Here is a 57,671-nt window from a genome sequence, read left to right as displayed (position 1 = left end):
CCAAAATTCTGGCACAGGATACTCGGGGTGTGCTTCTTTCATCGCTGCGGTCGTTATATCTGGGATATCCTTAGCATCAAGCTCATCTACTTTGGTTGGAAGATTCGCCAATTCTTTTAATTCACGTATTTTTTCAATTACCAGCGCTGCTTTGTGTGAGCGATCGTCAATTTTGTTATCACCTAGCTCACAATAATCAGCAATAAGTGCTAATTTATCATGTATTGTCTCGCCATACTCCGTTAACACCACATCCAGCAATACAGCATTAGCAAGGCCATGGGCGACATGATATTTCGCGCCAAGCTGATGGGCAATGGCATGCACATACCCGACCGATGTGCGAGTAAACGCTTCGCCCGCATAAAAGGATGCGTTTAGCAGGTTTTCTCGTACCTTAATATTACTTGGCTCTTGCATTACTAATGGAAAATTATCAAAAATAAGTTTGCATGCGCTTAACGCTTTTTGATTAGTAAATTGCGTACCGTTAATACCTATAAATGCTTCTACTGCGTGCGTTAACGCATCCATAGCGGTTGTAGCGGTAATAAATGGCGGTAAGCCTTGGCTTAATTCAGGCATTAATAACGCGTATTTTGGCGCTAAACAGTAATCTGCAATTGCGAATTTGTCCTGCTGCTTGCGGTTTGAAACCACCGCTGCAACCGTTGTTTCTGAACCTGTGCCCGCGGTAGTTGGCACTGCCGTTAGCGGCGGTAAACGGCGCATCACTTTAAACAAGCCGCGTAATTCCGTTAACGCTTTATGTGGTTTTGCAGCGCGCACCCCAATTAGTTTTGCGCCATCAATCACCGAGCCACCGCCAATTGCAACAATGCCTTGGCACTTATCTTGTGTATAAAGCATAAAACCCGATTCAATTTCGTTAATGTCGGGATCAGGTAAAATATCTGAATAAATAGACGTACTAATGCCAGCACTTTCAAGGGCAGTAATCACGGGCGCTGCTATGCCGAGTGAAAGCAAAGTTTTGTCGGTAACCACCAGTAAACGCTCAATGTTTTGCTGCTTTAGCTCAGCAAGCCAGATATCGATTTGCGCGCTTTTAAAGCACTTAGGTCGTGGAATAGAATAAACAAACAATGCAAGGCGTAACGCCATGTGATAGCAACGATACAGCAGTCGTTTAGTCAGTCCAATTGATTGCGCCATGGTTGTACTCTTTTATTGTTATTAGAGCAAATATCCTAGCACAATTTCTTGCCTTACAATCAAGGATATAAGAAAATCAAAGAGTAACGAGACAAAGTAAGCACCTGAATGGAAATACAACTCGCGTGTCATCACTGCGATCAAATAGTCAGTATCCCAACGCTCAGCCATGGGGAGCATGCCTATTGCCCAAATTGTCATACCTTATTAAGCCGCACAATTAACGCGCGCGCTCAAAAAGTGGTTGCGCTTAGTATCGCGTCACTTATCTTACTATTTAGCGCCTTACTCTACCCGTTTATCTCGTTTAGCAATCAAGGGTTAAGCCAAACCATCAATTTGCTCGACGCAGCAAAAATATTGTTTTATCAAGATAACTTTTTCGTCGCCGCACTAATTGATATCACCATTATTGGTTTGCCTTTTGTGTTATTAACACTGTTTATTCCGCTTCATATGGGGGCTTTGTATGTGCTACCTAAGCCGCTTTCGCGATTTTGCTTAAAAACGATTTACTACTTAAAACCTTGGGTTATGTCGGAAATATTCCTAATTGGCGTGCTGATCAGCATGATTAAAATTATGGCAATGGCTGAAATTACCTTTGGTTTGAGTTTTTGGGCGTTTTCCGCTTTTGTGCTGTGTTACTCGCTCACGCTATATTATTACGACAGCCATAGTTTGTGGTTACAACTCGCCGACCAAAACAAAATAGCAATTAATGAAAGTTTAGGCTCGCGCGCTAAAAACCAAAATTTGCGGGCGTGTCATGTTTGTCAGTTATTAACTTACGACGATACGTGTTCGCGCTGTAATAGCAAAACGTCGGTACGCAATACACAACATATTCAATGGGTTTTAGCATTTACCATCACGTCGCTAATTTGTTATATACCAGCGAATTTTTTCCCGATAATGCACACTTGGATTTTCTCAATTGACGAACCGTCCACTATTCTTAATGGTGTTTTTACACTGTGGCAGATTGGCTCGTACCCAATCGCTATCATTATTTTCATAGCCAGTATTTGTATTCCTATCGGCAAATTGTTTGTATTATTTTGGCTGTGTTATTTAGTTACAAAAAAACAACACATTAGTAGAAAACAAGCAGCACGTGCTTATGTTTTAATAGAGCTTGTTGGTAAATGGTCAATGATCGATGTGTTTGTTGTAGTTATTTTAGTTTCATTAGTACAATTAGGCGTTTTAATGTCGATAACAATTGGTGTTGGTGCAATCTTTTTTGCAATTATGGTAATCACCTCTATGATTGCTGCGCAACTATTCGACCCACGTTTAATCTGGGATAAAAAGAGGTTTTCTGAATGAGCCCTACTGCCGCTATTAGTAAAAAGCGAACGCTCTCACCTATCTGGATCATTCCACTTATTGCTGTGTTTGTTGCAAGTTGGATGTTTTATCAATACCAACAAAGCCAAGGCACGACTATTTACATTACCATGCCAAACGCAGAAGGCGTGATCCCCGGCAAAACAGAAATTAAAGTACGCAGCGTAAAAATGGGTGTCATTGCCCAAGTGCGCCTTGCTGAAGATCAAACCACAGTTGTTGCGCGCGCGGTAATTGATAAAGATTACGAGCATTTACTTAATCAAGACGCAAAAATATGGATTGTTAAAACGCGCATCGACGAAACCGGTATTTCTGGGTTAAACACCTTGTTATCGGGTGTTTATTTTGAATTTTTACCGGGTGAAAGTGATGCCAGAACTCGTCAATTTACACTACTTGATACGCCGCCCCAAATTCCCGATAACATAAAAGGTCAGCGCTATTTGCTTACCAGTAAAAATACCAATGTAATCGATGTCGGTACCACAATTTATTATAACGGCTACAGTGTTGGACAAGTTGAAACGGCTAAGTTTGATTGGCAACAGCAGATTATGCGCTATGGCATTTTTATTCGCTCACCTTATGAAAATTTGGTCACAGAAAATGTGGTATTTTGGGTAAACTCAGCGATTGAAGTTGACCTATCGGCTGACGGGATTAATTTTAAAACCAGTTCACTGGCAAAAATGCTGAAAGGTGGTATTTCGTTTGCTATTCCTGAAGGCGAAAAACCCGATGCTTTAGCTAAGCAAAACCAAACATTCAGACTAAACAGCGATTACCAAAAAGCATTAGAACATCGCTACGATGAGTACGATTACTATGTTATTCAGTTTGAGCAATCAATTCGCGGCTTAACGCCGGGTGCGCCAGTTGAATATCGCGGTATTCGAATTGGCACCGTTGAAGAAGCACCTGCGATGTTAGTGATTGATAATCGCCCTGCCCATTTTTCAACTGACAGCACGGCTGTACCGGTTAAGATTAAAATTGAATATAAGCGTATCTTCCACGATACCAAAATTGCCAAAGAGTTCTGGCAAAATAGCCTAGATGGCTGGATTGAAAAAGGCTTAAGAGCATCCCTTAAAACCGGTAATTTACTCACGGGTTCAATTTATATCGATTTTGATTTATACCAAGATGTTAAGCCATTTCAGCAATCTGAATTTGCTGGCTTAAAAGTGTTTCCAAGCACCTCAAGTGGCTTTAGCGTAATGGCGAACCAAGTATCAGAATTATTAGCGAAGTTTAATAATTTAGATATGCAAACACCGCTTAATAGTTTTGATAAAACAATGAACGAATACAACACATTCGCCGTTGAACTGCGCGAACTGTTAAATCGTAAAGACACACAATCTCTGCCTAATGAGTTTAATGAAACCTTAGCGCAAGTAGAAAAATCGATGGCGACATTTGATGAAACCATGTTGCAGTTTGAAAAAACCATGTCAGATTACGAAAAAGGTTCAGCTATTTATCACGAATTAAACAGCACACTTGATCAGTTAAAACAGTTAGCAGAGCAATTGCAGCCATTGTCAAAAGGCTTAAACGAGCAACCTAATATGTTTATTTTTGATAAACAATTGGCAACCGATCCAACCCCAAGGAAACAATAACACAATGCGTATTTTACTGGTTTCAGTTCTTTTTTTATTATTGGGCGGGTGTAGCAGCCAAGTTGACACTATTAGTTATTACCAGCTTGATGGCGGTGAATTTGCGCCAAATAAATTAGGCAAACAAGCGCGCGCTAATATCATTGTCAGTAACCCTAAGTTAACCGGGCATCTTGCCAACCGCGGTATTGCAGTAGAGGTTGCGCCATTGCAAATCCAAAGCGCCAACGGCCATTTGTGGAGCAGCAGTCCCAGTGAATTGTTATTGCAAGCAAGCGTGGTTAATCTTGATAATCAGTTGTCGCAAAGCCGCGTTATTCCCCTACAGTTAGAATCTGCAATTAATGCCACGTTACCAACCTTTCGCGTAGATTATTATCTGACTAAGTTTCAAGCGAACCAAAACGGCGAAGGTGTAATAGCGGGCATAGTGACGGTATATAAACTTGAGCATACCTCGGCCACTATCGTGTATAGCCAAGGCTTTAATCAAGCCGTATCGCTTGACGATGACGGCTACGGCCCGCTTGTTGGCGCGTTAAATAGTGCATGGAACAATGTCAACAACGCGGTTGCAACTGAGCTTAAAGCGCTAATTGATAAAGGTTAGAAACCCCTTCGTAACCGGCAAGTTCAAATTGCTTAATAAACTTAAAGCCAAGTTTTTCAAGCACATTAATTGACGCGTTATTAGTGGGTGAAGTAATGGCATTTAATGTGTCAAAGCCGTGCTTATTGCGGGCACATTCAATGGTTTTGCGCGCGGCCTCTGCCACATAACCTTGCTTTGTAAACTCATCAAGTAACGAATAGCCAAGATCAGGAATGTCAAAATCAGGGCGTGTTACTAAGCCACATACGCCAACAAAACAATTACGGTCGAGATCTTTTATACCCCATAACCCATAGCCATATTGCTGGTAGGGCTGAATGTACTTTTCTTCAAGGTGTTTTGCAGCACTGGTTAGGTCATACACCCCTTTATCACCAATGTGCTCTTTAAAACTCGCTTGCGTTACTAACATAAAAATGAACTCAGCATCGGCAGTGGTTAATTCTTGTAGCGCGATATTTTTCACATTTATCCTTACAACTGAAAATAAATAAAATATACAATTTTATTTTAAATATAACTAGGGCGTATTAACCTTTACGGTTTAATTAAAATCGTCCGCACTATGGCGCTCGTGCAATTGCTCACTTTCATCGCCCCAACTGCGGTTTACTCTACGGCCACGTTGTACAGCTGGTCGTTCAAATATACGGTCTGCCCATGCCTTTAAATGTGGGTATTCATCTACCGCTAAAAACTCAGCAGCGTCATATAAATCGCCGCGCACTAATACACCGTACCACGGCCAAATTGCCATATCAGCAATTGTGTAGGTGTCACCACACATGTATTTATTGTTTGCTAAGTGTTTGTTTAGTAGATCCAATTGGCGCTTTACTTCCATAGTAAATCGGTTAATTGGGTATTCCAGTGGCTCAGGTGCATACGCATAAAAATGACCAAACCCGCCACCTAATGCGGGGCCGCTGCCCATTTGCCAAAATAGCCAAGATAAACATTTCGCCCTGTCATTTGCATTTTGCGGAATAAAACAATTAAATTTTTCAGCGAGGTAAAGCAAAATCGCGCCTGATTCAAACACAGGTGTTGCTGGTGATGTGGAGGTATCAAGCAGCGCAGGAATTTTAGAGTTAGGATTAATCTCAACAAAGCCTGAGCTAAACTGTTCGCCTTCCATAATATCAATTAAGTACGCATCGTATTCAGCGTCTTGTATGCCCACTTCAATTAGTTCTTCGAGCAGAATCGTCACCTTTACACCATTTGGCGTAGCAAGTGAATAAAGTTGCAACGGATGTTTTCCTTGAGGCAAGGTTTTATCGTGTGTCGCGCCTGACTCAGGACGATTAATATTAGCAAATTTGCCACCGTTTCCCGCTTGCCATTGCCACACTTTTGGCGGCGTATATTGATTATTAGCCATAACTAACCTCACTGAATTTTAAGGCGATTTGTTAACGATATAAAAGATAGAGTATTGCGATACTGCTAAGCAAGATAGATAAGAAGGTTAATGCCATGCCAGTTACGCGAAACACTAATTTTTCATGTAACATGCTGACACCATAGGCATGAGAAATACGCCCAACAAGTATTGCAACACCTAATCCATGAACAAACAGTGATGCAGCACCTAAGTATTCGGCAAATCCGATTAATATTAAACTAATTGGTACGTATTCTTGAAAGTTACCGTGCGCTCGCATTTTCTTTTGCAGCAGTTTGTCACCACCATCGCCTAACGCGACAAGAATTTTTTTGCGGCGCGTTAGCGTTGCTACACTCAAATAAATGTAAATTAAGCCTAGCAGCGCCGCATAAAGAGGAATAACAGATATCACAACAAAACCCTTTTTGTTTTCTTATTAACCTGACATATTCCTGCTGTTAAATCTACTGATTTAAATAACGTTTTCGTTTGTTTTGTTTCAACGTATTTAAATCAACTAAAACAAGGCCATCAACACTATTGTTAAAGTCTGGGTCAACACCAAAGCACAAAAACTTAACGCCACCAGGCTCACACAACTCGGTATATTGTTTGTATAAAGTGGGGATCGCTACACCTTGCTCTGCCAATGTGCTTTTGAGTGCTTTGAAGTCTTCTTTATAGTCGTTTGTGTAATTTGGCAATTCATGCGTGTTTGTGTAGCGATACGGATTGTTTGATGTTGCTAATGTGCTTTGATGAGCAAAATAATGGGAATAAAAGCTTACTAGCTGATCTTTTGCAGGTTCAGGTAACGTACCGCTTATACTAACAGGGCCAAATAGATAGCGAATTTCAGGATGATGTTGCAAATACGCGCCTATACCAAACCATAAATAATCTAAGCTGCGTTTGCCCCAGTATTTTGGCTGCACAAAGCTGCGACCAAGTTCGAGTCCTTTTGCAAAATAAGGAGCCATTTCGTCTTTGTAATTCACCAGCGTTGACGAGTATAACCCGGCGCTTTTTGCATTGTGTGTTAAAACATCAGCACGACCAAAACGGTATGCGCCGACAATTTCTAATTCGTCTTTGTCCCACAAAATCAGATGTAAATAATCGCTATCGTATTTATCTATATCGCGCTTTTGGTTTGTGCCCTCACCCACCGCACGAAACGCGATTTCACGTAAGCGGCCAATTTCACGCATAATTACGCAGCTATCACCATGCTGATACAAGTAGATCATTTTTCCATCATGGGTTTCCCCAAGCAATTTACATTTTTCACGAATTAAGCGGCTCAAATTTGCTTTGTTCTCTGGCAAGGCAATGCATTTTTCAGTTTGAAAATAGCCTGGTTTACCATCACCAATGGCATAAATGTGTTTTTTGAACAGTTTAGTTAATTGGGTATCGTGAAGCGGTGAATCAGCAAACGCACTAAGTGGAATAAGCGCGCCGATGCGTATAGGAAAATTACGTTTGCGTTGCTTAAACATTTCATTCACTAACAAGAACGACGCAAGCGGTTTATAAAGCATTGAAACACTGTAAAACATGGGGGAATTTTTAGCATCAACATGCATTGGCAGTATGGGCGCTTGATACGCTTTTGCGATTTTCAAAAAACCTTTTTGCCAAAAGGTATCGCGCACCCCTGTTGGCCTTAAACGCGATACTTCACCAGCAGGAAAGATCAGCAACACACCTTCATGGCTCAAATGCTCTTTTATACGATTAACAGTAATTTTGCTGGTTGTGCCTTTAATGTTATCAACTGGCACTAACATTTCTTGTAGCGGCGCTAAGCTATAAAGCAGTTGGTTTGCCATCACGCGAATATCGCTACGCACTTCACTAATTAACTTAATCAATGCCAATGCATCGAGTGAACCAATTGGGTGATTAGCGATTATCACCAAACGTCCGGAAGCAGGAATATGCAGCTTTTCGCTATCTCGCACCGAATAACTAACATCAAAATAATCAAGTACTTGCTCTACAAAATCAAGCCCTGACAAATGCGGAAAATCATTTTCAAATTGATGAAAATCCCCTTCGTGCATTAAATTTTTTAATAATTTGCTGCTTGATTTATAAAGCAAAGGGTTATTTATAAGTTGCGGAAATTGTTTTGCGATTACTTGGTCGACATGGATCATAACATTGCCCATAAAGCTGTTTTAAGTTCAGCATATGAAGCAAATGTGACGCGAATATTGAGTTTATATTGAACAATTGTGACGCATAAATAAGGCGAGCATTTGCTCGCCTTTCACAAAAAACTATCAATTACTTTTGATAATCAAGTACCTGACCTGCATTTGTAAAATCAGAAATAATCGTCTGATTATCGATTTTGCCAAATGCCTTGTCCGCAAATTTAGTACCGCGCATTTGCACGTTTAAGCGCGCTGCATCTTTATTAAGTACCGTTTTTGCGTAAAAGTCTTTCACATCAGCAAGTGTTACTTGTTCTACTTCTTTAATCAGCTCAGCTTTTGAGTTGAAATCAAAGTTTTCTTCATACCAATCTGATAAGTATGGTCTTAATTCATCACCTAGGTTTTTAGGCTGCTCGTTTAGCTTGATCAGGACCGCATTTTTAAGTTGCGCAAACGTCTCTTCGCTAATTGCATCGAGCTCTTTTTTGTACTGAAGCTTATATTCATCGAAACGCGCCTGCATTTCACCTGGGCCTTTAACTGGTGTTTGAATATACATACCAAAACCAACATAGTCGTCAAGCGTGGTGCTAAAGCCACCTACGGCGTACGCCAGTTGCTCTTCGGTACGTAATTTATCGAATACTTTATTGCTAAAGTGGCCTTGTAAAACAAGCCCTTGCGCTTCTTGTTTCTTACCTTTTACTGGGTGCATATGCATATCAACTAAGGCTACATCGGCTACGTCAATATCACGTTGTACGCTAAATACTTGACCAGCTTTTGGTAACCACGCTTTCGCACGCACGTATTGTGTTATTGTCACGTCGTTAGGTAGCGCTTGTTCAAGACTAGATACAACGGTTTTCACGTCATTCTGGTCGTAGTTACCAAACATAAATACGCGTACTTGGTTATTAGTAAGTACCTGCTGCATTACTTTGTTTAAGTCGCTAATTGAAAGCGACTTAGCACGTTCAATCAGTGCGGCGTCTTCATAACTACCTTGGCTTGTTACTTTATAAAACGCATTGAATGCTTGGCTGTAAGGGAAGTTTTTGCTCTTGTTTGCAACGGCACGTAAGAAACGATCTTTCGCTTGGTTAAACTCAAGCTCAGTTGGCGCAACTCGTAACTCGTTCATACCGGCTACAATTAATTCGCTTTGTTTGTCGGTAAAACCATTTACAGTGAATACCACACCGTTTGAATCAGAAAGGCTCATAGACATACCGCCCACACCTGCTTCTGTATTCAATGCAACGACATTCTTACTGTATAAGTCTTGCCAAACTGATAATAGAATCGCTGTGTCCATATCGCTAAGCGTTTCTGGGTTATTAATATACACTTTCAGCATGCCTTTTGGCTGGTGCGAGAAGTTTTTGCTCGCAAACTGCCATACTTTAATATGCTTAGTGTCGTGAACAAGTTGCGGCTTCTCTTTAATCTCATCGCTCGCGGCTTTTAAATCAAAGCTTTCTGGCAATAAACGATTTACTGCAGGCAAGTTCATTGCAACGTTTGTTGGTGCTTTCCAGCTGTTAATTTCGTCTTGTGAAATATCAGCAATGCGGTAGTTACCATCATAGAAATGAAGTGTACTGTCTGTTTCTTCTTTTTGGCTTACGTACCAAATTTTTAACGTTTCAGGTGTAAGTTGATCAAGCACGTGTTCAATTGCTTTTTCGTCAAACTGACCATAATAATATGGTGCATTAATCACATGATTCGTTGGATAAACTTGCATTGCGCCTGCAAGGTTAGATACATAACCAAATTCATCGCCTTTTTCTAAGAATTTGAACTGGTTATTAAGTGATGTTCTGATTTCATCAAAGTACTTTTTATCAACGCCTTTTTCGCGAATAAGGTCGATGTACTGCATGATAATGGCAACAATCTCATCACGGTGTTCCATACCACTATCCGTTAACGTGACATCAATTGAGAACGTACCATAGTTACCATAATGTGAAGGTGATGCATTAGCACCGAGATCTGAGATCCAACCCTTTTCACGTAATAACGTAGCAGGTGTGCCCGGCATTTCTGAATAAATTAAGTATGACAGAAAACGATTTGGTTTAAGCGCAAATTGGTCGCTATTGTTTTCGATTGTGAAGTCGAGTGTTAACTGTTTAACGTCTTTGTTTGGCTTATAAAATACCTTTTTACCGCCAACTTTTGTTAAATCAACTTTTGCCGTAACACTCGGCTTTTCAATATTTTTATTTTTAATATCTGAAAAGTATTTATTCGCTAGCGCTTCCATCTCAGCAAGTGGCTTATTGCTAAGTAATGCTACTTTCATGATATTTGATGAATAATATTTATCAAAAAAGGCAACGGTTTCAGTGTGTAGCTTGCTGCCTTCTTTATCACCAAGGGTTTCTAAATTACCGATTAAAAAGCGGTTTGCCGGGTGTTCGCCCATCATTTTACGAGCCAGTTTGAACTGACCAAAGAAATCAAGCTCGCGACGCATTGACCATTCAGCGTTTACAGCGTTCTTTTCTTTGTCGGTATACTCTGGATAAAGCTTCGGTGATTTAAAGAAATCAGAAAAACGATCAAGCCCTTCTTCAAATGCATCGTTGTTCGCTTTGAACATATAGTTGGTAATATCTAACCAAGTATATGCATTATGAGCACCACCATTTTTGGTCATAAACTCTGAATATTCGTTAGTATCAGGAAAACGTTCAGTGCCTAAAAACAACATATGCTCTAAATAATGCGCCATACCTTGTTGTGTCATTGGATCATGCAATAAACCAACACCCACACTGAGCGCTGCAGCAGATTTATCAACACTTGGGTCTGACACTAAAACAACTTCAATCTCGTTGCTTAATTTTAATGTTTTGTATTCGCGGTTATCGTTCGGGCTAACAACCAATGATTCTGCGTAAAGATTTGGATTATTCGAAGAGGTATTAGCTTGGTTAGTTGCATTACAGCCAACTAAAACAGCAAGTGCTAATGCACTTAGGCTAAGTGCTTTTTTCATAATGGTTCCCTAGAGTTATAAATACAAAAAACGCTCTAGTGTCTTGTCATAGAGCGTTTTTTAATACCAATTCTACTAAATAGGTAATCACCTAGCGCATTGGATAAATTAAACGCTGAAGCATAAAAGTTAGCCCGCTAGAATGATTAATCAATTAAGTGAATTGATATACATTTATTCCACTATAAAAAAGCAGTGGTTAAATGCAATACTTTAATTGTATTATTTGTAACGGTTTGTCAACAAATGAGATTTTGCGTTAGCGCGCTAACATAGGCTTGCGCTTGCGTCGCAAAATTAACGCACTCACCATTAAGCCCAATAATGCGCCAAAACTACCACCTGAATCATCCGACGTTACTGGAGGCTTTGGTGGCTCTTTTATCAACGTATTTTCCTTTGGTGTTAAATCACTTGCGGTGTCACTGTTACTATCAATAATCGTGACATTTTCGATGGTAATTAAACGTTCAGCACCGAGCGATGCATTGCCATTTTTAAGGTCAGTACACTGCTCTTCCGTTGTATTTACGAGTGGGTATTCATTACACGCAAAATTAGATAACTGGTCAATTAAATCCATGCCTTCACCAATTACTTGGCCAAACACCGTGAAACCACCATTTTGTGTATCTAAGTTACCGCTATTATCTTTAAGGTTGATAAACCACTGACTTGTCGCACTATTAGGGTTGTTAGCTACTTTTGCCATGGCAATAGTACCACGTACGTTAGAATAAACGGGCTCATTTACCACGGTACCATAGGTATCGATAGGTAAAAACTTACTGCCGTCATAGGTGTAGCCACCACCTTGCAGCACGAAGTCCGTTATTAAACGGTGAAAAACCACTTCATTAAAGCGCTCGTCATTAACATACTTTAGAAAGTTCTCGACTGTTTTTGGGGTAGTTTCATCAAACAGGTTTATTTGAAAGTTGCCTTGTGTAGTTTGAACCTCAACAATCGTTGCCTGCGCAGCGCCCGCAAATAAGCCTGCAGCTAAGAGAGATAGTTTTAGCTTGTCCATAATTTCCCGTGAATATTTTGTTAATTTTTATCGACAGCAGCTTACCGATTATTTGCCTACATGGCTATAAAACTCACGTGAGAATTACAATTAATAACACTCCTTTAACAATAATTACGAGGTTTTGCGATTCCGGCCCACATAACCGGACAATTGTCCGCCCATAATTTTATTGTGATGGTTAGAATAATAGCGTTTGTTAATTAACTGCCGAAATTTATAATGATTACTGTGCGCTCTTTCACTTTTTTAGCACTCTCTATGCTGTTTATGAACAACAGCTACGCGACAAATAACGAGCAAAAGCTCACCATTTTGCACACCAATGACCACCACGGACGCTTTTGGCGCAATGAGCAAGGTGAGTATGGTATGTCGGCGAGAAAAACGCTTATTGACCGTTTACGTGCTGAGGCAAAAGCGAAAAATCATCAAGTGCTGTTGTTATCAGGTGGTGACATAAATACTGGGGTACCTGAATCCGATTTACAATACGCTGAACCAGATTTTAAAGGCATGAGCTTAATTGGCTACGATGCCATGGCTATCGGTAATCACGAGTTTGATAATTCACTAGACATTCTAGATAAACAAATTGCGTGGGCAAACTTTCCGCTGCTCTCGGCCAATATATTTAACAAAAAAACGGGGGAGCATGCATACCAGCCTTACCAAATCATTAAACGTGACGATTTAACAATTGCGGTAATTGGTTTAACCACAGTCGATACGGCTAAAATCGCAAACCCTGATTATGTAGGTCATTTTGAATTTCGTACACCCTCAGATGCTGCAGCTCCTTTACTAGAAAAACTCGAAAAAACCTACCAACCCGATATTACAATCGCCGTAACGCACATGGGGCATTACGTTGATGCTAAACATGGCATTAACGCGCCAGGCGACGTGACTTTGGCTCGTACACTAAATGCAGGTGCGTTGGACCTTATTATTGGTGGACATTCACAAGAGCCTGTTTGTATGGAAGGTGACAATACTGCTGATAGCGACTTTTTACCAGGCGATGAATGCCGTCCAGATCGTCAAAATGGCACATGGATTATGCAAGCGCATGAATGGGGTAAGTATGTTGGTAAAGCTGAGTTTTCACTGAAAAACAACGCGCTTACACTACTAAGTTATGAGCTTATTCCGGTTAATATGCTGCGCGAGACAAAGCAAGATGGTCAAACCGTCAAAAAGCTTGCATCAGAAAAGATCCCGGAAGATCCTAAAATGCTCGCATTTTTAACACCGTACCAAGAGAAAGGTTCAGCAAAAATTTCACAGCCGATCGGTGAATTAATCGGTGATTTAGAAGGTTCGCGTAATAAAGTTCGCTTTGTGCAAACCAATCTAGGCCGTTTGATTGCAAAAGCACAAAGTGAAAGTGTTGGTGCAGATTTCGGTATCATAAGCGGTGGTGGTATTCGCGATTCAATTAAAGCGGGCGATGTTAGCTACAAAGATATTTTGCAGGTTCACCCATTTAAAAACCGCATTACCTATCTTGAACTAAAAGGCCAAGAACTGGTTGATTACATCAGTTTAGCTGCCAGTTTTCCACCGGATTCAGGCGCCTACTGCCAGTTTTATGGCATCGAATTTAAAAAAGAAAATGATGAGTTAACCATAACTAGTATTGGTAACAAACCTTTTGATGCCAATAAACGCTATCGTTTTACACTCAATAGCTATAATGCAGCAGGCGGTGATGGCTACCCGAATATGACAAAACACCCGCATTTTGTTGCAACCGACACAATTGACGCTGAAGTATTGAAAAATTACTTTTTGCAAAACTCTCCGGTTGATGCCACTAAGATTTAAAACCTCCCTGCTAAAAGACGTAAGCTAACACTTACGTCTTTTACCTTTCATAGTATAAAGCGTGTGTTCCCAAGCTTGGCCCCTACTACGAAGATAAGTGTTTTTAATTGGTTTGAGTATTCCACTTAACTAGAAACATAAAAACCAAATTAGATATTTTAGCTACCGGAGCTAACTTCGAATGATCCTCAAATAGTATTTATCACGCTTAACAAAGTAAAAATTGAAGTTGCTAACAGCGAAAAAACCTAACAAATAACAATCGTTAAAATGATAGAGCCCATATTATTGCATCACGTCTACTCGGTTTTACTAAATTGGGACAATAAAGATTAAACGCGTTACCAAATTTTAATAACTCAAACACTTATCAAATTAGAGGTCGATAAACGTATATGCCTTAGAAACTTAAAAGCATAATACGCGTCATCGACAAAGTTCTTACGATTATTTACCGATTATTTCAATTTGGTCAGTATCAACATTACGTAATCCGTAATGATGAAGCTTTGAACGTGACCCTTCTCCATGAGCTTTTGGGGGATAGAGCATGTCTTTTAGTTCGATATCATCCAATAGAATTTCATCAAGCGCAGCGCGAATTTCACTTAGCGTTTTCTCTAAACTATTTGAAAAGTTTGGCCTTTTACGAATAGTGTGTCCTAATTCCGTTAAACGATAAAAATACTTGTTTGCAAGGCTAACAAGTTCATCTGGCAGCTCTTTATTTTGGTTGAGTAAAACATCTGGTTCTGCCATGCAATATTCTATCAATGCTGTATAAAAACATAATGGCTTATTGGCGAGTGGTACGCTTGTGTGAGTACGACTGTTAATCAGCAATTTCTGTTCAAGATCGATAACCAGTCTCGCTCGCTCTTCGTCAATACTCTCTACTACCAAATTGTTTTTTGTTAACTTCAAGTCATAACGGTAGTTAACTAAAAAATAAAATCCGATACTTGCGATAAGTGCCAACCACGAAAAATAATCAAACAAGCCCAATTTTTTTAGCGAGAAAGCAAATCGCACTACTTGTGTAGGCGTACTAAATTGATGGGTTATTACTTTGCGATTTAAGCCAACTTTATAGTTATTTGACTGAATAGCCAATACCTTTGGTAATAGAGGATGGTGCATTAATTTTTCATTTAATGCCGTAATGTAATTTGCCACGGCCAGATCATTGCCAGCACTACTTTTATTTGGATCAGGCAAAGGTAAGCGATTTAAGTCTTTTGCGATTCTATTTTCAATATGTTGTGTTAACTGGTACTCAGCATTAACAAGATTTATGCGTTTGGCTACGCCATAGACCAACTGAAATACCAAAAAGACTAATATGCACAGCAAAATCTGCTTATTTTTTTTAACATTCAACATAACTTTCTACATCTTTAAAATAGGGAGAGGTTTGGGCATTTGCATGGCGGTGAATAATTTGATTAATTGCACATACAAGCTCTGTGTTTTCGGTCTCCATTTTAAAATACCAACGACTTCCACTCACTTTACTGCTAATCGGTGTAATGTAATTTTCCAAAAAGCGGTCCATATCGTCTTGCTTCCAATACGATGCAATCACATCGACTTTTCCTTCAGCTAGCAGATCTCTCAGCGCAGAATGTGAGTTAGCCTGCACAATGTCCAAACTATCAACATTAATATTTAAACGTTTAAACAGCGTTCTCGGTAAAATGTAACCAGAACGGCTACTTGGGTAATCCAACAAGCCAATACGTTTATCAATAAAATACTCTTTTTCAAGCTTTGGTTTTTCATTTAACGAGATAAAAAATGCAGTGTAATCAGGATAGGCAAGCAAGGTTTTATAGTTAAAAGTGTATTCACTTTTAAAGGCAACCATTAAATTCTCTTTAGTCATGATTAAATCAGCGTTACCTCGCCCGATAAAATCTAACGCATCACTCATATTATGGCCCCAGTTTAACTGCACTTGGCCAAACTGCTTTGCAACAATCGGGTTATTACAAAAATACGGTATAAGCTGCTTTGCTAACTGCTCTGTTGGCACATAAATATTGAACGTATTTTCATTTTCTGACAACGCTTTATCACATTGTTGCTTGACAGACATAAAAGTATCAATTGCCTTTAATTTGGTTGGGTATTGAGAGCTCCCTAGAAAACCAAAAAGAACAATTAATATACAAAAAACAGCTGTTATTACCGCTTTTGAAAACAAAAAGTTATATTTCATTTTAATTGTTATTATCTATGCTCAATTCAAGCCTCAATTTCATCACGTATATTTACTTATTGCAATAGGTAAATTTATTTAAAAAACATAAGCCATTGATTTTGTTATTTTGTTAACAAGTAATTATGAATCCTAATGAGTCCTTCCTATTTTTGTAAAACTAAGGACAATTAGCCTTGTTGATAACAACTACATACAATTAAAAAGATGATTATGAGCTTACGTTCTTTGATATTAATTGCTCTTACGCTAACGCACTTTCAAGTGGCCGCATGGAGTCAAAATGGGCATCGTATAATCGGCAAGATTGCCGACAATCATTTAACTGCTGACACTCGTAATGCTATTGCCCCATTATTACAAGGCGATAAACTGGCTGAAGTAACCACTTGGGCTGATGAAATGCGCGCTAACCCAGAACCCTTCTGGCAAAAAGAGTCTGGTAAGTGGCACTATATTAATATCGCTTCGGCAGATGAGTTTAAACCTCATCATTACCATCTTTCAGCCACCGACGGCGAAGTTACTGATATTTACGCTGGTATTTTGAAAGCCACCGCAGTGCTTAAAAGCACGAACACCTCATTAAAAGACAAGCAATTTTATTTTCGTTTCCTCACTCATTTAGTTGGCGATATTCATCAACCAATGCATGCTGGTCGCAGTGAAGACTGGGGTGGAAATAAAATAAAAGTGAAATTTTTCGGTAAAGAAACCAATTTACACTCATTGTGGGATAAAGATTTAGTTGAAAGCGAAAACCTTTCTTACAGTGAATTTGCCGAGTTTATTGATACAAACGACGCAAAGCTCATTTCTACTTACCTAGCCTCAGAGCCCAAAGATTGGGTGCTTGAATCATTTCATTTAGCACAAGGTTTGTATGATATCGGTAACGGTGAATTTAAATACCATTACGTCTATGAGCAAATGCCTGTAATAAAACAGCGTTTGCTACAAGGCGGAATTAGATTAGCTGGTTTGTTAAACCACATTTTTGACGAATCGGCACACGCGAAAGCAGTTACTAAGTAATCTGCTAACGCATGAACAAAAGCAATAAAATTTTTAAAACTAACTTTCAAATTTAGTTACACGGGAAACTACTAATGAAAACGCAACTACGTAAAAGCGCTTTAACACTTGCTGTTGCTGCTTGTTTGGGTGCATCTGGTGCAGTTTATGCGACAGAAACCTCATCAGCAGTGCGCGGTAAAATTACTACGCCTGCAGGAGAAGCTGCTGCTAACGTTAAAATTAAATTAATTCACGAGCCATCGGGTACGGTTACTGAATATACTACGAACGACGCAGGTGCATTCCTTGCTAAAGGTCTTCGTGTTGGTGGTCCTTACACTGTAATCATCGATTCAGACAAATATAAAGATATCACTAAAGATCGTATTTACTTAAGCCTTGGTCAAACAAGCCGTATTAGCGAGCAACTTGAACCATTAACAATGGAAACAATTCAAGTAACCGGTGTTAGCTATACACAACAAGCTGGCGGAGCAAACAGTGCATTCGGTGCTGAAATCATCGAAAATGCGCCAAGCTTCAACCGCGATATTAAAGATATTGCGCGTATTAACCCACTTGCGACAGTAACTGGTTCTGGTGAATTAACAATTGCTGGTAACAATCCACGTACTAACGCGTTAACCGTTGATGGCATCTCACAAAATGATGATTTCGGCCTAAACTTCAGTGGTTACCCATCACAACAGCCGCCAGTATCACTTGATGCTATCGAGCAAGTTACTGTTGACTTTGCACCATTCTCAGCATCTAAAGGTAACTTTGGTGGCGGTACAATCAACGCGGTAACTAAGTCAGGTACAAACGAGTTTAAGTTCTCTGGCTATTATGAAACATCTACACCAGATATGGCTGGTGACGTAGATCGCCTAGTTGAAATTAAAGGTGAAGACGAGCGTACGTACGAAACCGAAAAAGTAGACCCAATTCAAACTGAAGCACGTTACGGTTTCAGTGTTGGTGGTCCAATTATCAAAGACAAACTATTCTTCTTCGCAAACTACACATCATGGCGTAGTGAATTAGAGATGGATTATGGTTTCGAAGGTTCAGGTGCTACTCACCTTTACAACACAACTGAAGAAAACTTCAACCGTTTCTTATCTATCTTAGAAACAGAGTACGGTATGACGGATTCTTTAGGTGGCGACCCTGAAGATACCAATGACACATTAATCAGTAAAATTACTTGGAATATTAACGACGCGCATCGTCTAGACTTCACTTACCAGTGGCAAGACGACCAAGATGAGCGTAATTTCGGTAATGGTGGTGACACTGTGATGTTAGCATCAAACCGTTACACTTATGTTAATACATTCAATAACTTCGCAACTAAGATTTATTCAGATTGGAATGATGATTTTTCATCAGAAATCAGCATTAGCCACAAAGATGTAACGACTGAGAGCAACACTAACTCAAACATCGGTAGCGTACTAGTTGAAGAGTATTTCCGTGGTCCTGCTTACCAGTTTGGTATGGATCAATTCCGTCATGCAAACTACGCAGAAAACCAAAATACTGCGCTTGCATTTGATGGTACATACCTACTTGGCGACCATGAGATAAAATTTGGTGCTAAGTACGAGCGTTTACGTTTATACAACCTATTTGCAGCAAACTCATTAGGTTCATGGGAGTTTGATAGCTTTGATGGTTTTGCAAATCGTGAAGTTGGTAACTTCCGTGGTAGCTACGATTTTGACTATGCAAATGCCTACACAAACGATTCAAAAGACACGGCATATGACGCAACACGTAGCCAAATTGCACTATACATCGAAGACACTTTCTACCCACACGATGACGTTGAGTTAACTGCTGGTGTGCGTTATGAGCGTTTATCTTCTGATGATAAACCACGCCTTAACGAAGCGTTCTTAGAAACTTATGGTTTCAGCAACCAAGAAAACCTTGATGGCTTAGACATCATTCTTCCACGTATTGGTTTCCAATGGTTTGCGAGCGACGACTTAACCGTTAAAGGTGGTGTAGGCCGTTTCCAAGGTGGTATTCCTAACGTTTGGTATAACAACCCATTCCAGAACGATGGTATTACTTTTGTAGCAGCACCAAGCAGTGCAATTGCTGATTACTATTCGCAAAACCCTGCTGATATTACAGAAGTACCTCAGGCAATCCAAGATTCATTGGTACCGGGTGCAGGTAGCACCAACTACACAGATCCTAACTTTGAGCTACCATCAAGCTGGCGTGCACAGTTAGGCTTTGATTACAACTTCTCAATTGAAGGTTTTGGTGATGACTACATTTGGTCAGCAGAACTTGCGTATGAGAAGAAACAAAATGAAGCTGTTTGGAAAAACACAGCACTTAAAGAAGTGGGTTTAGCAGCTGATGGCGAACGTGTAATTTACGAAAGCCGTTACGAAGGTGACAAAGCTGACAACTTCGACATTATGATGACTAATGCTGATGACGATGGTCGCTCAATTATCTTTGTTACGTCACTTGCGAAAAACTGGGATAACGGTGTAAGCATGACCATGAGTTACACGCACCAAGATATCGAAGAAAACCACGTAGGTTCTTCATCTCGTGCACAAAGTAACTATAAGCATAACATTGTTAAGAGCCGTAACATGGACATGGCTGCGCGCGGTCACTACGAAATTGAGCATAGCTTTAAGTTAAACCTAAACTACAAGCGTGAGTTCTTTGACGGTTACGAAACACGTTTCGATATGTTCTTTGAACGTCGCTCAGGTCGCCCTTTCAGCTGGGTAATGGGCATGTATAAAGATAGTGATTTAGGTGATACTCGCGACTTCTACTCAAACAGTGCATACCTTGCTTACATCCCAACGGGTGCTGATGATCCAAATGTAAACTGGGAAGAGTCTGGTATTTCTTGGGAAGAATTAAGCGCGCTTATGAATAAAGCTGGTTTAAGTGCTTCAGGTTCAATTATGGACCGTAACTCTGATAGCCAACCTTGGGTAACTAAGATGGATATCAGCATTAAGCAAGAGATCCCTGGTTTTGCAAAAGGTCACAAAGCGCAAGTTTACTTAATGGTTGATAACTTCGCTAACTTGCTTAACAGCGATTGGGGTGTTGAAAAACGTCTAACATACCCGAACCAAACACTTTATGACTTTGGTGGCTTAGATGATCAAGGCCGTTATATTCTTGACAAACGTTTTGATGGCGCAAGCACATTAAACTACAGCACAATCGATATTGGCTCGTCAGCGTGGCAAGCTAAGATTGGTGTAAGCTACAAGTTCTAAACTAAAAACCCCCTTGAAAATAAAAGCCCAGCATTTGCTGGGCTTTTTTTTACACTGAAATAAATTGGACTAAACTATTGCAGTGTAACCAAAAAGTAATAATTTTAATAAAAGCTTAATGATGCTGTTTTAGGCTTACTAAAACTACTATCAAGGGAAAGATCTATGAACACGCTCTTCAACAAAAAACTACTGCCACTTGCAGTCGCAAGCTGTCTATGTTCAACACTGGTGTATGCAAATGATACGTCATCGTCTTTAAAAGGTAACATTGTAGGGCCTAACGGTAACCCTGCCACTGGCACACAAATAACGATTATCCACTTACCTTCTGGTTCAGTAAAAACTGCAACTGTTAACGACGCAGGCTTATTTAGCGCAAAAGGCCTTCGTGTTGGTGGCCCATATCAAGTAATCGTTGATTCAAACGAGTTTGAAGACACTATGGTAGAAAATATTTATCTTACATTAGGTAAAGAATACCCATTAAGTGTGCAGCTTCAATCAGCATCAGCAATGGAGCAAATACTTGTTACTGGTCGCCCTCTTTCAATGCAATCGGGCGGTACAGGGCCTGCAAGTAACTTCACCTTAAATGATTTACAAAATAAGCCTGCAATTAATCGCGATATTAAAGACATTATTCGAACCGATCCGAGGATCTATATTAACGAAGCGGCGAGCGATGCGATTCAGTGCGCTGGCGGTAATCCACGTTTTAACAGTTTAACTGTTGATGGCGCGCGTATGAACGATAATTTTGGCTTGAACAGTAACGGTTATCCGACCGAGCGCATGCCCTTTTCTTTTGATGCGATAGACCAAGTAGCAGTTGAACTCGCGCCATTTGATGTGCAATACGGCGGGTTTACGTCATGTAACATCAATGCGGTTACAAAATCAGGTAATAATGAAGTTAGTGGCAGCGTATTTTTTGATTACACCAGTGATGCATTAAAGGGTGATTCAATTGAAGGAACGCATGTCGATACAGGTGACTACAGTGAAAAGCGTTATGGCTTTAATGTTGGTTTACCACTAATAAAAGATAAATTATTTTTCTTCACCTCTTATGAAGAGCTTGATGGCGCACAAATTTTTGATTACACGCCCTTTGCAAATGGAAAAGTAAGCCAAGCTACGATTGACCGCATTACGCAAATTGCTAAAACGAATTACGGTTATGATCCTGGTAGCATGCTCCCAAGTTTACCGGTTGAAGATGAAAAATTATTAGCCAAATTAGACTGGAACATCAGCGACGACCACCGAGCAAGCCTCGTATATAACTATAATGATGGTTATACGCTAAGCGAATCAGATTCGGACTCAAGTGCCCTATCTTTATCAAATCACTTTTATGAACGCGGCGCCAAATTACAATCTTTCGTTTCGTCACTTTATTCCGATTGGACCGATGACTTTTCAACTGAAGTACGCATTGGCTATTCGAAGTTAGATAATCGTCAAATATCTATTGATGCGGCATCAGGTTTTGGCGAAATGCGTATATCAACGCCTGACGCCGATGTTTTTATTGGCCCTGATGACTCGCGACAAGCAAACAAACTAAAATACGACAACTTATCACTAAAGCTGGCGGGTACTTACTTTTTAGATAACCATGAAATATCGTTTGGTTATGAACGCGAGTCACTCGATGTTTTTAATATGTTTGTCCAGCATAATGAGGGCGAATACCGTTTTAGTTCAATTGATGATTTTGAAAACGGTATTGCTCGCGTATATTACGGCAACGCACAAAGTCACAACCCAAAAGACGCTGCTGGTGAATTTGAGTACGCGCTCAATACATTTTATGCGCAAGACACCTACGACTTAATTGATTACGATTTAACACTGACGTTTGGTTTACGTTATGACGTGTATACCAGTGATGATGTTCCAGAGTACAGTGCGAATTTTGAACAGCGTTACGGTTTTTCAAATCAACAAAACTTAGATGGCGTTGATTTGCTGCAACCACGTTTTGGCTTTAACTGGATTTACAACGACCAATTAGAACTACGCGGTGGCTTTGGTTTATATTCTGGCGGTAACCCGAATGTTTGGATTTCAAACAGTTATTCAAACGATGGGATTCGTAATATTCAGGTCGATAAGAAAAACCTTCAAATTTTGGGACCAGATGCAATAGCGTTTAATGGTTCAGGGCGCCCCGGTTACGATATTCCAGTTGAACTTTATGACGCGGTTTCGCAAGGTGGCGCCGATGATAGCACTAATGTAACCGATCCAAACTTTGAAATTCCGTCGGAATGGAAGTTTGCCTTAGGTGGTACCTATATCACAGAGTCAAACTACATCTTTAACTTAGATTACCTGTATACCGATAAACAAGATTCCGCTGTGATCCGAAACCTAGCTGATGAAATCACGGGAACTGCGCCGGACGGACGCCCGGTGTACTCAGGAGTTAACCACCCTCGTGAATCCGATCTGTTATTGACAAATGTCAAAGGTAGCGACGGTTACTCCCATGTGCTTTCTTTTGCTTTTAATAAATCGTTTGATAACGGCTTTGATATTGCAGCTTCATATGCATATACCATTGCGAAAGAAGTACACCCAATGACAAGTTCTGTGGCGTTTTCAAACTACCATCGAATAGCCGTAAGTGACCCTGAAAACCCGGGGGTTTCTACATCCAATTACGAGGTGCCACATCGTTTTACCTTCTCCGCAGGCTATGTGCATGAATTTATTGATGGCTTAGAAACGCGCTTCAACCTATTTGGTCAAGTTAGCCAAACTAACCCGTATTCATACACTTTTTCGTCTTCTACCGGTGGTTTAGGGTTTAATGACGAGGACCGTCAGCTTTTGTATGTACCGCAAAACAATGATGCAAACGTCGTTTATGGTGATGACTTTGACCTAGAAGCATTTAATGCTTGGGTTAGTTCTGAAGGATTAAAACGCGGCGAAATACAAGATAGAAATGAAATCGATGGTGATTGGTGGACAACTATTGATTTCAAAGTTGAGCAGCAATTTCCTGGGTTTAACGATGGTCACTCAGGTTCAGCCTACTTTATCGTTAAAAACATCGGCAACATGCTAAACGATGACTGGGGTGTATTGAAACGTGGTAGTGCATTCCAACGTGCTGTCACCGCGGATATAAATGACCAAGGACAATATGTGTTTGAGGAATTTCATAATCCGTCAGGTACCAGTGTAGAAGTTGATCCATCACTTTGGGAAATTCGTTTAGGCGTTCGTTACAACTTCTAATACAAAGTATTATTAACTAAAAATGCCCAGCTCATGCTGGGCATTTTTGATTTTAAAGCAACTTACGAAACTAATCGGTCACATCATCGAGCTTATTTATAATGGTAAATAATGTACTTTGCTCTTCGTGTGTTAACTTATCAAATAATGCATTTTGCCAATTATTTGCATCACTTGCTAATTGGAAAAACAATTGTTCGCCTGCTTTTGTTAGGGCAAGCACCGTTGCACGCTTATCTTTTTCGTCTTGCATACCCACAACAATGCCTTTTTCTATTAATTGCTTTACCGCTCGTGATGCGGTGGACTTATCAAGCTCTGCCCTATCGCAGATATCTCTCGCGGTTAAGTTTGATTGCTGCGCCAAATGCGCAATCACACGCCATTGGGGTACTGTTAATCCATACTTATCGGCATATACTTTTGCAAAACTATTACTGAGTGCATTACTAAGACGCGCCAGGCGATATGGTAAGAACGAATCAAGAGTTATCATAATGTGTTTGTTTTAGAAATTTTCAGCTAGTGTGACGCTAACTTATGCGTTTTACAAGCAAGCCTAGAACACACTACACCGCTTAAGTCATTTTTAATCAAGATGCCCTTGGCCCGTTTACCCTATATCATAAGACGAGCAATAACGTTATAAACCACTCAATGTACACTTGCATTTAGTCTCACGTGAGACTATATTGATTAAAAATCACAATGGGAGTGACTATGAGTTTTCCAGAATATGACTATTTAACCGGCTTTGGTAACGAGTTTGAAACAGAAGCCCTTGAGGGTGCATTGCCTATCGGCCAGTTTTCACCGCAGAAAGTAAAGTACGATTTATACGCTGAACAATACAACACCACAGCGTTTACAGCACCGCGTGCAGATAATCGTCGTAATTGGTTTTATCGCATCCGTCCTTCTGTTGTACAAGGCGATTATTCACCGCTTGATAACGGTTTACTGCGCACTGCACCAATCACTGAGGTGCCAACACCTCCGACTATGCTTCGCTGGAACCCGATTGATATTCCAACTGAAAAAACTGACTTTGTCGACGGCTTAATCACCATGGCTGCAAATGGCAGTGCCAATGGTCAAACAGGTATTGGTATTCATGTTTACGTAGCAAATAGCTCAATGGATGGTCGCTACTTTTATAATGCCGATGGTGAATTACTCTTTGTGCCACAACAAGGCGCTCTGGTACTTCATACTGAATGCGGTAAACTTGCAATCAAACCTGGGGAAATTGCCGTGATTCCACGTGGCATTAAGTTCTCGGTTGAACTAATTGAAGCTACTGCGCGTGGTTATATTTGCGAAAATTACGGTCATCCTTATATTCTGCCTGAGCGCGGTCCAGTAGGCGCAAATGGTTATACCAATGAGCGTGACTTCCAATATCCTGTTGCCGCATTTGAAGATATTGAAGACGACTTTGAACTTGTCGCTAAGTTTAATGGCAACTTGTTCCGCTGCGATATCGGTCACTCGCCACTTGATGTTGTTGCTTGGACAGGTAATAGTGCGCCTTACAAGTACGATCTTTCGCGTTTTAACGTAATGAACACGGTAAGTTTTGATCACCCAGATCCATCAATTTTTACCGTATTAACTTCGCCTTCAGGCACTGCCGGCGTTGCAAATGTGGATTTTGTGATCTTCCCACCACGTTGGATGGTTGCAGAAAATACCTTCAGACCACCTTATTATCATCGTAATATTATGAGTGAGTTTATGGGCTTAATTGAAGGTGTATACGATGCAAAAGAACACGGTTTTGTACCTGGTGGAATGAGCTTACATAACTGCATGTCGCCACATGGCCCTGAAGCAGACGTCTTTGAAAAAGCATCAAATGCAGAGCTTGAACCACAGCGTTATGAAAACACGCTCGCATTTATGTTTGAATCGCGTTACGTTATTTCACCAACCAAGTATGCACTTGAAGGTAAAGAGCGTCAGCAGAATTACCTAGATTGCTGGAAAGGCATTAAGAAATATTTTAGTCAGTAATATCTTTTCACTTAAATTGCTGATCACATACTTAACAAAGTTAGTGTAAAAAGAACGGACAGCCGTTCTTTTTTGTTCGTGCTTAAAGGACTTAATTTTATGAAACTTTATACTTATTTTCGCTCATCTGCTGCTTATCGTGTTCGTATTGCGCTTAATTTAAAAGCTTTAGATCACGAAATGGTACCGGTAAATCTTCTAAAAAGTGAACAACAAAGCAACGATTACCTAAACGTCAATCCACAAGGTTTACTGCCTGCGCTGGAAACCGAAAAAGGTAAGTTAGGTCAATCGCTTGCGATTTTAGAGTACCTTGACGAAATTCACCCACAAACGCCATTGTTACCGAATGATCCTTGGCAAAAAGCACAAGTACGCAGTTTTGCCTATGCAATTGCTTGTGACATTCACCCAATCGATAATTTACGCGTATTAAAGTATTTAACCGGTGAACTCAATGTAACCGAAGAGCAAAAAACTGCTTGGTATTTACATTGGATCCAAATTGGCTTTGAAAAACTAGAAAAGCAAATTGGTGCAACGGATTTTTGTTGTGGCGATACTCCGAGCCTTGCCGATGTATGCTTAGTGCCACAAGTATTTAATGCATTACGATTTGGCCTTGATATGGCACAATTCCCAAAAATTAATGCGATTTATCAACGTTGTAACAGCATACAAGCATTTATTGATGCGGCACCTGAAAACCAGCTTGATGCAAACTAAGTTACCCTAGTCGAATAAAGGATCAGCTACTTTAATAGTGCGCCAGTCTTTTACATCGTCATTTAAAAAGCCTGCCTCTCGGTAGGCTTTTTCAATTAGGCCTCGGTCTCGCAGTATTTTTAGCCCACGCTGTAACGCTTCAAACGTTTGCTGTCCTAAAGGGTGCTTTTTAGAAACGACAAAGTGACGACTATCATTAAGCGCAACTTTGACATTGGGAATAGCAAAAATTTTATAGTCGGGACCAATGTAAGAAAAGTTATGCTGCTTTTTAAACGGCGCTAACATGCCATCAATCCAGCCTCGGCTAACCATTTTAGCCATTACGATCCAATCAGATTCATGCACAAGCTTTTTAGGTTTTAAACTTTGTAAGGTGATCCAATCAACATGCCAATCTTTACTTGAGACAATTGTCATGTCCGAAAGCGATAATGTCTTTGCATTATAGTTTGCAACGTTTTGTTCAGATGTAAACACGCCCGCGTAGTACTCTCCTTTACGAATAAGCGGCTCACTAATATATAAATTATCCTTGTACTGCTCAGTCGCACTCAACCAAAGTGAATCAAACGATAGCAAAAGCAAGCCTTCGTTTAGCAACTTCAAATTACGCGCATCGTAATTGCCATAAATAAAGTTAAATTGAATATCAGCACCGCCTAATAGCAGCGCTTGTTGTATAAGAATAAATTCAACGACATCGCGCTGGGCATTTTTACCCGAATAATCTGTAATATCTAGGATTGGCGTTTTGCCAATAATGTCCTTAGCATAGAAATAAATATCGGTTTCAACCGTGATATCTACCACTTTACTGTGCAGAGGTATACTTAGAAAAAACAAAAATAAAGCAAAAAAACGACATAACATGGTATTTACGCTACTCTGCTCTTAGCAACTCTTTAAGATTAGAAGTGAATGAATAAATTCACAAATATAAGGAAACAACAATGAGAGTGTTAGCTTTAGTATTATCAATGTTGACTGTCTCTTCGTTAGCGACAGCGCAAACACCAAAAAAGCATATTTGGTTAGAAACTGAGGTAAATCATTTGATCTGTTGGTATGACGATAAAAAATATACCTTAGGCGCGGTAATTGAAGTTAACGACACAAGGTTAATTTGTACACAAAGATACCCAAACCAAGAAAATGGCCCTGTGGCATGGTATCAGCTTGATAAAAAAGGCAATATTATTTACCCAAAAACAAAGCCCAAGATTACGATAAATTAAACGCGACTCAATAGGCTTTGCTTCTAAACATCTACCTAATTCGACATACGCGCGACATAATGGCTCGTCAAACGGTTGTCGCTATATGTTGTCATGGTTAATGTAAACGCACTTGGGCTGCGCTTTAACACGCGATTAATAAGATGATACACAGTACCTGCTCGACTAACTGACCAGACACTAACATGAGTAGACGACAGTGCCTCTATCCAAATATCGCCAGCTTCGTTATTTTGATCAAACCGCAAGTAACCTTGATTTGCATATAAGGTTAAACTTTGAATCCGTTGTGTAAATTCATCACGCTCTTCGGCTTTGGTTTTCGCTCGTAAAACCATTGAGTCATCATTAGTAAAAACCATTTCCAGTCTGTGAGATTTGGCCACCTTACGCGCATTAGCAAGTTCTTCACCAATACAATAAAACCCATCACTTTTTCCAACCCACGAACCGCTCAAGTCTTTAAACAAGCGATTCAAGCTCGCTTCTTGACTACGTGTTAATTTATTATTCGCAGGTAAATCTGCTAAACCAACTTTGCTCGGTGGGGCGCTAAGGCATTGAGCTGCGCTTAATGTAAAGCTTGCGAGTAAAATAACTAACATCATTGTTATACGCATAGTATGATCCTTTTAAATCAATGTGAGCATTGCTCAGTACTGTACTCTAAATTAGTTTGATACGTTAAATGAACATAGAAACCAAATGGTTACAAGACTTTCTTATTCTAAGTGAAACTAAAAACTTTAGTTTAGCTGCACAATTACGATTTGTAACCCAACCGGCGTTTAGCCGTCGAATTCAAGCATTAGAAAAAAGTTTAGGGTGCAAACTCATTGATAGACGCACCAACCCACTTAGTCTCACAAAAGAAGGTATTGCGTTTCAGCCTACTGCACAATCAGTGCTACATTTACTCAACAACTCGGCTGAAAAGTTACGGGCAACAAGTTATGCCCAGGAGCTAAAAATAGCCGCAACTCATACATTGGCGTTAGGGGTGTTTCCAAAAATATTAAAAACTCTGAAGCGACAGTTACCTAATGTCAGCGCTGAGCTTCAAATCGCCGATGCTGACGACTGTACAAAGCTGCTCAAAAGTAATAATTGTGACTATTTACTCGCATTTCATGATGAAGAATTACTAGGTGAAGGTTATGAGCGTTTTGAACTTGGCGCAGTAAAACTATTGCCGGTCGCACTGAGTTCTCAAGTTAATACGTGGCAAACGGCAACTAAAGTGCCCTACCTTGCTTATCAAGCTTCAATCTTTCTCGGTCGTACCGTTGAAAATGCGCTAAACCATCAAACAAAAAGCAGACTTGATAAAGTGGCGAGCTCATCAATGGCAGACAGTTTAAAAACCATGGTAATGCAAGGTCTAGGTATGGCATGGCTGCCTGAATTCGCGATTGAAAAAGAGCTTCAAGATCAAAAGCTCAGCATCATCACCGGATTTGATGCCATCAATAATCTAAGCGTTAGCTTATATCGAATTCCTTCTAGCGATCATACAAAATCTATTTACTGGCAAGGCATAACACAAGCTTTAGAAAATGACGACTTAAACTAACGTTGAATGAGTAAAAGTAATCATTATAACGCTAGGCGATATGGAAACTTCCCTGTGCTATGCATAATTTGCATAACCAAAACCTATTTAAAGCATTAGTCTTTAACCTAGCTTATCGGTAATCTTGCGCCGACTCTCACCAATACAAGACAAAAAACAATGCGTATAGAATCTGATCTTCTCGGTACAATGACAATTGAAAACAATGTACTCTATGGCATACAAACTCAGCGCGCAGTAAATAACTTTCCGTTAAGTGACAAGACACTTTCACAATACCCTGCGATGATTAAATCACTCGCCTACGTTAAAGCAGCCTGTGTTCGCGCAAACCAGCAAATAGGTCTAATTAACGATGAAAAAGCTGATGCAATTTTTGCATCATGCAATGATCTAATTGATGGCCAGTATCATGATCAATTTCCTGTTGGCATGATCCAAGGCGGCGCGGGCACATCAACCAATATGAATGCCAACGAAGTAATCGCTAATATCGCACTGCAAAAGTTAGGACATCCTCTCGGGGCCTACCAATTTATACACCCTAATAGCGATGTAAACTTGTCGCAATCAACCAACGATGTTTACCCAAGCGCCATTCGCCTAAGTATCTTGCTACAACAGCCAAAGCTGATGGCCAGCCTAGAAGGCTTGATTGAACGTTTTTCTGAAAAATCTCAAGAATTTAAACATATTCTTAAGCTGGCCAGAACCCAATTGCAAGATGCAGTTCCAATGACATTAGGACAAGAGTTTGCGGGGTTCGCATCAACGCTACGTGAAGAAGTAAAGTTACTTAATCAGTTAAGCCCATTCTTCTATGAAATCAACTTAGGTGGAACCGCGGTTGGAACAGGGATAAATACCAAAAAAGGCTATGCTGAAGTAGCAATCAAGCAGTTAGCATGTTTAACTGAACTACCCTTTGTTAAGGCCGAAGATTTAATTGAGGCCAGCTCTGATATGGGCGCGTTTGTAATTTACTCATCAGCACTTAAACGTCTTGCAATCAAGTTATCTAAAATTGCCAATGATTTACGCCTATTAAGTATGGGTCCACGCGCAGGGTTAAGCGAAATAAATTTACCAGCAAAACAACCGGGTAGTTCAATTATGCCGGGTAAGGTTAACCCGGTTATTCCCGAAGCCGTAAGCCAAGTCGCATATCAAGTAATTGGATTAGACTCAGCAATCAGTATGGCGGCTGAAGCCGGACAACTGCAATTAAACGCAATGGAGCCGTTAATAGCATTTAATATTATGGAAGAAATGGCGCTACTAACTAACGCATGTAGCATGTTCGACCAGCACTGCGTTTCAGGCATTAGTGCAAACCATGAGCGTTGTCATTATTTATTAGACAATAGCCTCGCGCTTGTTACGGCGTTAAATCCATTTATTGGTTACGACGCTGCCACCGACATAGCTAAAGACGCATTAAGTTCAGGTAAAAATATCAAAGACTTGGTGTTGGAAAAAGGGATCCTTAGTGAATCTCAACTAGCAAATATTATGCAACCAGAAAAATTGACTGAACCTGCATAAGGCTTAAGCACTTTTAATAAATAAAGTGTATAGCAAATGCTATACACTTTGTTTGCAACGCAATACTAAGCGTTGTTTGATGTGTTTATCGATTATTTCGCACCAAGCTATCGCATGAAAAATGACGAGCCATAAAAATTAATTGCTAACAAAAACCGAAACTTAATTCCAACCCAACTTAATTCTACACCACTACTTTCGCTCTAGAATAACGGCTCCCTCGCCCTCTTCCTTTAAGCAATCATCTTGGTTATATAAGTGGCACCTTTCCAACGACAAACAACCGCAACCAATACACGATGTGAGAGAGTCTTTTAGCTTTTCAATATATAAAATCTGTTGGGTTAACTTATCACGCCACGCAGTAGCGATGTGTTCCCAGTCACTAACCGTAGGTGTACGTTCATTAGGTAATTGCGACAAAATTGCTTTAATATCACTTAAACTAACACCAATTTTCTGGCCCGCTTTAATTAATGCGATCCGTCTTAATACATCCGGTTTATATCGCCTTTGGTTGCCACTATTACGCCAACTACGAATTAACCCTTTTTCTTCGTAAAAGTGGAGCGTCGAGACTTTTACCCCAGCACGTTTTGCAATATTTCCAACCGAAAGGTTCGCATCAGCCATAACTAAAATTGTTCACTGTTTAATTCTATAAAATACCCGTACATTTTTATGATAAGTGATGAAGAACTCAAGTATGACTCGAAAAAAATACGACAAAATACGTAACAAGCTATGTCTCGGTTAATGCGAAAATAAATCGTATCTCACATTATTAAACCGAGCATGTTTAAGATATTAGAAAACATAAAAAAGAATATGCAAAGGGTAATGATTTTAGGTTTACACTACGCAAAAAAAGCGCCTATTAAGATAATAGGCTTGTATTCTAAAGTTACTTTCAAAATACAGCCATAATTAACTTGCTTAATGCAAATCTTCGCCTACGCCTCATGCTAAATCACGAATCGATATGTTAATCGTATAAAAGCTTAAGGTAATTTTATTTGGCTGAGTCTAAAACTCGTATGTATGCTGCAGCTTGTTTACGTTCGTTAACCTTATTCCTTATGTAAACAGTAAGTTAAGGCTAACAAAATAATTTACAGTGATTACTACAATTCATTTTTGATATCACTGCAAACAACAGTCCTAGTAATCCCAATTTAACGCATATATCTACTTAAATTTTATGCTAAAACTTCGCGTAATCGACTAAATTAGTTAAAAGAAAACAATTTTTATTATAGTACCTAATTACTAGCCAAAAGTTATAAAACAGGATTTAAAATAATTATTACTTATATAAAACCACTAACTAGTTCTAAATTGGCAATTAAATAGGCTAACTAGTGTTGATCTTTTCTGGACAAAATTGCTATTGTTACAACATGCCGTTATTTTCATTTAGATGAAGCGAAAGTCTAAGCGACTTGAATTGAAATTAATACTTTATCATTAACGGCAAAAATTAGTCCCCAAAACTATGTATGCTCTACAAGGATAGAGAAATGACAACAAATTACGCAAAAGTAAAAGAATTGTGCGACCAACTGGTTTCTGATGGAAAGCCAGTGTCGGTTGAGGCCATTTTACAAGAATGTGAAGGCAGCACTGCGAGTATTCTTGCACACTATCAACGTTGGCGCAGTGAGTCGCAAGACACACGCCAAGCGACAGCTGATACAGGGTCATTAAGTGACGAGTATATGGCTGCATTTCACCGCGAGATTAAACGTTTCTCAAATGCTATTAATCGTGATTTCGAAGTTCAACTTGAACGTGCTATTGAAGCCGAAAAGTTCGCTATCCTAAGCTTACAGAAAACAGAACAAATTACCGGTGAATTAACCGAAAAATTACAACTGCTTGAAGCGCGTTTAGAAGAAGAAACAAGCCAATTCAAGCAGACAATCGCTGAAGTCGAAGACAATGCCGATGTTGAAATTGCATCGCTAAAAGAGCACCACGAAAAGCAGCTTCAAGACCTTACTGAGTCTAAAAATCAAACAATCGAAGATATGCGAATTGCCAATGAAAACACCATTGAGCAATTAAAGGCTAATAACGCTGCAACCGTTGCAGAATTAAAAGAGTCGAGCGAACGCACCATTGCTGAGCTAAAACAGTCTGGCGAAGCAAAAGTAAGTGAGCTTACTGAGAATGTTGCAAGCCAAGTACAAACTCTTGAAGCGGCACTTGAAGAAAAAGACTCGAAAATCCAAGCATTATTACAAGAGAAAAACTCTACACTTTCTCAGCTTTCACAGTTAGAGCAAACTGCAAATACACATGCAGCGAAAGCAGAGCAGCACAACTCGGAAGTTGAAGATCTTCGCCAAGCAAAAGAAGCAATGCAAGCACAGCTTAAACAAGCTGAGCAAAGCATTGAAATGATGAAGAAACAAAACCTTGAGCTATCACAGCATAACCAAGATCAGCAAACAGCGGTTAAAGGTGCAAAAGAGCAAATCGAAGAAATGCAGACGCAGCTGGCCGAGGCTCAGAAGGTTGCGACAAACTTTGAAAGTGAAAAAGAAAACTTACTTAAGCAAATGGACTTCGTTAAGAACAATTCAACCGCTACTATTCAGCGCTTAACGCAAAACTCTGATCAAAACCTCGCTAAGATCAGACTACTTGAAGAAAAACTTGTTAGCGAACAGCAAAACGCATGGCGTTATGAGAATGAAAACGAGAAGCTACAAGAACAGCTTGAATTTATTAAGCAAAACTCTGCAACGACTGTAGAACGTTTAACACGCAGCGCCGAAAAAGCGATGGCACGTGTGCGCGATCTAGAACGTGAAGTAGATGATGCTAAGTTAGAACTTGAACAAATACGCGCTCAAAACAACGTTGTACCGCTACAAGATCAAGCATAACCATATTGGTTAGTGAATCGGAAAAAAGGGGTCATTTGACCCTTTTTTATTATTGCAAAAATGCTAAAAAAAGCTAAATTGAAAGGTAAATCGCTAATTTTAAAAACAAATTGAAAATTTACACAGCACGTCAAGCAGTATTAAATCACAAAAAAAGATTAGTCGCCTATGAGCTGCTATTTCGTAATAGCCGCGCTAATTCATTTCCTACCGTAGACCCAGTTATTGCCACCTCAAAACTTATCGCCGATAGTCAGTTTATTATCGGATTAAGGCGCTTAACGTCTGGTAAAAAAGCGCTCATTAAGTTTCCACATCTTGGTATATTGCAAAAGCAGCCAGAGCTGTTACCAAGCAACGATTTTATTGTTGAGTTAATGACAGACTTCGTGCCTAATCAAGAAGTGTATGAAGCATGCCGTAGCTTATTTCACAAAAACTATGTGCTAGCACTTGATCCCTACACTCCCGATTTTGACTGGCAACCTTATTGCAACTTATGCCGCTTGGTGAAATTTGATATTAGTAGAACGCCATTAAACACGGTAATTGCCGATATTAATAAGTTAAAGCAACAAAAAAACCTCAAACTAATGGCGACAAAAATTGAAACTCATGAAGATTTCGAACTCGCCAAACAACTTGGCTTCGATTACTTTCAAGGGTACTTTTTATGTCGCCCACAATTAATTGAACAGCAAGATATGGTAAGCCACTCACAAACTGTGGTGTTACTCTATAGCGAACTTGTAAAAGAAGAGCTCAATTACGACAAAATCGCTAATCTGGTTGAGCAAGATGCTGCGCTTTGCTACAAATTACTACGCTTTATCAATTCGGGTCTGTTTCCTACTCGCGAAGAAATTAACTCAATTAAACAAGGATTGATTTACCTTGGTGACCAAAACGCGAAGCGTTTTTTAAACCTAGTTGTTACTGCGCACTTTGCTAAAGACAAGCCCCACGAACTAATTCGCATGTCGACCATTCGAGCCAAATTTTGCGATGTAATTGCGCAAAAAATCGCGCCAAGTTTAAAAAGTAAATCATTCTTGGTTGGTCTTTTCTCCTTATTAGATGCCATTTTCGATCGCTCTATGGACGTAATTATCAAACAGCTCCCACTCGGAAAAGACATTAGCGATGCATTAATTGGCGAAGAGAATCTCAATCGAAATATTCTTGAACTCGTGCTTAGTTATGAATCTGGTAATTGGCAAAAAATAGAATCACAGTGTAACAAACTAAAACTCGATCAAGCGGATTTACCAGCGTTTTATTATGAAGCCATAAAGTGGAGTGATATTTTATATAACTGTACCCAGCAAGAAGACCCGCTATAAAAAAGCCCAGCAACTTGGCTGGGCTTTGACGTTATATAACTTATATATTAAAACATATAGCTTAATTTCACGTAGTAGAAACCACCGTTGTAGTCGTACGGACCACTTTCGTAATATTTAGCACCTAGTACACCATACGAAGCAGTTGGTAGTTTTTGTGCTTCTTGGTCGAATATGTTGTTTGCACCAACAGCTGCTTTAAAGCTCTCATTAATGAAATAACTCACTTCCGCATCAAAGGTAAATGATGAATCCGCAATTTCATTCCAACAGCCGTCTAAACAATCATCATCGGCATGCACTGCGAAGTATTCGCCGAAGTAGTTAGCGCGCACAAACATGCTAATATCATCCCAGTTTTGGGTAATTGTGAACGTAGCACGGTGCTGAGGCATGCCTTCTTCTAAACGTTTTACTTTACCGTCGCTTGTGGTTGCTGGGTTAAACGCGTCAACTGTTGTTTCATTCCAGTTATACGCTAACGCAAATTTCGTTGCGCCATTGAGTAAATCGGCTGAATAGTTAGCAACAATATCAACGCCTTGTGTTGTAGTATCAAAATCATTTGCAAAGTAGGTAACGGCCGAGATTAACTCTGGGTTTTGTACACCAAGCGATCTAAGTTCAGCATAATCTTCTTCACGTACAGTGATTTGACTAGACTGCGCGATACGATCTGTTACTTCAATGTTGTAGTAATCAACTGTTAAAAAGAAATCATCATACTCATATACAGTACCTAATGCATAACTTGTTGATTCTTCCGGTGTCAGCTCTTTACCACCATAAAACGCAGAAAGTGGATCTGTTGGCGGCGCTAAGAAACTTTGAATTAATTCACCGCCTACAAGTGATGTTGCCGTATTTACAACATTTGCCTGACCAACGGTCGGTGCTCTAAAACCAGTACTTGTTGAACCACGGATCTGCCAATCATCTGAAATAGCATATTGCAGTGTTAACTTGTAGTTCGCTGTATCGCCAAAGGTATTGTAATCTTCGTAACGAAGTGCCGCGCCAAATAGCAAGCTTTCAGTTAAATACGCTTCAGCGTCAACATATGCCGCCCAGTTACGACGAGTATTAGTTCCTTGAGATTCAGGACCAAAGCCTTTAAAGCCATGCGAACCAATATTAAAGCCTTGGTCTGCGTATGGTCCCGCTTTCCATGAGGCTTCTTCTCCTGACACTATTTCGAACGATTCTTCTCTAAATTCAAAACCACCAGCAAGGTTAAGCGGATCATCTAAACCCACCTCAACTGATTTAACTAAATCAAAGTTAAATGTCTTTTCAAGTTGAATATATTTACCCGTGTCAAAATCAACTGGCGTGTCTAAACCAAGTGATGGGTTAAGCGAGTTATAAAGGTAGAAATCCGCCGCATTTCGACCTACTGAGCCGCTTAAATCAAAATAAACTTCATCTAACCAGCCACCACTAATCTCACCTTCAACACCCATGGTAAGCGATGTATCAACGATGTTACCAGCAAATTGCGGCGTGTAACCACCTGGGAAAATCATGTTCATTGAGAAACAGTTAGGATCAGCAACCATATCTTTATATGCTTGCGTATCAAGTACATTCGGTACATTTGCCGGTACAACAGCACATGTTCTAGGACCGCCATTTGCTTGACCAATATCACCAATTAGCAAAGTTTCGCCGCCATCGTTTGAATAAACATTACTGCGGTTATGTGGATTACGATAGTAAAAGCCACCTGTTGCATCACGTTCAGAATAGTTACCAAACATGTAGAATTCTTTATCATTGCCTAAATCAAGGCCAACGTTACCAAACACCGACAAGTCGTCTTCAATTTCTGGATTACCCCATACTTGCGCAGGATCATTGATGTAAGTGTTACCTGCGTCAGCAAGCCCCCCAGCATCTGGGCGCTGAACTGAACGGCTCGTCGCATCGGCATTTTTTAATGCGAAAGACAAGTTAGCAAAGCCATCATCAGTAAATGGCATGCCAATATTACCTTCAATTGTCGTGGTGTCGCCGTCACCTTCAAAGTACTCACCGTATTTAACTGTGATACTGCCACCTTCGGCTGAATCTTTTAACACAAAATTCATTACGCCCGCGATGGCATCTGAACCGTATTGAGCTGCAGCACCGTCACGAAGCACTTCAACTTGTTTTAAAGCGATGCTTGGAATTACCGAAATATCTGGACCTTGTGCGCCATCATTTACACCACCACCTTGAAACGCAATAACTGATGCACGGTGACGACGTTTACCGTTCACAAGCACTAAGGTGCTGTCAGACGATAAACCACGAAGGTTAACAGGGCGAATTAATGTTGCGGCATCACTGATAGGCTGTTGACGCACATTAAATGAAGGAACTTGGCTTACAAGTAGCTCTAGCATGTCAGATGAACCATGCTTTTCTAAATCATCACCACCGATAATATCAATCGGCACAGGTGAATCGGCGATTGAACGTGGCGCAGAGCGTGTACCTACTACGGCGATTTTTTCGACGTCTTTTTTAACCTCTTCGGTGTTATTTTCTTCTGCTAATGCAGAATAAGACATGGTTGATACGAGTGTTGATGAGCAGGCAAGTAGTATTGCCTTACGTAGCGCTTTAATTTTCATAATTTCCCTAGCAACTTAGTTAATTATTATGTAAACGTATTTAACATACTATTTACATAAATAGACTAAATTGGGGATTTTTCAAGTATAAAATTGAATAAAATGTATCGTTAGCGCAATTTTTATACTAAAACCGTGAATTATATAATTTTTCCTCTCAGCGCTTTCGTATGACTGTGTTTTTTCTTGCTGTCTAATCGCTTTCGTTGGGAGCTTTTTGTCGGTTTTGTTGCGCGGCGTTTTTTTTGTACAACCATCGCCGATTGAATAAGCGCTTTAAGCCTATCTAGGGCATCTTGTTTGTTTTGCTCTTGAGTCCTAAATGACTGCGATTTAATTACAATAACACCATCGTTAGTAATGCGGCTGTCATTAAGAGCCAGTAATTTTTCCTTATAAATTTGCGGCAAGCTGCTACGTTTAATATCAAATCGAAGGTGAATTGCAGTTGCTACCTTATTCACATTTTGTCCTCCACTGCCTTGTGAGCGAATCGCTGTTAATTCCAGCTCCCAATCGGCAATACTGACTGAATTTGAAATTTGTAACATGTAAAACCCTCTGTTACCTAGATTGATAAAATTAGCGTGTTTCGCATTTAACTCTATTGAGACGGTTATAATCATAAAACCGGATTAAACAACTCACGCGCATTCTACTGCTAAAATTGTGGTACTGTAATAGCGTGTTAGCCATTAAAATCGGTTAAAACAGGCAATAATGCCAACGCTGCAACACACAAAATATTTACACTAATTGTCAGCAAAAACCATTTTCGAAACGGTTGTTTTAGTGTTTTATGCCTAAAAAACGCTTGCGCAAATACAGCACCTAACCAACCACCTAACACATCATAAATATGAAGCGTCGATTCAGGCACACGCACTTTATCTTTTTTTGCTTTGTGCTTATCAATACCATAAACAATAAAGGTGAAAACACTCATCACGATGTACACAGGGACGAGCCAAAACGGCAATAACGTCAACCAAACTAAACTGGCTATTACAAGGCAAAATAATATTACAAATAAGATCATTAAGATGAGAAATCGGTTATATAAATCAGCACCACGCAGTCTATCAGATTACGGACGTAAGGTTTGTAAAATTCAAATCAATATAAGTTCTGATAAATTACTAACTTGATAGCGAGTCGAATACTTACCAACCGTACCAAACTTTTTCGCTGTTGCGGTCAGCATCAAAAGTCGTCTTGTTAGTTTAAAATAAAAGCTGTGCTCTCATTCACACGATACTAAATAGCAAAATATCAAGCGACGTTTAGCCAGTACACATAAAAAAGGGCGACACACAGTTCGCCCCATTTCATTTAGTTATTGCTTACTGTAACCGTCTCATCGCGCAACAAATGTAAAAAGTGCATGTGCTTTTGGTATTGATCAATTACATCGTTAATAACCGCATTCTCCGACCATCCCATAATGTCGTAGTCTTGACCACCTTCTACTAAATGCACCTCAGCGCGATAGTAACACTCCTCGTCTTCGTCGCTGTTAAAGCTCGGTTGTACGTGTTTTTTCTTATGAACACCGTAAACAAAGTCATGTTCGTCGCCGTGATACACTTTTAAAATAAGCCCTGAATCTTTAACAATAACCTCAGTCTGAATATCATTAAGTTCGAATTGATTTTTCAACGCTTTAAACGCCCGCTTTACAACTTTATTAATAAAATCAGAAGTGTTCTTTTTGTCAGGCGTTGACACAATATTATTGAGTTTTTCTTGCCAGTCTTCACCATCAACATAATGATTTGTCGGCGTTATGTTCATTTGTAAACTGTCCATCTTTGCAGCTTCAATTTGCAGCGCTTTAACTAAACCAAAACACGCAAATAGCAACACGATAGCAAAAGGTAATGCGCTGGCAATTGTCATGGTTTGTAATGCGTTCAAGCCCCCCACTAAGCTTAACACCGCCGCAACTACGCCAACGCCGATAGCCCAATACAAACGTTGCCAAAGCGGTGTATCGTCCTCACCATTTGAACACAGCATATTAATTACCATTGCGCCCGAATCGCATGAGGTTACAAAGAAAATAACAATCATTAATATTGAAAGCCCGGTTAAGAATGCACTCCATGGGAAGGCTTCTAAAAATACAAACAGAGCAACGGCCGAGTCACTACTTACCATCTCCATTAACGACACATAACCTTGCTCTACCACAAGATAAATTGCGCTATTACCGAAAATAGTCATCCATAATAAAGTAAAGGCCGTAGGCACAACCATCACACCTAATATAAATTCACGAATGGTGCGCCCTTTTGAAATACGGGCTATAAACAATCCTACAAATGGCGCCCATGCAAGCCACCACCCCCAATAAAAAATAGTCCAACCACCAATCCAGCTTTTCTTTTCATAGGCAAATAAATTAAATGTATTTGACACAATTTCAGACAAGTACTGGCCCACGTTTTGTACATATGCCTGAAGTAGAAATACCGAAGGCCCAAGTACAAAAATAAAAATCAACAAGGCAATGGCTAGCAACATATTAGTTTCGGACAAAATTTTAATGCCCTTATCAAGGCCTGTTGCTACTGAAATAGATGCAAGTGCAGTAATTGCAAGCATAATAAGCACTTGGTTAAGTACACTTACATCAATATCGAATAAGTAGTTCAATCCTGAGTTTACTTGGCTTGCGCCCAATCCAAGTGATGTGGCCACGCCAAATACCGTACTTACAACCGCAAACACATCAACGACATGTCCTTGCCAGCCATAGATTTTATCACCAATAATCGGGTGTAAAGCAGAGCGAAGCGTTAACGGTAAGCGATGACGATAACTAAAATACGCAAGCACCAAGGCCACGATGGCATATATTCCCCATGCATGAAAACCCCAATGGAAAAAGGTTATTTTCATCGCTTCTCTAATTGCGTCAAGGGAGTTGACCTCAGCAGTTGGTGGCGACACATAATGCATAATCGGCTCAGCAACACCGAAAAACATCAAACCAATGCCCATACCGGCAGCAAACAGCATGGCTATCCAAGTCGACAACTTATAGTCTGGCGTAGAATGATCCGGCCCGAGTTTCACCGAGCCGAAGCGCGATAAACTCAAATACAAGACAAAACCAAGGATAATGGCAACCGCCAAGATATAAAACCAACCACCGTTCGTAACTATGGTTGTTTGCAATGAGTTATATAGTTCGTTGGAAAATTCTGGCGCCATAATCGCCACAATCAAAAGAACAGATATAACAAAAGACGCAGGTAAAAAAACCGCTTTATTTAGAACATTTGTTTTAGTTTGCATAAGTCAGGGAATTTGCTTAGTACTCTAATTATTATAATGCAATATCAAGGCGTATTCTTAACTTTTTATACGATCCACCCGATTTACAGCTTCAAAATATAACTATAACGCGCTAAAAAAGCGTGATTTCCAAAAATTAACCTATCAATAGAAATATTTCGACATCTTAACGATAGTCAACAAATTTATGTTCAACCCTATAAGCATTTAGCAAATTACCCAAGTAACAAAGTGGAAAATAGAATAAAAAACACTCAACTTTAAATTTTTTATGCCGATGATAAGTTACGGATAATTGTAATTGGATGACACATGAAAATTGAAAGCGCAAATGTAAAACTTGAAAACACCTATGTCGGTGAATTTGTATCAGAGCGGCGAGAAACTCCAATCACTCCACCGAGCGAACCAAGTGTGCAAAAGGTAGAACATTCTTTAGAGGATATTTCACTCGAAGACGATGCAAAAATTCATATTCTAAAATTACTTATTCAAGAGCTTACCGGTAAAGAAATTGATTGGTTTGACAAAAACGAAATGAAGCAGCCCGACACAAGCCAACCAGTAGACGCAAACACGAGTCAACCAGACGGCCCTCTCGAAGTTATCGTTGAACGACTTAACCATGAACATCAAAGTAACGACCTAAAACTGGCAGGAGAGCTCAAGCTTGAAAGTGGTCGTGAGATCAGGTTTGAGTTCAAGTTGGCGTTTGAGCAAACTCACACCGAGTATCAACGGACAATTGAAACCATAAATATGAAAGATCCACTTGTGATTAGTTTTACCAATAAGCCGGTGTCTTTAAGCGCTCGTGAACACGGATTTGATATCGACGCTGATGGTGAACAAGATAAAATTGCACATCTTGACAAAGGGTTTGGCTATTTAGCACTTGATCGAAACAACAATGGCAAAATTGATAATGGTAACGAGCTTTTTGGTGCACTAAGTGGTAACGGCTTTAACGACCTTAGCCAATACGATGAAGACGGGAACGGCTTTATTGATGAAAACGACAGTATTTTTCAGTCGCTACACGTATGGGTTAAAAATGAAAATGAAGACCGACTTATATCACTAAATGAAGCAAATATTGGTGCCATAGGGCTACAACACGCCCAAACACCGCTTAATATTCGTAACAACGGTGAACTTAAAGGTGCAGTCCGTCAGTCGGGATTTTATTTAAGTAACAGCGGGCAAGTCGGTTTATTACAACAAATTGACCTTGTGGTTTAAGTCTTTACTTTAAACTTTTAATGTACGACTTAGTGCGGGCCCATGTGTTTTTTCGAGTTATTTAAATTACGTCGTTTACAAAGCACATGGCAGCCCTATACCCCTTACTTACTCGCTAGCAGACGTTTTTTCTCTAGCTTAAACTGTGCATTCAATTCATCAATTAATGCTAAAAGTACAGTTTGGTCGTCATTACTTAGCGCTAACTTTGTTTGCAAACGCGAATCAAACGGGCTTTCAGCAATGTTCGATAAATGATTTAAGTATGCATCCGTATGCAACAACATCGCACCCACTTTACTTTGAATATTAAGCACACACAAAGCGAGATCATTTGACGCCAGCATTTCGATTTGTTTTACCGCCAAGCTTATTTTTAATTGATCATCTTGCACCGTTTGCCGAGTATTGCTGATAAGCACTTGAAAGTCTTTTTTTAACTGAAGCTCTTTATTTGGATTATTTAGCTCTACCGCTGCATTTGTATCTTCTAAAAAGGCTTTCGATGCTGCATCTAACTTTTCAGCGATTTCAGATTTATGACGAAAAATCATTTCGCCCAATAACGTTTGAAATACCAGAAGTTGGTTAGCCGTTATTTCGAATAATTTTAGGTGTGCGTGCCCTGTTATATTATCCGTAACCGCATTCTCCTTTTGTTGATGCTGTTTAAAAAGAATAATAAAAATCAGCACAATAATCAGGCTTAAGGCAATTTGTGCGTTATTTTCAATCAGTAAAATAATGTCAGACATAAGTAGTGTTTGCTTTTTTGCTTAATTCAATCATGGTTTTAGAGATTTTTGAAGCGTTATCAGTTAGTCTGGTCATTAAATACACATAAACATCACTACTGACACTCCCTGACAAACAAATCGTTATTATTAACAAAAACGACAAGGACAAGGACAGTAATTATGATAACACTCTACGAATTTCCACCCGCTTTTGGCCTTACCAACGCAAGCCCATTTGCGCTTAAGCTTGAAGCCTACTGCAAATTGGCCAAAATAGAATACCACGTGAAATATCGTATTGATTCAGAAAAAATGCCAAAAAAGAAGTTCCCCGTGGCATTGATCAACAACGAATTAGTCGCCGATTCAAATATTATTCTCGCGCAATTAGATCAAACAGCGCAACTTGATGCTTCACTAAGCAACGAGCAGCATGCACTTGGTTATTTGATTAAAGAGTTAATTGAAGAAAAACTGTATTGGTGCTTAGTTTATAGCCGCTGGGTTGATGACGCTTTTTGGCCGACAACTAAAGCCGAGTTATTTTCAGAAATGCCCAGAGTTCTCAAACTCTTTGTACCAAATTTAGTAAGAAAGAACCTAATTAAAAGCATTTATGCGCAAGGGCTTGGGCGACATTCAACAACGCAAATATATGATTTTGCAATTGAAGCAGTAACGCATTTGGCTAACTTACTGGGAGAAAAACCTTATTTTGTATCTGATTATATGACTCAATATGACTGCGCTGCCTATGCAACATTAACCAACCTATTAAATGGAAAACTTGAAACACCAATAAAAGCAGCGATTGAACAAAAGCCTAATTTAGTGGCTTACATCAATCGCTGTTATGAATCATGTGGTGTTTAGTTAAAAATTAACGTCGCTTACATTACCTGAGGTCACAATAACAGATGTACTTTGTCCCTCTGGTGATGGAATGGTTAAGCCATCAAATTGAATGTTGTCATCAACTAAGTCGTTACAGCGAAGCGCTACAACATAATCACCAGCTTCAACAAAACCAAATTCAAATTCACCGGCAACACTGGCATTCACGCTAGCAAGTGGCGCAGATGCCGTTGGTGCTTCACCAGTAAAGCTTTCATCTTCAGCATCAAACAAATCACCTAACTCAGTGGCATCACCTGAATATAGATACACAGTACACGGCCCTAAGTTTAAATTTTCAGCTGAAATAGTACCACTTACTCCGCCTGCATTACTTACCACCTTAATACCGTGTGGTTTTAAAATAAAACCGTTTTTCGATGGATCGTTACCACGCTGCACAAGCGAACTTCTTAAATCAAATTCTATGGTATACGCAGGTGTGTCACCTTGTTGTTCAAGTGTTGCATCAACTGCAAATTCACCTAAACGCAAACGCGAGCTAGGCACTTTAATTGCGTATAAATTCGCATCATTATCAAGCTCTACGTAAGAGCTTGTATCTACAATTACTAATTCTAATTTGTAGTTACCTTGATCTAAGGTAATTCCAGCAAGTTCATCGATGATCTTCTTTTGACCTGCACCTTGGTATTCAAGCAAATTAATAACGATTGACTGAACACTTGTTCCATCTTCTAAAACAAACTCTTCAACTAACGTTTCTTCTGACACTTCACCTGCGTCATCAAGCGCTAAAATTTTAATTGTCTCTATTTCAATTACCACTGCAATTGCATCATCTACCGGTGCATCACTTACGCCAAGCGAAAACTTTGCTTGTTGTTCGCCGGTTACTGGCGGTACCGTTACATCATCATCGTTAGATGAACTGCCACCGCACGCGGTAATTAACATAGATAAAAGTAATACGAAATAAATTTTCATAATGGACCCTTTGTTCGCACTACACCATTATAGTAGATTGCATAAGGCTCATAGATACGTACATTGTATGAGTTTCGCGGTGTTCATTAAAAACAATCAAATAGCATGAGGAAAATTTAACTAACCTTGCACAATCGATTAAATAGATTAATTACACCCATTTAATCCATTAGAGCTTAGATTAGTTAATTGGCATACTAAACCCAGTTAAAAAATACAGATATATAGAAGGGCGTACCATGTTGAAAGATATTTCGGGACAATCAGTACCACAAGTCACTTTACCAATTTTTGCTAACAACGAATGGCAAACAGTAACAACAGATGACTTATTTAAAGGCAAAACAGTGGTGGTATTTTCACTACCGGGTGCATTTACACCAACCTGTTCATCAACCCATTTGCCACGCTTTAACGAACTTGCCAATACCTTTAAAGCTAATGGCGTAGACGATATTTTATGTGTATCGGTTAACGATAGCTTTGTTATGTCAGCATGGGCAAATGACCAAGAAGCTGACAATATTCGCTTAATTCCAGATGGTACAGGTGAATTTACCCACGGCATGGGTATGCTTGTTGACAAAAGCGCGATTGGCTTTGGCAAGCGCAGTTGGCGCTACTCAATGCTGGTAAAAGATGGCGTAATTGAAAAAATGTTTATTGAACCAGAGGTAGACGGCGACCCGTTTGAAGTATCAGACGCCGATACCATGCTTGATTACATTAACCCTAATGCGGTTAAACCAAAGCCTGTTGCATTATTTACGAAACCGAACTGCCCATATTGCCAAAATGCAAAACGATTACTCGATAAGCATGGCTTTAATTATGAAGAGATTGTTCTGGGCAAAGACGCAACCTTAACAAGCTTAAAAGCTATGTCAGGGCGAGAAACCGTGCCACAAGTCTTTATTGGTGGTAAGCACATTGGTGGCTCAGACGATTTAGAAAGCTACTTTCAGGACTAACCATATATAGAAAGGCTGTATCTGCAGCCTTTTTAAAATCTAAACTCTACATTGAAATGAGCACCCGTCTCATTATTAGTACGTTCAAACCATTCGGCACGGTGATGCACAACTTCTCCGGTGACTGCAAGCCAAGTTAACACTTCATACTCTAAAGCCAAACTCAAACCATACGCATTACCTTTGTCTGAGAAATAAGACGCTACACACGTTTTGTTCCAGCCACAGCCTTCATTAATGGTTACATTTTGCTCCACATCATAGTGTTCGAATAGATAATATTTACCATCTACATCACCATTTTGATAAAACACACTACCGTACAATATGGCTTGACGATTCAAGCGATATCCTGCAATCAAGGACAAATCATAACTTTTTTGTTCCATTGACCAATCATTATATTGCTTTGTAGGGCTTTCGCTGCGCTTAGCCCAAATATAACCAAGGCTGCCAGCTAACGACAGGTTGCCCGTTTTCTTCTGCTCAAGCGGTGCGCCTAACATTTGGTATTTTAAGCTAACTTGATTTTCACCGTTATCAACAAAACGTGCCTCAAAACCTTTACCTAGTGTCATCGCCGCTGAGAAACGCAGCGTATTATCTCGTTCGCTCTTTTTATTTTTATTTATGGCGATTTGGTTTGAGCTATCGGAGCCTGCGGTAATGTTAAAATGGAAAGGTTGGCTATTAACTTCGGGGCTATCAAATCGCGCCATGCGCGGTTTCACTTCAGGCGTCGATTCACACCCTGCAAGCACAATACTTGATACCACCGTACTTATGACAATCAGCTTGTTCAAAAGAAAGTCCTTTTAAATAAAATATGTGCCAATGATACGGTGATTTTCTTTTCTAATTCAAACCATTGTGTAAATAAACGTAATCAGCAGCCGTATTAAAACACCTTGTAAATCGATGACTACATCACGGCTTACAACATCAATAGCGCGTATTAAAGTAAAGAGATAAAAGACATAACCCACCACCAAAGAGATAATGGGTTAGTGTTAACTAGAGCGTGTTAACCCCTACTGTCTATTTCTGCAGCGCTTTGTTGTCGCTTTTTTACCTAGACCACAAAGCCTACAAAGCAGCGCCGCGATTAAAACTATTTGGATTTGGACAGAATTCAAACCGTAAATAACAACACGCGCTAGAGTAGTTCAATACGAAATGTGTCCATATTTGGTGTGCAATCCCACTTGGCATTTCGCTCATTACTGAGTTTAGATGCATCCCACTCCAAGCCACATATTTGGCCGCTTGCTTCGGTGACAATACGTGTTTGATTACTGTCATTCACCAGCCAAATTGAGATTAAGTCACCCGATGAATTTTCATCAAACTTTGCATTGCGTTCATTAGCATGCTTAGACGAGTCCCATTCAAACGCGCCTTTATTACCATTGGCGACTAAATAACCATCTGCAATTAATTTGTTGCCATCATTAGTGATGCCCGTAACTGTAAACGTCATTGGATCGGCATTGCCGGTACAATCCCATTTCGCGTTACGCTCATTAAAAAAGCGGCTGTTATCCCATTCCAAACCACACGTTTCGCCGTTAACTTCGGTTGTGATCACCAAAGACACATCTTGACCAACTTGAATGTTTGATTGCTGGGTTAAATAGCGATTTTGCACATTGTTAAGTAAAGTGTTTAATTCAGTACCTTGCCCTTTGTTATAAATAGTGCGCACTTCATCAAGGCTCAGCGCACGGTGCCACACGGCAAAATCATCCAAATCGGCTTTTAAATTATAAGTATAATTACCGGTACCATCTTGCCCAATATTCCAGTTAAGCTCTGAGTTAATGTCACCCACATTAGCAATATCACCAGCGATAATATTAAGCTCACCCGTTGGACTTCCTGCGTACATAGTGGCAACACCATTACGGTCAAACGTTGCAACCAGTAACCACCAGCCATTAAAGCTGTAATCGATTGGATCGATGTCTTTTCTGTCGGCACCTGATGACGCTAAATTAATGCCAAAGTCATCGCCATTGCCTTCGTTAGCAAGTAATAATGTGCCGCGATTAGCCCCACTTGCCCAGTTTTTATTACCAACAATCACGGGATCACCAGCTTGGTCGCCACTTACTCTAAACCATGTCATCAAGGTAAAGTTTGTATCTGTGCCAAAATTCAATTCTGTTGGTTTACCTAATGTCAGGTATTCTTTGTCGTCGTTAAGCTTTACATATTGACCAAACTTACCACCCGCTTGCAAATTTGGCGTGCCCCCGCCTACTTGAGCGTGAAGCGCATTGCCTGATGCATCAAGATAGTTGCCATCAAATGGTAAATAGGTTTTAAGGTCTTGCTTGATGCCATTATCGTTAACAACACGCACTAAGTTACCCTGCACAACACCATCCATATTTGCCAGCACAGCTAAACCATGATGGGCAAGTACTGTAGGCGCTGCATCATAATTATGAGGAACACCCGCTAAATAGCCTTGTTTAGCGGTTTTAGATGACACTAAAAATGGAATAGTATAGTTATCTGCTGCATGAATACCGTGCGATGAACCACGTCCACCGTGATCAGATGTCAGAACAATTTGCCAATCTTCACTGTCAAAGTTAGGACGATTTTTAATGGCAGCCAAGATGCGACCAATTTGACTATCAACATCGTTTATTTCATTTATATAACCGTTATCTGACGCCGCAAAACAACATGCATGCCCTGCACCATCTACGTCATCAAGAAACAGAAATAATGCATCGACATCAGTCCCGTGCTGCCAATTTGACGCTGTAAAGGTGCCATTAATGATATCAACCGCATTTTGTGTATTCGTTGCATCATCTGCATCTATTTTTACATCTGCGCTATTGGCAATTTGCATATCGGTGCTCCATGTCACCAAATAGGCAGTGTTTAGTGATGGGTTTGCTTGCTCTAATAAGGTCAAATAATGAGGGTGCGCTGCATAATTGCCCCCCGCCACGTCACTATTGCCTGTAACACCACTTTTATTTGATGTAACCCCCGTCATAATACCCACGTGATTAGGGCCACTGTTTGGCGCTGCGTCCTTCATTGTTTGCGCATAATGTGCAAATGCGGTGTTATAGCCATTCGCCCAATTACCACTAATCAAGTTATCAAGATTAGGAGTATGCGCATTTTCAATACCGTCGCCACGCAAGCCATCAACGGCTATCAGCAATGAATGTGTTTTTGCTAAGACAGAAGTGGACATTGCCACACCAGCAAGCAACAACGACACTTTAGCGATTTGCTTTATTGGGTAACTGCACGACATGTTTTTTTTCATAATAATTCCTGTTAGATTGGATTTTTAACTTGGTCTAGACCAATAAAAACTTTAAAGCTAACGTATTACTATTAAGTGATTTTGAAGTGACAAAGCAGTAACAATTTGATTAAAAATACATCAAAGCGTAATGAGAATTTGTAAATTAAATCCAAGCTCCATTTAACTGGCTACTAAGGAATGGTTTTAAACCCCAACGATAAAAGCAATAGCGGCACAACCTTTAAACTTCATCTCCACCAACCAAAAATTGAATTTGCGCCAAGTAAGCTGCCTAAGCCAATAATAGTGAGTACGATAGAAGGTACAGCAAGGGAAAATACATTATTGATGCGCACACGTTGATGCTTGCCTTCACCACCTACCAGTACTTCAACGTTATCGTTGATATGATAGAAAGCTGCAATGACGGCATCTTCACATAAGAATTCTTTTCTTTCGTGATTATCAAAGTATTCAATTAACAAATGTTTATTGCGCCCACCGCTAGATATGCCATCATGATTTATGGTTACCAAATCAATTACGCTACCTTGATAAATACTTGCGTTTTTACGAAAGCGTAAGCGCGTTATAAGTAGCCAAATAGCGACAGATAAACACACCACACTAACAAAAAGCATGTAATAACCCATTAGCGCTTTCCAATAGTAGGTCTATCTTTACTAAAAAACCCTATCCACGTTGAAATAACATACAAAGACGCGTCAACAATAACGCTTGTGTAAAATTTAAAAGGCTGATCAGTCGCATTGACTATGACTTCGTTACCCTGAACGCGATAGGAATAATCACCATCTAACATGGTTATCAGCCCCAGTGCAGTTGCGATACTAAACACACGAAAAAACCAGCGCGTGCGCCGTTCGGTATACATTAGCGTATTGCCTTATTTGGTAAATTTGTCTTTAACATTCTTTGTAAAAGTAACCGCGCAATTAGAGATTAAGTTACTGTACACAAAATAAAGTGATATGTAGAAAAGTATTAAGTAAGCAAGTTTTTCAAAAGCACATAATCAACGTCATGGAAAATCGACTTTCAAAAAAGCGGCATATATTGAGTTAAAAATACACTCAAAGCCGTTTAACCGTGGCTAAATTTGCTGAATAAATTAAACTTTGCAGCCATACTGCAAAAGCCAGTTTTCTGCTTGTTGCAAACTAGTGACTTTAATGAACGGGACGTGTGCATTTTCAATGTGATGTTGAATATGTTGACCTTGTTCTTCGCTATCAACCAGCCAACACTCCGCTATTTGATTATTTCTTGTAAGTTGAATCGTTTTGTTATGTTTATAGTTACTAACGTCTTCAGACACTCGCCATCCACGTAAATCGGCAAAGAGCGCCCAAGGAGTATTTCTAACCCGCGAAATGGTTTCATCAAGCAAGGTTAAATAACCAATATCAGCTTGAATATCCCAGTTTCCTGCAATCTTAACAACCACAAGATTATGTTTAAGTGACACGCTATAAACAGGTTCAATCATAGTTTTAACAACAGCTACTTTTTATTACTTTAAGTAAGTTATTAACTTCACACTCTTTATACAAGAATAGCGCTTATGCATTGTAAAAACGAACATTAAATTGTGTAGGCAAACAGAGTTTTTAAAACGTGTTAGAGCCTTAACGAACAGTAATTTCGTGTTTACGCAAAAAAGCCAGCAAATGCTGGCTTAATTTATTTCTCGTTTTGCTCGTCACTTGCTTCGGCTTTTTGTTCTTTTTGCTGTTTTACAATGGCAATGGTTTGCTCAATTTTTGGGTCAGGTAACACCATGTGAACTAATGCCCCAAGAACATACGCGCCGGTTTTGCGCTTTTTCGCCCAACCAACCATTTTCCAAAACAAAAACAGTAAAAATGCCCAAACAAAAACCAGCACAAAAAGTGTGATTGCTTGTGTCATAACGTTTCCTTTTTAATATTTACGTTTATTAACAAGGGGCGCGTTATATATGGCTATAAGATTTGTTAAACAGGTAGGTATCGCGCTTTAAAAAGCTAATGAAAGGGGGCACATAATCGTAACCTGTGGCAACAAATTGCAACAAGCTTTTAAACTGAAGTTTGGTAGTGAAAGTATAAGCTGTGTTTTTACGAATGTATTTATTGGATGAAACCAACTTTGACGCGGCTGCATTCATCGCTGGTTGAGGCTGTGAGATTAACGTGCGGGTTAGATTAAATGGTAGCAACGCTGATATTACAACTAACAGCAGTAAGAGTGTTTTTATTATGTGTACGCTACGTTTATCCATATTCTTTTAATAAGGCCGTTTTTAAATAATTCAAATTGTTAAAGTTGAAAAATTTAAATACTGCAAAGTTTTTAATTACCGCACTACAAATTACCTGTTAACTTAAGCAAAAACCGCTTAGGAATAACAATGGATATAAATACCTGGGTTATGTACTTTTTATCAGTGTTAGTGCTAACCGCATCACCGGGGCCAAGCGCGTTATTTTGTATGACACGCGCGGTAAGTTCCGGCACGCTCGGCGGTTTTATTGCTGCACTTGGCAGTTTAATTGCTATTACTCTTATTCTTACGCTTTCATTTACCGGATTAGGCGTGCTTATCGCAACATCGGAGCTTGCGTTTACATTAGTAAAATATTTAGGCGCTGCATATTTGGTGTATTTGGGAGTTCAGTCGTTTCGCTCAAAAGCGGATAATTTAGCAAAAGTAGAAGTCAATTCATCAAACAAACGGTTACTAACAGATAACTTTTTTCAAGGCTTTATTGTCGGTGCCAGTAACCCTAAAGCAATTGTCTTTTTCACTGCCTTGTTTCCACAATTCATCAATCCAAATGGCTCTTTGCTTAGTCAGTACAGTATCTTCGCCATTACCTTTATATTGTTAGAATTAAGCTGGTTAATGTTTTACGTAGTGCTCGGGGTTAAATCGTCAAATTGGTTGTATCGCAATAACAGAATGCGTCTTTTTAACAGATTAACCGGCTCTGTGTTTATCAGCGCAGGCACCTTATTATCATTATCAAACCGCGGTTAGTGATATTTCTGTTTTGCGTTTGTGACTTTCTCTAGGTATCTGCGGGACTCTTGACGAGGGTGGTGATGGCGCAAACGTTGATACACCGCACCTGGGCTTTGTCGATTAATCAGTTTAACCGCGGTATCGCGATTGCTGTGATAGGTTTTTAACACATTGCCCGCACCACCGTTATAGGCTGAAATAACCGTATATTCTCGACTTTTTTTATTCGCAACACCTTTTAGGTAACGGGTGTTTAAAATCTTTAAGTAAGCGGTGCCAATATCAATATTATAGTTTGGCTGCATAAGCTGTGCTTTGCTTGGCTGCCCAGTTTTTCCTTTTTCAAGTTTGAATACATCTCGCCCTGCAGTTGCAGGCATTATTTGCATTAAACCATACGCATTAGAGCGACTTACCGCGTACGGATTAAACGCGCTCTCAGTTTCAATCACCGCATAAATGAGCGCAGCATCAATATTATAACGTTTGGCTGCAGCTAACACCGCATTGCTGTACTTTAAATGACGCAAATGCTGATGTTCGTTAACGAGCTTAAAGCTCACAGAACTAAACTGACGGTTATCGTCGTGCTCTACCTTTGTATAGTGATCCACAAGATAATTTGCGTAACGCCTAGCGCGCCACTCAAAGCGCACTAATTCTCCGTCATGGTCGCGAACTTGCGGATACAAAAATGGCTCACCACTTAGGTTGGGGGCATTACTTGAAAATATATCGGTCGTTGACGGATCATCGGTTGTAAGTAATGTTTCAAACACTGCCTGTGCCAGTTTTAAAGCTACCTTTTTTGTAGCAATGGTTTCTACCTTTACTGTGCCTTTTTCAAAATCGACAATGGCGCGCGCTTGATAATTGTTTGAATACTTTACATAGCGTTTGTTACTTGGCAGCGAACTGTGTTTATTGCCCCAAATACGTTTAATGACGGAATCTAGCTCATCAAAAAGTTGCTTTATTCGGCGCGTATCGGTTTTGATAGCGGCTTTTGATTGCTCAACACCTTTGGCGATGGCAACAATATCATGGGGGTTTTGCTCAATTTGCTTAGAGAGTTTTTCCAGTGCTCTGGGCGATTTTACATCGACGGTCGATTTACAACTTGCAACACTTAATAACAACCCAATTAATAGTAATCTGTGTTGCATGCCCTAACCTACGCCTTCGTAAACTTAAGGTTAGTGTAAAATAAAGCACTTTAAAATCAATATAAAACATAACAAATTGCTAGCGCCTAGCGTGCTATCGCGTTGTCATTTATCTGAAAACTAGCTTTGTTACTTTACAGTTATATTGCCAAATTAGCGGTAACTTATGCCGAGTGTACGACTAAAAAATGGCGTGCGCCTCCACTATGAAGACCACGGCGACCCAACACACCCCGCAGTTATTCTCATTATGGGTTTAGGTGCACAAATGACGGTTTGGCCAGACCCGTTCTATTACGGATTAGCACAAAAAGGACTGCGGGTGATCCGATTTGATAATCGCGATGTGGGGCTTTCAAGTCATTTTGATCAATGTGGCAACCCTAATCTGCTAAAGATTTGGCTAACAAAGCCCTTTAACAAAGGGGCCTTAGCCCCCTATACGCTTGATGAGATGGCATGCGATGTGGTTGGGCTGATGAAAGCACTTAAAATTAAAAAAGCCCATATAATTGGTGCATCCATGGGGGGCATGATTGGGCAAATTGTTGCAGCTAAGCATAAAAAGAAAGTGCTCAGCCTAACCTCTATCATGTCTTCGTCTTACAATATTCCCCTTTCTAAACAAGGCTTAAAGGTATTGTTTACACTCGCTAAACATCAACCCAAAAGCGTATGTAAAGATGCATTTATAGACTACACGGTAAAGTTAAATCAGCTGATAGGCAGTCCTAATTTCCCGCAACATGAGCAAGCGCTGTATCAACAAGCCAAACAGAATGTAGAGCGTAGCCTTAACCCCAATGGCATAAAACGGCAACTTGCAGCAATTGCGGCAAGCCAAAATCGAAAACACTTATTAGCTGCGATTAAAGTGCCTACACTTGTTATTCACGGTGTGCACGACCCGGTTATTCCTGTTAAAGCGGGCTATCAAACGGCGCAAGCAATTAAACGTTCAAAACTGAAATCCATCAATGGCATGGGACATGACTTTCCCCCTCAATTAATGACCAAATTAACCAAGTGGATATATAAACACGTGCAAAAGGCGCAAAAGCGTCATTTAAAAAAGCAAATGGCAAAGCAACATTTAGCCAACATTCAGAATTAGTGGTTGCCAATACCATTGAAAACGATAGAGTGAGTAACTACAAATCAAACAACGTACATAACTACGCATAAAACGCATCATGCATATAAAGCAACCTATAAGAATTATTTTTGCACTACTTGCTATTTTGTTCAGTGTGCAACTCGTAAATGCCATTAGCCAAGGCGCGGTATCAGGGCTAGGTATCTACCCCAGAACGCTAAACGGGTTAGCAGGAATTATCTTTGCGCCGTGGATCCATCACAGCTGGCAACATTTATTATCAAACGCGGCTCCGCTCGCAGTGCTTGCGTTTATTACATTACAACAAGGATTAAAGCGCTTTTTATTAGTGTACTTATTTATTTCAATTGTTGCGGGTAGCGCAGTATGGGTGTTTGCCTTTGACGGATATCACGCGGGTGCAAGTACCATGGTATTTGGCCTTATTGCGTATATTCTAAGCAATGCCATATTTAGCCGGAATATTTTTAATCTGATCCTCGCCATTATCATCTGTTTTTTATACGCCGGTGTAATTTACTCTCTTACCCAATTTATTCCAGGTGTGAGTTGGAGCAGTCATTTCTTTGGTTTTATTGCCGGACTTATTGCGGGAAAAGTTTTTAATAGCGCCCCGCAGAAACGCCCTTAAAACTTTGTTTTTTAATGAAAATTTAATTATTAAAAAATAGATTGCAGCGCGCTTTATTTTGCATAATAATTGCGCGCTTTTATCACCTTTCAGATAAATTCCAATTCGCATGTTTTTAAGCCTAAAAACACTGCTGAAAGCACTAAAAGCGTCACCCAAGGCGTGAAAATGCAGCAACTAATACGTGATTGCTGCTTCTCCACCGGACTGTGCAAAAATTAACTCGTAACGCGAATTGGTCAATTATGCTCACATCTAGTTTGGAGAATGAAATGAGTGATTTATTGGGTATTAGTTTGCTTATTCTGTTCGGCGCGTTGTTCGCTATGTCGGAGATAGCTATTGCTGCCGCCCGTAAAATTAAGTTACGTGTTATGGCTGACGAAGGCAGCAAAAATGCTAATGCAGTGCTTAAGTTGCAAGAACAGCCCGGCGGATTTTTTGCGATGATCCAAATCGCGTTAAACGCGATTGCCATTCTTGGCGGGATAATTGGCGAGCAAACCTTAACACCTTACACATCAGAGCTGGTTAGCCTAGTGTATACCGGTGATTTAGCAGGACAAATTAGCTTTTTACTGTCGTTTTTGATTATTACATCGCTGTTTATTTTGTTTGCTGACCTATTGCCTAAACGCATTGCCATGATTATGCCCGAAACGGTCGCGTTACGAGTGGTTAACTTAATGAATTGGTTAACACTTGCACTAACACCTTTTGTGATTTTATTTAATGGTATTAGCAATATTGTTCTGCGGATTTTTAAGCTACCGACCCAGCGAGAAGAAATCGTTACAACGGAAGACATTGTGGCGGTAATGGAAGCGGGTGCACAAGATGGTTCATTGCAACAGCAAGAGTATCGTTTAATTGGCAACGTGTTTGAATTAGAAGCACGCACTTTGCCAACGGTTATGACGACGCGTGAATCGATTGTCTTTTTTGATATTAACGAAGATAGCGAGAGTATTTGCAGCAAGATTTTAGCGCATCCGCACAATCAATTTTTAGTATGTGATGGCCAATTAGATAAGCTTGTTGGCACGATTGAATCTAAAGTAATTCTTAAACAAATTCTTGAAACGGGTAAAGCACACCTTAATCCCGATATTTTAACTAAAGAGGTTGTTTACTTACCCGAAACCTTAACGCTATCAGAGGCGCTAAATGCGTTTAAATCGGCATCGACCCAATTTGCTGTAGTGGTAAATGAATACGCGCTAATTGTTGGTGTTGTCACCATTAAGGATTTAATGAGTTGTTTTATGGGGGATTTAGTGCAATTTGATGGTGAAGAGCAAATTGTTAAACGCGACGCAAATTCGTGGCTTGTAGATGGTGCTACGCCTATAGTTGATTTAATGAAGTTGCTTGAAATTGATGAATTCCCTGATGAAAATCAGTACGAAACAACAGCTGGGTTTATTATTTACTTGATGAAACGCATTCCAAAGCGCGCAGATTTTGTCACTCATGCAGGTTATAAATTTGAAGCAGTAGATATCGATGGCATTCGAGTTGATCAGCTGCTGATCACTCGTCTGCTCGATGAAACATTAATTGACCCTAAACCACAGCATCAAACTGATGCGAATACGTAATAACATGGATAACAATTGGATATTATTAGTTATTTATCAATAAGCCCATTTCAATGGACAAAAGTTGGCGCTGCAATTTGTTGCGGCTTTATTATTGGCTTAGAACGTCAACTGCGCGGCAAGCCTGTGGGGATTCGAACATCAGCCCTTATTGTGCTTGGTACTTACATGTTTATTGCTGCGTCAAACTCACTAAATAATGATGTCACTGATACATCGCGTATCATCGGACAAGTTGTCACTGGCGTTGGCTTTTTAGGTGCCGGCGTTATGCTTGCCAAAGACGGTATTGTGGTTGGAGTTACCTCAGCTGCAACTATTTGGGTACTCGCCGCAATAGGTGTTGCGATTGATATTTCGGGCGAACTAGGTGCAATTAAATTGAGTATTTTAGTGGTCGTTATTTTATACGGTGTAGACGTGCTAGAAGACTATTTTACCTCACTTACTCGTGGCGTACATGCACGCTTTAATGGTTGGAAAAAACGCAATAAGTAGCGCATCAAGCGCTACTTACTCGCTAAAGCGCAAACATCTGTACTTTTAGCAACGTGACGAATTACGTTCAAAACAATCAATCTACCTTTGTAAAACACCTAGGGTCTGTTGACCTTTCAAGTTCGTTTTTGCAGCAGTTTGATTGGGTTTTATACAAGGCAGAGGCTGCGTGGCATAGTTATTCTATGTGGGCCAGCCGATAACACAGTAGAAAAGCCAATCAAGCGCTGCCGAACGGTTCTTTTGAGCGCACTTTTCTCATTGTTGCCTATATGGATGTAGGTAAGGGGCGTGAGCAGGACGCGGAAGCTTTGCTCG

General features: G+C 39.9%; 48 protein-coding genes (1 of these 48 running past the window's edge). 22 read left to right on the top strand and 26 right to left on the bottom strand.

Features of this window, described 5'->3' with window-relative positions:
* A protein-coding gene (locus ACHSBP_RS02550; RefSeq protein WP_395388079.1) for an iron-containing alcohol dehydrogenase crosses the window boundary here: on the bottom strand, positions 1 to 1,176 show its 5' portion. Its footprint begins 45 nt before the window's first position; the window shows 1,176 of its 1,221 coding nt (coding positions 1-1,176); it begins with the start codon at positions 1,174 to 1,176; the stop codon falls past the left edge of the window.
* A 108-nt stretch (positions 1,177 to 1,284) separates the two neighbouring features.
* Between ACHSBP_RS02550 and ACHSBP_RS02545 the strand changes: the two genes are divergently transcribed.
* The 3 genes from ACHSBP_RS02545 to ACHSBP_RS02535 are packed head-to-tail and all read left to right on the top strand — an operon-like array spanning position 1,285 to position 4,770.
* A complete protein-coding gene (locus tag ACHSBP_RS02545; RefSeq protein WP_395388078.1) occupies positions 1,285 to 2,508 on the top strand; it encodes a PqiA/YebS family transporter subunit in 1,224 nt (407 codons plus the stop codon).
* Positions 2,505 to 4,160, top strand: a complete 1,656-nt coding sequence (gene pqiB / locus ACHSBP_RS02540) for an intermembrane transport protein PqiB (protein ID WP_395388077.1) — start codon at positions 2,505 to 2,507, stop codon at positions 4,158 to 4,160. The genes ACHSBP_RS02545 and pqiB overlap by 4 nt, the downstream gene beginning before the upstream one ends.
* A 4-nt stretch (positions 4,161 to 4,164) precedes the next feature.
* Positions 4,165 to 4,770 (top strand): membrane integrity-associated transporter subunit PqiC, encoded by a 606-nt coding sequence (locus tag ACHSBP_RS02535; protein ID WP_138633225.1) that lies wholly within the window; start codon positions 4,165 to 4,167, stop codon positions 4,768 to 4,770.
* On the opposite strand, the gene ACHSBP_RS02530 is transcribed toward ACHSBP_RS02535, so the two are convergent.
* The 6 genes from ACHSBP_RS02530 to ACHSBP_RS02505 form a co-directional block, all read right to left on the bottom strand.
* On the bottom strand, positions 4,745 to 5,239 hold the full coding sequence (locus tag ACHSBP_RS02530; protein ID WP_395388076.1) for a GNAT family N-acetyltransferase: 495 nt from the start codon (positions 5,237 to 5,239) through the stop codon (positions 4,745 to 4,747). The two genes, ACHSBP_RS02535 and ACHSBP_RS02530, sit on opposite strands and share 26 nt — an antisense overlap.
* Before the next feature lie 78 nt (positions 5,240 to 5,317).
* A complete protein-coding gene (yghU, locus tag ACHSBP_RS02525) occupies positions 5,318 to 6,157 on the bottom strand; it encodes a glutathione-dependent disulfide-bond oxidoreductase (protein WP_395388075.1) in 840 nt (279 codons plus the stop codon).
* Positions 6,158 to 6,188: 31 nt separating this feature from the next.
* Entirely contained in the window at positions 6,189 to 6,575 is a 387-nt protein-coding gene (locus tag ACHSBP_RS02520) for an MAPEG family protein (RefSeq protein ID WP_395388074.1), read from the bottom strand.
* Between the two features lie 52 nt (positions 6,576 to 6,627).
* A complete protein-coding gene (locus tag ACHSBP_RS02515) occupies positions 6,628 to 8,328 on the bottom strand; it encodes a GNAT family N-acyltransferase (RefSeq protein ID WP_395388073.1) in 1,701 nt (566 codons plus the stop codon).
* Positions 8,329 to 8,458: 130 nt separating this feature from the next.
* Positions 8,459 to 11,344 (bottom strand): insulinase family protein, encoded by a 2,886-nt coding sequence (locus tag ACHSBP_RS02510; RefSeq protein ID WP_395388072.1) that lies wholly within the window; start codon positions 11,342 to 11,344, stop codon positions 8,459 to 8,461.
* Between the two features lie 259 nt (positions 11,345 to 11,603).
* Entirely contained in the window at positions 11,604 to 12,374 is a 771-nt protein-coding gene (locus tag ACHSBP_RS02505; protein WP_395388071.1) for a peptidylprolyl isomerase, read from the bottom strand.
* A 261-nt stretch (positions 12,375 to 12,635) separates the two neighbouring features.
* Here ACHSBP_RS02505 and ushA point away from each other — a divergent pair, with 261 nt between their 5' ends.
* Positions 12,636 to 14,204, top strand: a complete 1,569-nt coding sequence (gene ushA, locus ACHSBP_RS02500) for a bifunctional UDP-sugar hydrolase/5'-nucleotidase UshA (RefSeq protein WP_395388119.1) — start codon at positions 12,636 to 12,638, stop codon at positions 14,202 to 14,204.
* A 447-nt stretch (positions 14,205 to 14,651) separates the two neighbouring features.
* Here ushA and ACHSBP_RS02495 read toward each other — a convergent pair whose 3' ends face one another.
* Both ACHSBP_RS02495 and ACHSBP_RS02490 read right to left on the bottom strand, forming a co-directional pair.
* Positions 14,652 to 15,587 (bottom strand): hypothetical protein, encoded by a 936-nt coding sequence (locus tag ACHSBP_RS02495; protein WP_395388070.1) that lies wholly within the window; start codon positions 15,585 to 15,587, stop codon positions 14,652 to 14,654.
* On the bottom strand, positions 15,574 to 16,302 hold the full coding sequence (locus tag ACHSBP_RS02490; protein ID WP_234004726.1) for a hypothetical protein: 729 nt from the start codon (positions 16,300 to 16,302) through the stop codon (positions 15,574 to 15,576). Before ACHSBP_RS02490 ends, ACHSBP_RS02495 begins: the two co-directional genes overlap by 14 nt.
* Before the next feature lie 336 nt (positions 16,303 to 16,638).
* Here ACHSBP_RS02490 and ACHSBP_RS02485 point away from each other — a divergent pair, with 336 nt between their 5' ends.
* From ACHSBP_RS02485 to ACHSBP_RS02475, 3 genes are all read left to right on the top strand, one after another.
* Positions 16,639 to 17,460 carry a S1/P1 nuclease gene (locus ACHSBP_RS02485; RefSeq protein ID WP_395388069.1) on the top strand — a complete coding sequence of 274 codons (822 nt, stop codon included), beginning with the start codon at positions 16,639 to 16,641 and terminating at the stop codon, positions 17,458 to 17,460.
* Between the two features lie 74 nt (positions 17,461 to 17,534).
* Positions 17,535 to 20,720 carry a TonB-dependent receptor domain-containing protein gene (locus ACHSBP_RS02480; protein ID WP_395388068.1) on the top strand — a complete coding sequence of 1,062 codons (3,186 nt, stop codon included), beginning with the start codon at positions 17,535 to 17,537 and terminating at the stop codon, positions 20,718 to 20,720.
* A gap of 165 nt (positions 20,721 to 20,885) precedes the next feature.
* Complete coding sequence (locus tag ACHSBP_RS02475; RefSeq protein WP_395388067.1) at positions 20,886 to 23,978, top strand: carboxypeptidase regulatory-like domain-containing protein; 3,093 nt, start codon at positions 20,886 to 20,888, stop codon at positions 23,976 to 23,978.
* 70 nt (positions 23,979 to 24,048) lie between these two features.
* On the opposite strand, the gene ACHSBP_RS02470 is transcribed toward ACHSBP_RS02475, so the two are convergent.
* The gene (locus tag ACHSBP_RS02470; protein WP_010559357.1) at positions 24,049 to 24,474 is read right to left on the bottom strand and encodes a MarR family winged helix-turn-helix transcriptional regulator; all 426 of its coding nucleotides are present in this window, start codon (positions 24,472 to 24,474) and stop codon (positions 24,049 to 24,051) included.
* A gap of 224 nt (positions 24,475 to 24,698) precedes the next feature.
* Here ACHSBP_RS02470 and hmgA point away from each other — a divergent pair, with 224 nt between their 5' ends.
* Both hmgA and maiA read left to right on the top strand, forming a co-directional pair.
* Positions 24,699 to 25,994, top strand: a complete 1,296-nt coding sequence (gene hmgA, locus ACHSBP_RS02465) for a homogentisate 1,2-dioxygenase (protein ID WP_395388066.1) — start codon at positions 24,699 to 24,701, stop codon at positions 25,992 to 25,994.
* Positions 25,995 to 26,093: 99 nt separating this feature from the next.
* Entirely contained in the window at positions 26,094 to 26,720 is a 627-nt protein-coding gene (gene maiA, locus ACHSBP_RS02460; RefSeq protein WP_010559359.1) for a maleylacetoacetate isomerase, read from the top strand.
* A gap of 6 nt (positions 26,721 to 26,726) precedes the next feature.
* Here maiA and ACHSBP_RS02455 read toward each other — a convergent pair whose 3' ends face one another.
* Positions 26,727 to 27,533 (bottom strand): hypothetical protein, encoded by an 807-nt coding sequence (locus tag ACHSBP_RS02455; RefSeq protein ID WP_395388065.1) that lies wholly within the window; start codon positions 27,531 to 27,533, stop codon positions 26,727 to 26,729.
* Positions 27,534 to 27,673: 140 nt separating this feature from the next.
* Between ACHSBP_RS02455 and ACHSBP_RS02450 the strand changes: the two genes are divergently transcribed.
* Positions 27,674 to 27,958 carry a DUF1496 domain-containing protein gene (locus ACHSBP_RS02450; RefSeq protein ID WP_395388064.1) on the top strand — a complete coding sequence of 95 codons (285 nt, stop codon included), beginning with the start codon at positions 27,674 to 27,676 and terminating at the stop codon, positions 27,956 to 27,958.
* Positions 27,959 to 27,993: 35 nt separating this feature from the next.
* On the opposite strand, the gene ACHSBP_RS02445 is transcribed toward ACHSBP_RS02450, so the two are convergent.
* Entirely contained in the window at positions 27,994 to 28,578 is a 585-nt protein-coding gene (locus tag ACHSBP_RS02445; RefSeq protein ID WP_395388063.1) for a hypothetical protein, read from the bottom strand.
* Positions 28,579 to 28,646: 68 nt separating this feature from the next.
* Between ACHSBP_RS02445 and ACHSBP_RS02440 the strand changes: the two genes are divergently transcribed.
* Together ACHSBP_RS02440 and ACHSBP_RS02435 are read left to right on the top strand one after the other, a co-directional pair.
* Positions 28,647 to 29,531: a LysR substrate-binding domain-containing protein gene (locus ACHSBP_RS02440; protein WP_395388062.1), complete on the top strand. Its 885-nt coding sequence runs from the start codon at positions 28,647 to 28,649 to the stop codon at positions 29,529 to 29,531.
* 159 nt (positions 29,532 to 29,690) lie between these two features.
* Complete coding sequence (locus ACHSBP_RS02435) at positions 29,691 to 31,076, top strand: aspartate ammonia-lyase (protein ID WP_395388061.1); 1,386 nt, start codon at positions 29,691 to 29,693, stop codon at positions 31,074 to 31,076.
* A gap of 192 nt (positions 31,077 to 31,268) precedes the next feature.
* On the opposite strand, the gene soxR is transcribed toward ACHSBP_RS02435, so the two are convergent.
* Positions 31,269 to 31,709, bottom strand: coding sequence for a redox-sensitive transcriptional activator SoxR (gene soxR, locus ACHSBP_RS02430; RefSeq protein WP_010559365.1), 441 nt, complete (start codon positions 31,707 to 31,709; stop codon positions 31,269 to 31,271).
* Between the two features lie 887 nt (positions 31,710 to 32,596).
* On the opposite strand from soxR, the gene ACHSBP_RS02425 reads away from it, so the two are divergent.
* Together ACHSBP_RS02425 and ACHSBP_RS02420 are read left to right on the top strand one after the other, a co-directional pair.
* Positions 32,597 to 33,970 (top strand): DNA-binding protein, encoded by a 1,374-nt coding sequence (locus ACHSBP_RS02425; RefSeq protein WP_395388060.1) that lies wholly within the window; start codon positions 32,597 to 32,599, stop codon positions 33,968 to 33,970.
* 110 nt (positions 33,971 to 34,080) lie between these two features.
* Entirely contained in the window at positions 34,081 to 35,313 is a 1,233-nt protein-coding gene (locus ACHSBP_RS02420; RefSeq protein ID WP_395388059.1) for an EAL and HDOD domain-containing protein, read from the top strand.
* 47 nt (positions 35,314 to 35,360) lie between these two features.
* Here the strand turns inward: ACHSBP_RS02420 and ACHSBP_RS02415 are convergent, their stop codons facing one another.
* The 4 genes from ACHSBP_RS02415 to ACHSBP_RS02400 all read right to left on the bottom strand — a co-directional run bounded on the left by ACHSBP_RS02415 (position 35,361) and on the right by ACHSBP_RS02400 (position 41,237).
* Complete coding sequence (locus ACHSBP_RS02415; RefSeq protein WP_395388058.1) at positions 35,361 to 37,934, bottom strand: TonB-dependent receptor plug domain-containing protein; 2,574 nt, start codon at positions 37,932 to 37,934, stop codon at positions 35,361 to 35,363.
* 140 nt (positions 37,935 to 38,074) lie between these two features.
* Positions 38,075 to 38,485, bottom strand: coding sequence for an alternative ribosome rescue aminoacyl-tRNA hydrolase ArfB (gene arfB / locus ACHSBP_RS02410; protein WP_100915022.1), 411 nt, complete (start codon positions 38,483 to 38,485; stop codon positions 38,075 to 38,077).
* 137 nt (positions 38,486 to 38,622) lie between these two features.
* On the bottom strand, positions 38,623 to 38,913 hold the full coding sequence (locus ACHSBP_RS02405; RefSeq protein WP_395388057.1) for a DUF1294 domain-containing protein: 291 nt from the start codon (positions 38,911 to 38,913) through the stop codon (positions 38,623 to 38,625).
* Positions 38,914 to 39,266: 353 nt separating this feature from the next.
* The gene (locus tag ACHSBP_RS02400; protein ID WP_395388056.1) at positions 39,267 to 41,237 is read right to left on the bottom strand and encodes a BCCT family transporter; all 1,971 of its coding nucleotides are present in this window, start codon (positions 41,235 to 41,237) and stop codon (positions 39,267 to 39,269) included.
* A gap of 312 nt (positions 41,238 to 41,549) precedes the next feature.
* On the opposite strand from ACHSBP_RS02400, the gene ACHSBP_RS02395 reads away from it, so the two are divergent.
* Entirely contained in the window at positions 41,550 to 42,479 is a 930-nt protein-coding gene (locus ACHSBP_RS02395; RefSeq protein WP_395388055.1) for a hypothetical protein, read from the top strand.
* A 104-nt stretch (positions 42,480 to 42,583) separates the two neighbouring features.
* Here ACHSBP_RS02395 and ACHSBP_RS02390 read toward each other — a convergent pair whose 3' ends face one another.
* The gene (locus tag ACHSBP_RS02390) at positions 42,584 to 43,234 is read right to left on the bottom strand and encodes a hypothetical protein (protein ID WP_010559373.1); all 651 of its coding nucleotides are present in this window, start codon (positions 43,232 to 43,234) and stop codon (positions 42,584 to 42,586) included.
* A gap of 162 nt (positions 43,235 to 43,396) precedes the next feature.
* Between ACHSBP_RS02390 and ACHSBP_RS02385 the strand changes: the two genes are divergently transcribed.
* A complete protein-coding gene (locus tag ACHSBP_RS02385) occupies positions 43,397 to 44,089 on the top strand; it encodes a glutathione S-transferase family protein (protein WP_395388054.1) in 693 nt (230 codons plus the stop codon).
* Here the strand turns inward: ACHSBP_RS02385 and ACHSBP_RS02380 are convergent, their stop codons facing one another.
* Positions 44,090 to 45,058: a DUF4382 domain-containing protein gene (locus ACHSBP_RS02380; RefSeq protein WP_395388053.1), complete on the bottom strand. Its 969-nt coding sequence runs from the start codon at positions 45,056 to 45,058 to the stop codon at positions 44,090 to 44,092. It abuts the gene before it with no gap.
* Between the two features lie 239 nt (positions 45,059 to 45,297).
* On the opposite strand from ACHSBP_RS02380, the gene ACHSBP_RS02375 reads away from it, so the two are divergent.
* The gene (locus tag ACHSBP_RS02375) at positions 45,298 to 46,029 is read left to right on the top strand and encodes a glutathione peroxidase (protein WP_010559376.1); all 732 of its coding nucleotides are present in this window, start codon (positions 45,298 to 45,300) and stop codon (positions 46,027 to 46,029) included.
* Positions 46,030 to 46,061: 32 nt separating this feature from the next.
* On the opposite strand, the gene ACHSBP_RS02370 is transcribed toward ACHSBP_RS02375, so the two are convergent.
* The 6 genes from ACHSBP_RS02370 to ACHSBP_RS02345 form a co-directional block, all read right to left on the bottom strand.
* Positions 46,062 to 46,832 carry a hypothetical protein gene (locus ACHSBP_RS02370; protein WP_021033020.1) on the bottom strand — a complete coding sequence of 257 codons (771 nt, stop codon included), beginning with the start codon at positions 46,830 to 46,832 and terminating at the stop codon, positions 46,062 to 46,064.
* A gap of 353 nt (positions 46,833 to 47,185) precedes the next feature.
* The gene (locus ACHSBP_RS02365; RefSeq protein WP_010559378.1) at positions 47,186 to 49,330 is read right to left on the bottom strand and encodes an alkaline phosphatase family protein; all 2,145 of its coding nucleotides are present in this window, start codon (positions 49,328 to 49,330) and stop codon (positions 47,186 to 47,188) included.
* Positions 49,331 to 49,560: 230 nt separating this feature from the next.
* On the bottom strand, positions 49,561 to 49,953 hold the full coding sequence (locus tag ACHSBP_RS02360; RefSeq protein ID WP_148665279.1) for a hypothetical protein: 393 nt from the start codon (positions 49,951 to 49,953) through the stop codon (positions 49,561 to 49,563).
* Positions 49,954 to 49,964: 11 nt separating this feature from the next.
* Entirely contained in the window at positions 49,965 to 50,207 is a 243-nt protein-coding gene (locus ACHSBP_RS02355; protein ID WP_395388052.1) for a hypothetical protein, read from the bottom strand.
* Positions 50,208 to 50,444: 237 nt separating this feature from the next.
* The gene (locus tag ACHSBP_RS02350; protein ID WP_010559380.1) at positions 50,445 to 50,822 is read right to left on the bottom strand and encodes a hypothetical protein; all 378 of its coding nucleotides are present in this window, start codon (positions 50,820 to 50,822) and stop codon (positions 50,445 to 50,447) included.
* A gap of 194 nt (positions 50,823 to 51,016) precedes the next feature.
* Positions 51,017 to 51,244 carry a hypothetical protein gene (locus tag ACHSBP_RS02345; RefSeq protein ID WP_010559381.1) on the bottom strand — a complete coding sequence of 76 codons (228 nt, stop codon included), beginning with the start codon at positions 51,242 to 51,244 and terminating at the stop codon, positions 51,017 to 51,019.
* Positions 51,245 to 51,725: 481 nt separating this feature from the next.
* Between ACHSBP_RS02345 and ACHSBP_RS02340 the strand changes: the two genes are divergently transcribed.
* Positions 51,726 to 52,355 carry a LysE family translocator gene (locus ACHSBP_RS02340; RefSeq protein WP_010559383.1) on the top strand — a complete coding sequence of 210 codons (630 nt, stop codon included), beginning with the start codon at positions 51,726 to 51,728 and terminating at the stop codon, positions 52,353 to 52,355.
* Here the strand turns inward: ACHSBP_RS02340 and ACHSBP_RS02335 are convergent.
* Entirely contained in the window at positions 52,352 to 53,506 is a 1,155-nt protein-coding gene (locus ACHSBP_RS02335) for a murein transglycosylase domain-containing protein (protein ID WP_010559384.1), read from the bottom strand. The two genes, ACHSBP_RS02340 and ACHSBP_RS02335, sit on opposite strands and share 4 nt — an antisense overlap.
* 166 nt (positions 53,507 to 53,672) lie before the next feature.
* Between ACHSBP_RS02335 and ACHSBP_RS02330 the strand changes: the two genes are divergently transcribed.
* From ACHSBP_RS02330 to ACHSBP_RS02315, 4 genes are all read left to right on the top strand, one after another.
* Positions 53,673 to 54,620: an alpha/beta fold hydrolase gene (locus tag ACHSBP_RS02330; RefSeq protein ID WP_010559385.1), complete on the top strand. Its 948-nt coding sequence runs from the start codon at positions 53,673 to 53,675 to the stop codon at positions 54,618 to 54,620.
* Between the two features lie 79 nt (positions 54,621 to 54,699).
* Positions 54,700 to 55,254, top strand: coding sequence for a rhomboid family intramembrane serine protease (locus ACHSBP_RS02325; RefSeq protein WP_010559386.1), 555 nt, complete (start codon positions 54,700 to 54,702; stop codon positions 55,252 to 55,254).
* Between the two features lie 272 nt (positions 55,255 to 55,526).
* Positions 55,527 to 56,855 carry a hemolysin family protein gene (locus tag ACHSBP_RS02320; RefSeq protein WP_010559387.1) on the top strand — a complete coding sequence of 443 codons (1,329 nt, stop codon included), beginning with the start codon at positions 55,527 to 55,529 and terminating at the stop codon, positions 56,853 to 56,855.
* A 15-nt stretch (positions 56,856 to 56,870) separates the two neighbouring features.
* Positions 56,871 to 57,353, top strand: coding sequence for an MgtC/SapB family protein (locus ACHSBP_RS02315; protein ID WP_010559388.1), 483 nt, complete (start codon positions 56,871 to 56,873; stop codon positions 57,351 to 57,353).
* Positions 57,354 to 57,671 lie beyond the last annotated feature (318 nt).

It is taken from the genome of Pseudoalteromonas sp. XMcav1-K, assembly GCF_044005875.1.
Taxonomy (GTDB): Bacteria; Pseudomonadota; Gammaproteobacteria; order Enterobacterales; family Alteromonadaceae; genus Pseudoalteromonas; species Pseudoalteromonas spongiae.
This window is presented reverse-complemented; position numbering and strand designations above follow the sequence as displayed.

Bases quoted from the DNA above. Each gene is read 5' to 3' on its own strand.
- ACHSBP_RS02545 (WP_395388078.1), top strand. From the start codon at position 1,285: ATGGAAATACAACTCGCGTGTCATCACTGCGATCAAATAGTCAGTATC.
- pqiB (WP_395388077.1), top strand. From the start codon at position 2,505: ATGAGCCCTACTGCCGCTATTAGTAAAAAGCGAACGCTCTCACCTATC.
- ACHSBP_RS02535 (WP_138633225.1), top strand. From the start codon at position 4,165: ATGCGTATTTTACTGGTTTCAGTTCTTTTTTTATTATTGGGCGGGTGT.
- yghU (WP_395388075.1), bottom strand. From the start codon at position 6,157: ATGGCTAATAATCAATATACGCCGCCAAAAGTGTGGCAATGGCAAGCG.
- ACHSBP_RS02515 (WP_395388073.1), bottom strand. From the start codon at position 8,328: ATGATCCATGTCGACCAAGTAATCGCAAAACAATTTCCGCAACTTATA.
- ACHSBP_RS02510 (WP_395388072.1), bottom strand. From the start codon at position 11,344: ATGAAAAAAGCACTTAGCCTAAGTGCATTAGCACTTGCTGTTTTAGTT.
- ACHSBP_RS02505 (WP_395388071.1), bottom strand. From the start codon at position 12,374: ATGGACAAGCTAAAACTATCTCTCTTAGCTGCAGGCTTATTTGCGGGC.
- ushA (WP_395388119.1), top strand. From the start codon at position 12,636: ATGCTGTTTATGAACAACAGCTACGCGACAAATAACGAGCAAAAGCTC.
- ACHSBP_RS02495 (WP_395388070.1), bottom strand. From the start codon at position 15,587: ATGTTGAATGTTAAAAAAAATAAGCAGATTTTGCTGTGCATATTAGTC.
- ACHSBP_RS02490 (WP_234004726.1), bottom strand. From the start codon at position 16,302: ATGTCTGTCAAGCAACAATGTGATAAAGCGTTGTCAGAAAATGAAAAT.
- ACHSBP_RS02485 (WP_395388069.1), top strand. From the start codon at position 16,639: ATGAGCTTACGTTCTTTGATATTAATTGCTCTTACGCTAACGCACTTT.
- ACHSBP_RS02480 (WP_395388068.1), top strand. From the start codon at position 17,535: ATGAAAACGCAACTACGTAAAAGCGCTTTAACACTTGCTGTTGCTGCT.
- ACHSBP_RS02475 (WP_395388067.1), top strand. From the start codon at position 20,886: ATGAACACGCTCTTCAACAAAAAACTACTGCCACTTGCAGTCGCAAGC.
- ACHSBP_RS02470 (WP_010559357.1), bottom strand. From the start codon at position 24,474: ATGATAACTCTTGATTCGTTCTTACCATATCGCCTGGCGCGTCTTAGT.
- hmgA (WP_395388066.1), top strand. From the start codon at position 24,699: ATGAGTTTTCCAGAATATGACTATTTAACCGGCTTTGGTAACGAGTTT.
- maiA (WP_010559359.1), top strand. From the start codon at position 26,094: ATGAAACTTTATACTTATTTTCGCTCATCTGCTGCTTATCGTGTTCGT.
- ACHSBP_RS02450 (WP_395388064.1), top strand. From the start codon at position 27,674: ATGAGAGTGTTAGCTTTAGTATTATCAATGTTGACTGTCTCTTCGTTA.
- ACHSBP_RS02445 (WP_395388063.1), bottom strand. From the start codon at position 28,578: ATGCGTATAACAATGATGTTAGTTATTTTACTCGCAAGCTTTACATTA.
- ACHSBP_RS02440 (WP_395388062.1), top strand. From the start codon at position 28,647: ATGAACATAGAAACCAAATGGTTACAAGACTTTCTTATTCTAAGTGAA.
- ACHSBP_RS02435 (WP_395388061.1), top strand. From the start codon at position 29,691: ATGCGTATAGAATCTGATCTTCTCGGTACAATGACAATTGAAAACAAT.
- soxR (WP_010559365.1), bottom strand. From the start codon at position 31,709: ATGGCTGATGCGAACCTTTCGGTTGGAAATATTGCAAAACGTGCTGGG.
- ACHSBP_RS02425 (WP_395388060.1), top strand. From the start codon at position 32,597: ATGACAACAAATTACGCAAAAGTAAAAGAATTGTGCGACCAACTGGTT.
- ACHSBP_RS02415 (WP_395388058.1), bottom strand. From the start codon at position 37,934: ATGAAAATTAAAGCGCTACGTAAGGCAATACTACTTGCCTGCTCATCA.
- arfB (WP_100915022.1), bottom strand. From the start codon at position 38,485: ATGTTACAAATTTCAAATTCAGTCAGTATTGCCGATTGGGAGCTGGAA.
- ACHSBP_RS02400 (WP_395388056.1), bottom strand. From the start codon at position 41,237: ATGCAAACTAAAACAAATGTTCTAAATAAAGCGGTTTTTTTACCTGCG.
- ACHSBP_RS02395 (WP_395388055.1), top strand. From the start codon at position 41,550: ATGAAAATTGAAAGCGCAAATGTAAAACTTGAAAACACCTATGTCGGT.
- ACHSBP_RS02390 (WP_010559373.1), bottom strand. From the start codon at position 43,234: ATGTCTGACATTATTTTACTGATTGAAAATAACGCACAAATTGCCTTA.
- ACHSBP_RS02385 (WP_395388054.1), top strand. From the start codon at position 43,397: ATGATAACACTCTACGAATTTCCACCCGCTTTTGGCCTTACCAACGCA.
- ACHSBP_RS02380 (WP_395388053.1), bottom strand. From the start codon at position 45,058: ATGAAAATTTATTTCGTATTACTTTTATCTATGTTAATTACCGCGTGC.
- ACHSBP_RS02375 (WP_010559376.1), top strand. From the start codon at position 45,298: ATGTTGAAAGATATTTCGGGACAATCAGTACCACAAGTCACTTTACCA.
- ACHSBP_RS02365 (WP_010559378.1), bottom strand. From the start codon at position 49,330: ATGAAAAAAAACATGTCGTGCAGTTACCCAATAAAGCAAATCGCTAAA.
- ACHSBP_RS02360 (WP_148665279.1), bottom strand. From the start codon at position 49,953: ATGCTTTTTGTTAGTGTGGTGTGTTTATCTGTCGCTATTTGGCTACTT.
- ACHSBP_RS02355 (WP_395388052.1), bottom strand. From the start codon at position 50,207: ATGTATACCGAACGGCGCACGCGCTGGTTTTTTCGTGTGTTTAGTATC.
- ACHSBP_RS02350 (WP_010559380.1), bottom strand. From the start codon at position 50,822: ATGATTGAACCTGTTTATAGCGTGTCACTTAAACATAATCTTGTGGTT.
- ACHSBP_RS02345 (WP_010559381.1), bottom strand. From the start codon at position 51,244: ATGACACAAGCAATCACACTTTTTGTGCTGGTTTTTGTTTGGGCATTT.
- ACHSBP_RS02340 (WP_010559383.1), top strand. From the start codon at position 51,726: ATGGATATAAATACCTGGGTTATGTACTTTTTATCAGTGTTAGTGCTA.
- ACHSBP_RS02335 (WP_010559384.1), bottom strand. From the start codon at position 53,506: ATGCAACACAGATTACTATTAATTGGGTTGTTATTAAGTGTTGCAAGT.
- ACHSBP_RS02330 (WP_010559385.1), top strand. From the start codon at position 53,673: ATGCCGAGTGTACGACTAAAAAATGGCGTGCGCCTCCACTATGAAGAC.
- ACHSBP_RS02325 (WP_010559386.1), top strand. From the start codon at position 54,700: ATGCATATAAAGCAACCTATAAGAATTATTTTTGCACTACTTGCTATT.
- ACHSBP_RS02320 (WP_010559387.1), top strand. From the start codon at position 55,527: ATGAGTGATTTATTGGGTATTAGTTTGCTTATTCTGTTCGGCGCGTTG.